Annotated in this window: 60 protein-coding genes and 1 pseudogene (1 of these 61 cut by a window edge); 12 read left to right on the forward strand and 49 right to left on the reverse strand. The window is 34.8% G+C overall.

The genetic code is table 11. The annotated features are described in order from the left end of the window. Together B5P42_RS33250 and B5P42_RS32690 are read right to left on the reverse strand one after the other, a co-directional pair. Positions 1–49: pseudogene (locus B5P42_RS33250) on the reverse strand (YqaJ viral recombinase family protein); its annotated part reaches 86 nt to the left of the window's first position; the annotation flags it as partial. After that, complete coding sequence (locus B5P42_RS32690; RefSeq protein WP_258397500.1) at positions 46–180, reverse strand: hypothetical protein; 135 nt, start codon at positions 178–180, stop codon at positions 46–48. The gene B5P42_RS32690 and the pseudogene B5P42_RS33250, both read right to left, overlap by 4 nt. Positions 181–256: 76 nt before the next feature. Here B5P42_RS32690 and B5P42_RS14630 point away from each other — a divergent pair, with 76 nt between their 5' ends. Continuing rightward, the gene (locus tag B5P42_RS14630) at positions 257–865 is read left to right on the forward strand and encodes a hypothetical protein (RefSeq protein WP_113734516.1); all 609 of its coding nucleotides are present in this window, start codon (positions 257–259) and stop codon (positions 863–865) included. 6 nt (positions 866–871) lie between these two features. Here B5P42_RS14630 and B5P42_RS32010 read toward each other — a convergent pair whose 3' ends face one another. Continuing rightward, positions 872–1,027, reverse strand: a complete 156-nt coding sequence (locus B5P42_RS32010; RefSeq protein WP_002065248.1) for a hypothetical protein — start codon at positions 1,025–1,027, stop codon at positions 872–874. Positions 1,028–1,226: 199 nt separating this feature from the next. On the opposite strand from B5P42_RS32010, the gene B5P42_RS14640 reads away from it, so the two are divergent. The 3 genes from B5P42_RS14640 (at position 1,227) to B5P42_RS14650 (ending at position 3,272) form a co-directional block, all read left to right on the forward strand. Next, a complete protein-coding gene (locus B5P42_RS14640) occupies positions 1,227–1,574 on the forward strand; it encodes a site-specific integrase (RefSeq protein WP_113734517.1) in 348 nt (115 codons plus the stop codon). A 79-nt stretch (positions 1,575–1,653) separates the two neighbouring features. After that, positions 1,654–1,968 carry a thioredoxin family protein gene (locus tag B5P42_RS14645; RefSeq protein ID WP_002012639.1) on the forward strand — a complete coding sequence of 105 codons (315 nt, stop codon included), beginning with the start codon at positions 1,654–1,656 and terminating at the stop codon, positions 1,966–1,968. 422 nt (positions 1,969–2,390) lie between these two features. Further along, positions 2,391–3,272: a cation diffusion facilitator family transporter gene (locus tag B5P42_RS14650; RefSeq protein WP_002189522.1), complete on the forward strand. Its 882-nt coding sequence runs from the start codon at positions 2,391–2,393 to the stop codon at positions 3,270–3,272. Here the strand turns inward: B5P42_RS14650 and B5P42_RS14655 are convergent. From B5P42_RS14655 to B5P42_RS14675, 5 genes are all read right to left on the reverse strand, one after another. Then, positions 3,262–3,897 (reverse strand): phosphatase PAP2 family protein, encoded by a 636-nt coding sequence (locus tag B5P42_RS14655; RefSeq protein ID WP_002127255.1) that lies wholly within the window; start codon positions 3,895–3,897, stop codon positions 3,262–3,264. The two genes, B5P42_RS14650 and B5P42_RS14655, sit on opposite strands and share 11 nt — an antisense overlap. Before the next feature lie 77 nt (positions 3,898–3,974). Beyond that, positions 3,975–4,730 (reverse strand): sporulation protein, encoded by a 756-nt coding sequence (locus tag B5P42_RS14660; protein WP_113734518.1) that lies wholly within the window; start codon positions 4,728–4,730, stop codon positions 3,975–3,977. Beyond that, positions 4,712–5,533, reverse strand: a complete 822-nt coding sequence (locus tag B5P42_RS14665) for a serine/threonine protein kinase (RefSeq protein WP_088032870.1) — start codon at positions 5,531–5,533, stop codon at positions 4,712–4,714. Before B5P42_RS14665 ends, B5P42_RS14660 begins: the two co-directional genes overlap by 19 nt. Beyond that, positions 5,533–5,715, reverse strand: a complete 183-nt coding sequence (locus B5P42_RS14670; RefSeq protein ID WP_000473368.1) for a hypothetical protein — start codon at positions 5,713–5,715, stop codon at positions 5,533–5,535. The genes B5P42_RS14665 and B5P42_RS14670 overlap by 1 nt, the downstream gene beginning before the upstream one ends. 110 nt (positions 5,716–5,825) lie before the next feature. After that, the gene (locus B5P42_RS14675) at positions 5,826–6,005 is read right to left on the reverse strand and encodes a YozD family protein (RefSeq protein WP_002012644.1); all 180 of its coding nucleotides are present in this window, start codon (positions 6,003–6,005) and stop codon (positions 5,826–5,828) included. Between the two features lie 149 nt (positions 6,006–6,154). Between B5P42_RS14675 and B5P42_RS14680 the strand changes: the two genes are divergently transcribed. Continuing rightward, positions 6,155–6,310 (forward strand): DUF3930 family protein, encoded by a 156-nt coding sequence (locus B5P42_RS14680; protein WP_002018281.1) that lies wholly within the window; start codon positions 6,155–6,157, stop codon positions 6,308–6,310. A 4-nt stretch (positions 6,311–6,314) separates the two neighbouring features. Here the strand turns inward: B5P42_RS14680 and B5P42_RS14685 are convergent, their stop codons facing one another. The 10 genes from B5P42_RS14685 to B5P42_RS14730 all read right to left on the reverse strand — a co-directional run bounded on the left by B5P42_RS14685 (position 6,315) and on the right by B5P42_RS14730 (position 15,833). Further along, entirely contained in the window at positions 6,315–6,977 is a 663-nt protein-coding gene (locus B5P42_RS14685) for a hypothetical protein (RefSeq protein ID WP_044441863.1), read from the reverse strand. Between the two features lie 273 nt (positions 6,978–7,250). Beyond that, positions 7,251–7,466, reverse strand: coding sequence for a YozE family protein (locus tag B5P42_RS14690; RefSeq protein WP_002085796.1), 216 nt, complete (start codon positions 7,464–7,466; stop codon positions 7,251–7,253). 72 nt (positions 7,467–7,538) lie between these two features. Continuing rightward, positions 7,539–7,811, reverse strand: a complete 273-nt coding sequence (locus B5P42_RS14695) for a YokU family protein (RefSeq protein ID WP_002085797.1) — start codon at positions 7,809–7,811, stop codon at positions 7,539–7,541. Continuing rightward, positions 7,808–9,226, reverse strand: a complete 1,419-nt coding sequence (kamA, locus tag B5P42_RS14700) for a lysine 2,3-aminomutase (RefSeq protein WP_002012651.1) — start codon at positions 9,224–9,226, stop codon at positions 7,808–7,810. The genes B5P42_RS14695 and kamA overlap by 4 nt, the downstream gene beginning before the upstream one ends. 210 nt (positions 9,227–9,436) lie before the next feature. Next, a complete protein-coding gene (rocR, locus tag B5P42_RS14705; protein WP_002065240.1) occupies positions 9,437–10,822 on the reverse strand; it encodes an arginine utilization transcriptional regulator RocR in 1,386 nt (461 codons plus the stop codon). Between the two features lie 178 nt (positions 10,823–11,000). Continuing rightward, positions 11,001–11,900 (reverse strand): putative beta-lysine N-acetyltransferase, encoded by a 900-nt coding sequence (ablB, locus tag B5P42_RS14710; protein WP_002085802.1) that lies wholly within the window; start codon positions 11,898–11,900, stop codon positions 11,001–11,003. Beyond that, positions 11,897–13,165: a peptidase gene (locus B5P42_RS14715; RefSeq protein ID WP_113734519.1), complete on the reverse strand. Its 1,269-nt coding sequence runs from the start codon at positions 13,163–13,165 to the stop codon at positions 11,897–11,899. The genes ablB and B5P42_RS14715 overlap by 4 nt, the downstream gene beginning before the upstream one ends. A gap of 15 nt (positions 13,166–13,180) precedes the next feature. Further along, positions 13,181–13,843: a CoA transferase subunit B gene (locus tag B5P42_RS14720; RefSeq protein WP_002127246.1), complete on the reverse strand. Its 663-nt coding sequence runs from the start codon at positions 13,841–13,843 to the stop codon at positions 13,181–13,183. Then, positions 13,828–14,526: an acetate CoA-transferase subunit alpha gene (atoD, locus tag B5P42_RS14725; protein WP_002085805.1), complete on the reverse strand. Its 699-nt coding sequence runs from the start codon at positions 14,524–14,526 to the stop codon at positions 13,828–13,830. Before atoD ends, B5P42_RS14720 begins: the two co-directional genes overlap by 16 nt. Beyond that, positions 14,523–15,833 (reverse strand): aspartate aminotransferase family protein, encoded by a 1,311-nt coding sequence (locus tag B5P42_RS14730; RefSeq protein WP_113734520.1) that lies wholly within the window; start codon positions 15,831–15,833, stop codon positions 14,523–14,525. The genes atoD and B5P42_RS14730 overlap by 4 nt, the downstream gene beginning before the upstream one ends. An 801-nt stretch (positions 15,834–16,634) precedes the next feature. Here B5P42_RS14730 and B5P42_RS14735 point away from each other — a divergent pair. After that, entirely contained in the window at positions 16,635–17,384 is a 750-nt protein-coding gene (locus B5P42_RS14735) for a DUF4397 domain-containing protein (RefSeq protein WP_044441870.1), read from the forward strand. Between the two features lie 33 nt (positions 17,385–17,417). On the opposite strand, the gene B5P42_RS14740 is transcribed toward B5P42_RS14735, so the two are convergent. Continuing rightward, entirely contained in the window at positions 17,418–18,536 is a 1,119-nt protein-coding gene (locus B5P42_RS14740; protein ID WP_002085809.1) for a BA2291 family sporulation histidine kinase, read from the reverse strand. Positions 18,537–18,789: 253 nt separating this feature from the next. Here B5P42_RS14740 and B5P42_RS14745 point away from each other — a divergent pair, with 253 nt between their 5' ends. Further along, complete coding sequence (locus tag B5P42_RS14745; protein WP_002085811.1) at positions 18,790–19,182, forward strand: YueI family protein; 393 nt, start codon at positions 18,790–18,792, stop codon at positions 19,180–19,182. Positions 19,183–19,302: 120 nt separating this feature from the next. Here the strand turns inward: B5P42_RS14745 and B5P42_RS14750 are convergent, their stop codons facing one another. Both B5P42_RS14750 and B5P42_RS14755 read right to left on the reverse strand, forming a co-directional pair. Further along, on the reverse strand, positions 19,303–20,727 hold the full coding sequence (locus B5P42_RS14750; protein ID WP_002085816.1) for an aldehyde dehydrogenase family protein: 1,425 nt from the start codon (positions 20,725–20,727) through the stop codon (positions 19,303–19,305). Positions 20,728–20,871: 144 nt separating this feature from the next. Further along, the gene (locus tag B5P42_RS14755) at positions 20,872–22,227 is read right to left on the reverse strand and encodes a hemolysin family protein (protein ID WP_002127238.1); all 1,356 of its coding nucleotides are present in this window, start codon (positions 22,225–22,227) and stop codon (positions 20,872–20,874) included. Between the two features lie 363 nt (positions 22,228–22,590). Here B5P42_RS14755 and racA point away from each other — a divergent pair, with 363 nt between their 5' ends. Further along, complete coding sequence (gene racA / locus B5P42_RS14760) at positions 22,591–23,133, forward strand: chromosome-anchoring protein RacA (RefSeq protein WP_002012665.1); 543 nt, start codon at positions 22,591–22,593, stop codon at positions 23,131–23,133. Between the two features lie 101 nt (positions 23,134–23,234). Here the strand turns inward: racA and B5P42_RS14765 are convergent, their stop codons facing one another. From B5P42_RS14765 to gntK, 13 genes are all read right to left on the reverse strand, one after another. After that, a complete protein-coding gene (locus B5P42_RS14765; protein ID WP_002085820.1) occupies positions 23,235–23,831 on the reverse strand; it encodes a hypothetical protein in 597 nt (198 codons plus the stop codon). 322 nt (positions 23,832–24,153) lie between these two features. Beyond that, positions 24,154–26,004 (reverse strand): hypothetical protein, encoded by a 1,851-nt coding sequence (locus B5P42_RS14770; protein WP_113734521.1) that lies wholly within the window; start codon positions 26,002–26,004, stop codon positions 24,154–24,156. Then, positions 25,994–27,811, reverse strand: a complete 1,818-nt coding sequence (locus B5P42_RS14775; protein ID WP_002065222.1) for an AAA family ATPase — start codon at positions 27,809–27,811, stop codon at positions 25,994–25,996. Before B5P42_RS14775 ends, B5P42_RS14770 begins: the two co-directional genes overlap by 11 nt. A gap of 107 nt (positions 27,812–27,918) precedes the next feature. Then, positions 27,919–28,179 carry a hypothetical protein gene (locus tag B5P42_RS14780; protein WP_002085825.1) on the reverse strand — a complete coding sequence of 87 codons (261 nt, stop codon included), beginning with the start codon at positions 28,177–28,179 and terminating at the stop codon, positions 27,919–27,921. A gap of 76 nt (positions 28,180–28,255) precedes the next feature. Further along, the gene (locus tag B5P42_RS14785) at positions 28,256–29,683 is read right to left on the reverse strand and encodes a basic amino acid/polyamine antiporter (protein WP_002085826.1); all 1,428 of its coding nucleotides are present in this window, start codon (positions 29,681–29,683) and stop codon (positions 28,256–28,258) included. Between the two features lie 213 nt (positions 29,684–29,896). Next, positions 29,897–31,408 carry an ABC transporter permease/substrate-binding protein gene (locus B5P42_RS14790; protein ID WP_002127232.1) on the reverse strand — a complete coding sequence of 504 codons (1,512 nt, stop codon included), beginning with the start codon at positions 31,406–31,408 and terminating at the stop codon, positions 29,897–29,899. Positions 31,409–31,411: 3 nt separating this feature from the next. Beyond that, complete coding sequence (locus B5P42_RS14795; RefSeq protein WP_142674052.1) at positions 31,412–32,359, reverse strand: ABC transporter ATP-binding protein; 948 nt, start codon at positions 32,357–32,359, stop codon at positions 31,412–31,414. Between the two features lie 102 nt (positions 32,360–32,461). After that, positions 32,462–33,019 carry a YdcF family protein gene (locus B5P42_RS32015; RefSeq protein WP_181458800.1) on the reverse strand — a complete coding sequence of 186 codons (558 nt, stop codon included), beginning with the start codon at positions 33,017–33,019 and terminating at the stop codon, positions 32,462–32,464. Between the two features lie 63 nt (positions 33,020–33,082). Continuing rightward, the gene (locus B5P42_RS14800; RefSeq protein ID WP_181458801.1) at positions 33,083–34,312 is read right to left on the reverse strand and encodes an MFS transporter; all 1,230 of its coding nucleotides are present in this window, start codon (positions 34,310–34,312) and stop codon (positions 33,083–33,085) included. Position 34,313: 1 nt separating this feature from the next. Continuing rightward, entirely contained in the window at positions 34,314–34,850 is a 537-nt protein-coding gene (locus B5P42_RS14805) for an NADPH-dependent FMN reductase (RefSeq protein WP_002031805.1), read from the reverse strand. 153 nt (positions 34,851–35,003) lie between these two features. Then, complete coding sequence (gene gnd / locus B5P42_RS14810) at positions 35,004–35,900, reverse strand: phosphogluconate dehydrogenase (NAD(+)-dependent, decarboxylating) (RefSeq protein WP_113734523.1); 897 nt, start codon at positions 35,898–35,900, stop codon at positions 35,004–35,006. Between the two features lie 18 nt (positions 35,901–35,918). Further along, positions 35,919–37,268 carry a GntP family permease gene (locus B5P42_RS14815; protein WP_113734524.1) on the reverse strand — a complete coding sequence of 450 codons (1,350 nt, stop codon included), beginning with the start codon at positions 37,266–37,268 and terminating at the stop codon, positions 35,919–35,921. A gap of 14 nt (positions 37,269–37,282) precedes the next feature. Then, positions 37,283–38,821 (reverse strand): gluconokinase, encoded by a 1,539-nt coding sequence (gene gntK, locus B5P42_RS14820; RefSeq protein WP_044441885.1) that lies wholly within the window; start codon positions 38,819–38,821, stop codon positions 37,283–37,285. A gap of 363 nt (positions 38,822–39,184) precedes the next feature. On the opposite strand from gntK, the gene B5P42_RS14825 reads away from it, so the two are divergent. Both B5P42_RS14825 and B5P42_RS14830 read left to right on the forward strand, forming a co-directional pair. Then, positions 39,185–40,087 (forward strand): ABC transporter permease subunit, encoded by a 903-nt coding sequence (locus B5P42_RS14825; protein WP_113734525.1) that lies wholly within the window; start codon positions 39,185–39,187, stop codon positions 40,085–40,087. Continuing rightward, positions 40,084–41,103, forward strand: a complete 1,020-nt coding sequence (locus B5P42_RS14830) for an ABC transporter permease (RefSeq protein WP_113734526.1) — start codon at positions 40,084–40,086, stop codon at positions 41,101–41,103. Before B5P42_RS14825 ends, B5P42_RS14830 begins: the two co-directional genes overlap by 4 nt. A 152-nt stretch (positions 41,104–41,255) precedes the next feature. On the opposite strand, the gene adhP is transcribed toward B5P42_RS14830, so the two are convergent. The 5 genes from adhP to B5P42_RS14855 form a co-directional block, all read right to left on the reverse strand. Beyond that, positions 41,256–42,293, reverse strand: a complete 1,038-nt coding sequence (gene adhP / locus B5P42_RS14835) for an alcohol dehydrogenase AdhP (RefSeq protein WP_002012687.1) — start codon at positions 42,291–42,293, stop codon at positions 41,256–41,258. 380 nt (positions 42,294–42,673) lie between these two features. Continuing rightward, complete coding sequence (locus B5P42_RS14840; protein WP_002012688.1) at positions 42,674–43,528, reverse strand: MurR/RpiR family transcriptional regulator; 855 nt, start codon at positions 43,526–43,528, stop codon at positions 42,674–42,676. A 285-nt stretch (positions 43,529–43,813) separates the two neighbouring features. Next, the gene (locus B5P42_RS14845; protein WP_002031722.1) at positions 43,814–44,449 is read right to left on the reverse strand and encodes a response regulator; all 636 of its coding nucleotides are present in this window, start codon (positions 44,447–44,449) and stop codon (positions 43,814–43,816) included. A gap of 14 nt (positions 44,450–44,463) precedes the next feature. After that, positions 44,464–45,582, reverse strand: coding sequence for a GAF domain-containing sensor histidine kinase (locus B5P42_RS14850; protein ID WP_002031724.1), 1,119 nt, complete (start codon positions 45,580–45,582; stop codon positions 44,464–44,466). A 152-nt stretch (positions 45,583–45,734) separates the two neighbouring features. Further along, on the reverse strand, positions 45,735–46,628 hold the full coding sequence (locus tag B5P42_RS14855; RefSeq protein WP_113734527.1) for a mechanosensitive ion channel family protein: 894 nt from the start codon (positions 46,626–46,628) through the stop codon (positions 45,735–45,737). Positions 46,629–46,994: 366 nt separating this feature from the next. Between B5P42_RS14855 and B5P42_RS14860 the strand changes: the two genes are divergently transcribed. Next, positions 46,995–47,444, forward strand: coding sequence for an NUDIX hydrolase (locus B5P42_RS14860; protein WP_113734528.1), 450 nt, complete (start codon positions 46,995–46,997; stop codon positions 47,442–47,444). Positions 47,445–47,476: 32 nt separating this feature from the next. Here the strand turns inward: B5P42_RS14860 and B5P42_RS14865 are convergent, their stop codons facing one another. The 9 genes from B5P42_RS14865 to asnB all read right to left on the reverse strand — a co-directional run bounded on the left by B5P42_RS14865 (position 47,477) and on the right by asnB (position 56,109). Then, positions 47,477–48,025 (reverse strand): cysteine hydrolase family protein, encoded by a 549-nt coding sequence (locus tag B5P42_RS14865; protein WP_113734529.1) that lies wholly within the window; start codon positions 48,023–48,025, stop codon positions 47,477–47,479. Between the two features lie 557 nt (positions 48,026–48,582). Continuing rightward, the gene (locus B5P42_RS14875) at positions 48,583–49,071 is read right to left on the reverse strand and encodes a putative periplasmic lipoprotein (RefSeq protein ID WP_002065200.1); all 489 of its coding nucleotides are present in this window, start codon (positions 49,069–49,071) and stop codon (positions 48,583–48,585) included. Positions 49,072–49,331: 260 nt separating this feature from the next. After that, entirely contained in the window at positions 49,332–49,979 is a 648-nt protein-coding gene (locus B5P42_RS14880; RefSeq protein ID WP_113734530.1) for a nitroreductase family protein, read from the reverse strand. A 98-nt stretch (positions 49,980–50,077) separates the two neighbouring features. Further along, a complete protein-coding gene (gene dat, locus B5P42_RS14885) occupies positions 50,078–50,953 on the reverse strand; it encodes a D-amino-acid transaminase (protein WP_113734531.1) in 876 nt (291 codons plus the stop codon). Between the two features lie 132 nt (positions 50,954–51,085). Beyond that, positions 51,086–52,048: an ABC transporter substrate-binding protein gene (locus tag B5P42_RS14890; RefSeq protein ID WP_113734532.1), complete on the reverse strand. Its 963-nt coding sequence runs from the start codon at positions 52,046–52,048 to the stop codon at positions 51,086–51,088. 234 nt (positions 52,049–52,282) lie between these two features. Further along, complete coding sequence (locus B5P42_RS14895; protein WP_113734533.1) at positions 52,283–53,269, reverse strand: N-acetylmuramoyl-L-alanine amidase; 987 nt, start codon at positions 53,267–53,269, stop codon at positions 52,283–52,285. Between the two features lie 106 nt (positions 53,270–53,375). Then, positions 53,376–53,711 (reverse strand): hypothetical protein, encoded by a 336-nt coding sequence (locus tag B5P42_RS14900; protein WP_113734534.1) that lies wholly within the window; start codon positions 53,709–53,711, stop codon positions 53,376–53,378. Positions 53,712–53,756: 45 nt separating this feature from the next. Beyond that, positions 53,757–54,116 carry a GNAT family N-acetyltransferase gene (locus B5P42_RS14905; RefSeq protein WP_002012705.1) on the reverse strand — a complete coding sequence of 120 codons (360 nt, stop codon included), beginning with the start codon at positions 54,114–54,116 and terminating at the stop codon, positions 53,757–53,759. Between the two features lie 91 nt (positions 54,117–54,207). After that, complete coding sequence (gene asnB / locus B5P42_RS14910) at positions 54,208–56,109, reverse strand: asparagine synthase (glutamine-hydrolyzing) (RefSeq protein WP_002012706.1); 1,902 nt, start codon at positions 56,107–56,109, stop codon at positions 54,208–54,210. Between the two features lie 217 nt (positions 56,110–56,326). On the opposite strand from asnB, the gene B5P42_RS14915 reads away from it, so the two are divergent. Next, positions 56,327–56,794: an Hsp20/alpha crystallin family protein gene (locus B5P42_RS14915; RefSeq protein WP_002012708.1), complete on the forward strand. Its 468-nt coding sequence runs from the start codon at positions 56,327–56,329 to the stop codon at positions 56,792–56,794. Positions 56,795–56,830: 36 nt separating this feature from the next. On the opposite strand, the gene B5P42_RS14920 is transcribed toward B5P42_RS14915, so the two are convergent. Continuing rightward, on the reverse strand, positions 56,831–57,418 hold the full coding sequence (locus tag B5P42_RS14920; RefSeq protein WP_088032839.1) for an SCO family protein: 588 nt from the start codon (positions 57,416–57,418) through the stop codon (positions 56,831–56,833). Positions 57,419–57,671 lie beyond the last annotated feature (253 nt).

Below are 57,671 nucleotides of genomic sequence, written 5' to 3' on the forward strand. Positions count from 1 at the left end.
ACGGGTATTCAGGATGCTGCAGGATTGCATTTCTGCGTTGTACCTTTAAATCCCGTACGCTTGGAATCGACTTATGGCATCTTGTAACTTTTCGGCATCGATAGACGTTGTCATGATACCTTGCTCCTGTGGATCAGCTTTACCATAGCCATTGTGCATGGACATCGGGTTTTCTAGCATCTAGCTCACCTCCTTAAAAAATGCAGGATTTTCCTTTCCATTATCGAATTAGTAATGTTTGAAAAGGGGGTGTAATATGGCAGAAATTAAAGTAGGACTTACACAATTTTTAGACTTCACACTGAAAAGTAGTGCAGCTAAAACAAACTTTGTAAAAAATCTAAAATCTCAACCGGAATACCAACCAGCTTTTGATTACTGGAAACAATTACGAGACACTGTTATTAAATTTCATCAAAACGAACTACCTTTTGAATGTTTCGAAACATTAGTGCAAACGGTTGATCAGAAGAAAAAGCAAAACTACATTGATGTCATAAAACAGTACAAAAAATTTATTAAAAACAAAGACGCCTCTTGGTTCGATCCAGGTAAATCACATTGGATATCAGATGATTTAATCGTCCGCTCATCACCTGAACTCGGTTTGCTCATTAATGATGAGCCGCATCTTATCAAACTGTTTTTCAAAGGAAAAAAAGAGCGAATTGATAAATACAACATCAACTCAACGCTGACATTATTAAACGAATCGACATTTTCAAATGAACATAACGATGTGAATTATACGGTTCTTAACATCCAAAAGAACAGAATGTATACGAATAGATCTATTAATAATGATCATTTAATAGCGCTTGAATCAGAAGCTAACCAGTTTTGTTATATATGGAATAAGATGTAAAGAGTACTATTCATCTCTTTCAATACCTTTTCCATGCATAATTTGGGCACAATTTTCACAGATCCTATCAGTTTCGTTTAATTGAAGCTCACCTTCTTGTTCCTCACGAACAATGCAGGGTGGGCGTTTTTTCGAAAATAGTTTCTTTAACCATTTCCGCATCCTAACTCACCTCCTCCGAAAGAGTGATATAATAAGCTCTCTCCACTAAATCAGCGTTAACCCCCTGGTTTTTTAACCGATGAAGAAGTTCTTCGTTTTTTAGAACATGCAAAAGAAAACCGTTATTATATCGCTTATCTTCTTGCTATTACATGTGGAATGCGTAAAGGTGAAATCTTAGGTCTACAATGGAAAAAGATTGCTGATTTTACCTGACATTACTTTAATGGCACTAAATGACCATCTGCAAAAAATCTCTGAGGAAAAAGAGCGATATGATGAAAGCTATAATGACTACGATTTGGTCTGCCGTTTCAGAAGTTTGACACAGCTCTGGAAAAAGCTTATAAAGAAAAGTGAGGTTCCTGATATTCGGTTCCATGTTCTGAGGATTATGTTAAAGCAAGGTATACATCCGAAGATTGTGAGTGAACGATTGGGGCATAAAAAAGTAGGTATCACCTTGGACACCTACTCACATGTTGTACCAGGCCTACAAGAAAAAGCAGTCGAGGATTTTGCAAACAACCTATTTCAAAAACACTAATGTTTGCAAAATGTTTGCAAATACGGATTTTGCATAAAAATACTAGCTTATCCGTGTGACATTGAGAGGAGTCAAAAACATGAAAGAAATCAAAGCTGAACAAGAATTCAAAGACATCATCGCAAGCGAGGAGCCAGTAGTTGTTAAGTTCTTTACTACATGGTGCCCAGATTGCGTGCGTATGGACAACTTTATCGGAGATGTAATGGAAGAGTTCAATAAATTTGAATGGTATTCTATTAATAAAGATGAGTTCCCAAGTATTGCTGAAGAGTATCAAGTAATGGGTATTCCAAGCCTACTTGTATATCAAAATGGCGAAAAGTTAGGTCACTTACATAGTGCAAATGCAAAAACGGAAGAGCAAGTTACTGAGTTTTTAGAAGCATACTAAGAAACGAAAAACCTTTGAAAAATCATCAGAGGTTTTTTTCGTTTTCAAATTGTTCTTTGCCTTTGTCTCTTTCTGGAAAGTGAATATTATAATGCTTGCTCCTCTTCTTATTGAAGAATTTTGTTATCATTTCTTATATATTACTCACATGAGGAATTACAAAGAGTCATTTTGCGAAAAATATATATGAAAAAAATTTTGAGAATCATTATTCTCGCCCTCTTTCCATTTGCCATAATCATCATTAATTGTTTAATAAATTTCCACTTTGTACTTTTCAACATATTTTTCCTTAACGAAACTTTGTTATCCCCTTCTTAAAAAGCTATAAAACATCAACAATGTTTGTATAGACCCACACGAGTTTCGTTTGATACTCTATGTATAGAAAGAAATTCCTTGTAGAAAGGCGAGTGATTAAAATGGATTCTCTTTCTCATAAAGAAGCTGATAAAGGTGCTATTGTCAGCATTATAGCCTACATATTTTTATCCTCTATGAAAATCATCATCAGTTATATTACCCTCTCTAGCGCATTACGTGCTGACGGTTTGAATAACTTAACGGATATTGGTGCTTCTTTAGCAATATTAATTGGCCTGAAAATTTCTCGTAAGCCTCGTGACCCAGATCATCCATATGGGCATTCGCGTGCAGAACAAATCGCATCACTTGTTGCTTCCTTTATTATGGCAACGGTCGGATTAGAAGTTGTTATTAGTGCAATTCAGTCGTTTTTCAATCCGAAACATGCAGCACCTAATGTACTTGCTGCATGGGTGGCTTTATTTTCTGCTGTCGTTATGTACGGTGTATACAAGTATACGAAAAAGATTGCAATGCGAACAAAAAGTAAATCATTAGAGGCTGCTGCAAAAGATAATTTATCAGATGCTCTTGTAAGTATTGGTACAGTAGTAGGTATAGTCGGCGCACAGTTCCAAATGCCTATTTTGGATCCTATTGCTGCTTTACTTGTCGGTCTTATTATTTGTAAGACCGCGTGGGAAATTTTCGTAGAAGCTTCTCATATGCTAACGGATGGAATTGATCCTGAAAAAATGGATGAATACGCTGATGCTATAGGGCATATTTCAGGTGTAGAACATATTGTAGATATTCGTGCTCGTATGTATGGGAACCAAACGTATGTGGATATTACAATTGAAGTAGATGCTCGAATGGATGTTAGCGAAAGCCATTGTATTACTGACAATATTGAAGATATGCTTCGAAAAAAATTCGGAATTTACCATGCTCATATTCATGTGGAGCCCATGCAAAAAGAACCTATTATGACATAGGTTCTTTTTTAATGAACGCCTTATGAAATATAATACATAAAACGAGCCAGCTACCGCCCGCTGCCCATCCGGCTAATATGTCAGATGGATAGTGCACGCCAAGATAAATTCGGCTAACTGAAATAGATAATACAACGAAGCTTGCTATAAAAATAATCAGCAACTTTTTATGCAATGAAATACGATCTTCTGTAATTGTGACGTATGCAATAAATCCTAAAAAAGCAGTAGCATTCATCGTATGACCGCTCGGAAAGCTATATCCAGTTGCTGTAACAAGCTGCGTCACATCAGGTCGTGCTCGTTCATACCATAGTTTGAGCATACTGTTCAAATAACGTGATCCGTAATAATTAATTGTTAGAAGTAATGCACTTAATATTTTTTTTCTAAGAAGAAAATACATTACAAGTATAATGAGTAACGGGAAATATATTCTTTTTGAACCGATAAAGGACACCCAAGTAAAATAGGTTGTCAAATACTCGTTTCGGAAACTTTGAATAAAGTGTGCGACTACATTATCAAATTTTTCAATACAAGCGGTATGATACGAAAGTGATAGTGCGACAAAACAAATGAGTAGTGTACAACTTAACAAGTATAAATGTCGGTATCGTTTCACATACATAACCTCACTATGCAAAAAAATGGAGCGGTTGTTTTAGTTTTCCTCTCCATTTCTTTTTTATGCATAGTTTATTAAAAAATATTATTGTTAATTTTTTGCTGCATCGTTGGAATATCTTCGTTTGTTACTGTAAAGCGAATAACCTTCTCATCAAGATCAAGCGCTTCTGCGAATAAACCAGCCAATCCACGTGATTTTCTATCTACTTCCATAATAATTTCTAATCGGTCGTGGGCACTTGGCAAAATTAATAATTCTAATTCATCTAATTTCCCATAATACTCTCCGGAGACTGGAATAAACTCAAATTCTTGCGCGAATGGAACTTGCTTACGTAATCGATACGGTAATTCTTCGCATTCTACATGACGCGCTTTAAAACCTAATTGATTTACACTATTTAATACACTGTTCAATAGTGCATTCGGCAACACTTGAATATAATCACGGTCACTTGGATCAATACTACGTTTAATATCAAGGCCTGTATGAACCCAAACCGTTTTCATTCCAAGTGTTAGTGGTACTTCAATTGGCATTATAAACGAAAATGGAATTTCCACTTTTTCATTTGGCTCTACAGAAAATGGATCTGTTAAACGAACTCGCTCCAAATCATACGTTGCCGTTACTTTTTTATCATCCACTTCTCTTACATATGACGTCGACAATGTTAAGTAAATGCTTTCAATTTCTTGGTTAACTGAACCTCCAGTTATATGAACCTTCCCTACTATCTCTTCTCCAACTATATACTCATCTTTTTCAAGAACGGTATCTACTTTTGCACTACCAATACCAACGCTTGCTAAAAACTTTTGAAACATGAAGTCTCCATCCTTTCTAAAGCGTAAGCTACATCTTTTTTCAAATCTTGTACATTTTCATAGTATGGCGCTTTCATTTGTAACATTCGCATTAGCATGTCGCGATTATATTCTTCCAGCGCTAACTCTTCATACCAAGGTTTTTCCTTTTTTTCAGTCGATTCATAACTAGCATACAATAAAAATAATACGAAATGACCGAGCGCATAAAAATCGCTACGAAAGTGAACTTCTCGCATCAAAGCTTGTTCACCTTCATAAGTTATAGCACGCTCATCACCCTCACCTTTCAATTTAGCCAATCCAAAATCAATAATACTAATCTGATTTTCTTTCATTAATATGTTTGGAATACGTAAATCTCGGTGAATGATACCTTTACTATGAAAATACGAAACAATTCCTAGTACTTCATATAAAATCCCAAAAACTTCACGTTCATCATATACTTGGCCATCTAAGAAAATACAATCTTCGAAATTTTTTCCCGGCATATACTCCATCACCAAAAAGTTCTTTTTCTCCCATATGAAATGATCATGTAGGTTAGGAATTGACGCATGATTTAATGTTTGTAAAATCACTTTCTCTTGCTCAAATGATTTTCTACCAGACTCATATCTTTGTTTACTTTGCCTTAATTGTTTTAAGACTTTATATTTATTTATTTGCAAATCATTAACGATATATGTAACCCCATAACTGCCCATTCCAATTACTGATTCAATCTTATAACGCTCTGCAACGATTGTATTTTTTCGCAGTGGTCTATCAAATAAAGCTAGTATACGACGCCATTTCATCAGCTACTTGAAAAGAAGCTACGGCTTTTACGTTTTCTTTTATAATGCTGATGCCCATAACCAGATGAACGTCGTTTATAGTCGCTACTTGAATAAGAGCGCCCTCTATGACGATAATCACTACTTGAATACGAACGATGTTTTTTCTTTCCTAATAAAGAATCAATAATTTTTTTGAACATCCCTTCACCTCTTGTATAAAATTTTCTTTTAATTATACCAACAATTCTTGTCTATATTTGTGACAAGTTTGTAAAGAGTAAAAAACGACGAGTTAAGCCCGCCGTTACTTTCAATCTTCCTCTTCATCAAAAACTTCATCAATCATGCATTTCTCTAATAAATACTCAAATGTAATATCTGCCAGGTCCTCAATTTCTTCTCTTTTTGGAACGTACCCTCTTTCAATTAGTCGCTCATAAAAAAACTCCGCAATCTCTTCCGTGTCAATTACGACTTCAATTTCCTTCATGAGCATCACTCCTTTATTTCTGTTTTATGAAAAAATCTCAAAATTATGTATATGAGATTAGAAAAATAGTTTTTCTTTTTTTATAAGTCATATCATGTAGGTAAAGGGCATACGATGTTAGTACAAGCTATCCAAAGGGGGAAATAATAATGGAATACCAATACGAAGTAGAGCAAACAAAAGAAGAGTTCATGCATGAAGATCAATGGGCAGACTCTCTTATTAAATGGCTTTTTATTTTTTTAATAATTGTAGGCATACCTTATACTGCATATGTTGTTGTTCAATTTATTCTCTCTTTCTAGTTAACTATTTTTTCTCTGTCAATTTAACTAAATAATTTTGAACAACATCCATAACAATTTTATATTCTTCATCTTTAAATGTATCGAATAATAAATGATAATCATTATAAATATCTAATAACCCATCAATAATTTCTTGGCGATTCGTCTTTACACTTACTTTTTTTGAATTGTTAATTGACTGCAATTTTCCTAAATCTAATTTATTCATACCAGCTTTATCTTGTTTCATTTTCTTCAAAATTGCATTTGCCGTTTGTGCATTAGCAAGTAATGTTAAATCTGATTCATCAGCTTCTAACCATTCACCATCAGTAATTCGTGACAATTCATATATAGTATCTTCCCATGCATCATTTTTATATCTCCATACTTCTGTACGAAAACCAACAATACGAAAAACATCTTTATCATATCCAGTTACTTGCACGAGATCACCAAACGTAAAGTTATAATTTAATTCAATCCACTCTGTGTCGCCCTTTTTCATTTCTTGCTCTGTAACATGCTGCAAAGTTTGTTCTACATAAAATCCATCGTGATTATTTACTTCGTATACGTAAACTCCATCTAAAACTTTCATATTTGTAACTTTCCCAACGGTTCCATATAGCGTAATCACGACTATGTCTCCTACGTTATATTTAGGTTGTTTTTTCCTTGCCATCAATATCTCTCCTTTTTTAAACGTCGTGATTTTGATAACAGTATATGCAACCTACATAAAAACGCTTATCACAGAAGCTTATATTCATAAATTTTTTCAATAAAAAAGTAGAATTTGTATATAACTTAAAAAAGCTAGTATTTAAACTAGCTTTCACTTTTCATTTATGTTCTAACAGCAAGACGTATTGTAAATAAAAAAGCATAATGAATACTTCACTTCTTTCAAAGTAATGTATTCATTATGCTTTCATTTTCCTAAACCTTCATATCGTTATCTCTCTTGTATATATAAATCCCATGCATCATCAAATATAGACATACTTTCTAGCATTCCACTTAACTCTAAGTATGAACTAATTACATCATAGTCTTCAGATTGCTTCGGAAAACTTAAATCATCATACATCGCCTCTGCTAAATCTGATATTTCATTTTTAAATAAAGCTGCACGGTGCTTCATCATATAATGGTAAAATGTCTTTTTCAAAAATATTCCCTACCTTTCTAACTTGGGTACATTATACAAGGCAAAAAAGAAAAAAACCAGCATAAAAGCTGGTTAAAAGTCGAAATAATTCCTTTTTAATAAACGTGGTCTTCCCATCAACTCTTCGTATGTTAGTTGTTTTGGCAAATCTTTCGTATAAATTAAAAACAACTGATCTTCAATTTCTTTTACAGTATGGTCTGCTTGATAGTCCATTCCACATGAGGAACAAGTAATACATGGTGTCTCTTGGATTTCAATGGCTTTCGTACCATCTGGTAATTCCCAATATACAGTATTCAAGCTTTCTTTCGCTTCTGTACTGTCACACCACATACAATTCATACTACGTCACCCTCATTTTTTTTGTCATCATCTAACTTTGCTATTTGTGCTTGATATTTTTTATCTTTTAATTGATCACGCTTATCACGTTTATCTTTTAAAGAAGCATGCGTTTCATTGACTTCATAATCTTTGCGGCGATTCATACGTTGTAAATCATCTGGAACAAGATTAAATTTCTTATCACTCATCAATCCTGCAACGCCGATATCAGAACGTTTCTCTTCATAAGTCGGATAAATTTCTTTAAAGTAGCCTTCTGCTCTTCCTGGGATATAGTTTTCTGGTTCTGGATACGTTGTAATAACCCCTTCAAAGTTACGAAGAACAACTTTATCCGCACTTTGTGAAATTAAATAGTTTGGCTGAAGCGCAATTTTACCGCCTCCACCCGGTGCATCGACAACGAAAGTTGGTACTGCATAACCAGACGTATGTCCACGTAAGCCTTCAATAATTTCAAGACCTTTCGAAACTGGTGCACGGAAATGACCGATACCTTCTGATAAATCACATTGATAAATGTAATATGGACGAACACGAATTTTCACTAAATCATGCATAAGTTTTTTCATAATTGGAACGCTGTCATTAATTCCAGCTAAAATTACAGCTTGGTTTCCAATTGGAACACCTGCATTTGCAAGCATTTCACATGCTAGTTTCGATTCTTCTGTAATCTCAATAGAAGTGTTAAAATGCGTATTTAACCATACTGGATGGTATTTTTTAATTATGTTACACAGGTTTTCTGTAATACGCTGTGGGAATACAACTGGTGCTCTCGTTCCGATACGAATAATCTCAACATGCGGGATTGCTCGTAAATTCTTTAATACATATTCTAAAATTTTATCATTAATTAGAAGTCCATCACCGCCAGAAATTAAAACGTCACGTACTTGTGGTGTTTCACTAATATAAGCAATCGCATCATCTAATTGCTTTTTCGGTACGCCCATTCCAATTTGTCCACTAAAACGACGACGTGTACAGTAACGACAATACATAGAACATTGATTCGTTACTAAAAATAGTACACGGTCTGGATAACGATGAGTTAATCCTGGAACTGGTGAATCTTCATCTTCATGAAGAGGATCTTCTAAATCATATTTTGTTTTATATAACTCTTCCGAAATCGGTACTGATTGCATCCGAATCGGACAGCGTGGGTCATCAGGATTCATTAGCCAAGCATAGTACGGTGTAATGTTTAACGGGATCGTTTTCGTTGAAATTTTAACGCCTTCTTCTTCGTCAGGTGTTAAGTTAATTACTTTCTTTAAATCATCTAAAGTTTTGATCGTATTCGTTAATTGCCAAACCCAATCATTCCATTGTTCTTCTGTAACATCTTTCCATAATTCAATATCCTTCCAGTGACGATTTGGTTTGTATACATCATGTAACATTGCTATTCCCCCTTTTTATACGCTCATCCTTTATATAAGCAATAATTATGCCAACTTCATATTCTTGATAAGTAAATGCGAGAAATACCCTATTATATAAGAGAATAAATATTTTTAAGTGCTGTACTAAAACGATATTTACTATCATATTCATTACTTGTTATATATGTAAACGCTCTTTTATTGGTGCAAACACACAAAAACCGCCGATTATTCGGCGGTTTTGTCGTACTTGCTCAGTTTATATTGAAGCGTTTGACGAGGAATACCTAACATTTTTGCTGCTTGCAAAATATTCCCTTCCGTTTCAATTAACGCTTGATCTATTAATTCCTTTTCCGTTTGATGAAGAGCTTCCCTAAGCGGTAATATACTTTTCTTCTTCGGAAGTTTCTCTTTCCGAAATGTTCGTGGCAAGCAATTTGCTGTTAACGAATTCCCTTCTGTAATAATGACAGCATGTTCAATCGTATGCTTTAACTCACGAACATTTCCAGGCCATTGATAAGCTTGTAATCTTTCTTTCGCTTCCTTATCAATTTGAAGTACACCTTTTTTATAACTTTTATTATATTCTTTCAAAAAGTAAGACGCTAATAACAGTACATCCTCAGTTCTTTCGCGAAGCGGCGGGATATATAATGAAAATACATTTAATCGATAGTATAAATCAGTGCGAATTTTATTTTCTCTTAAACATACTTCTGGAGGCTGATTCATTGCAGTAATAACGCGAACATCTACTTTTCTCGTCTTATTATCACCAATGCGACGAATAACTCCATCTTCTAATACACGTAGCATTTTCGCTTGTAAATCAAGCGGCATTGAATTCAGTTCATCTAAAAATAATGTCCCTCCATCTACAAGTTCAAATAATCCTGCTCGTTCGATTGCCCCTGTATAACTACCTTTTGTCGTGCCAAACAGCAAACTTTCTAATAGCGACTCTGGCAAAGCTGCACAGTTTTGTGCAATAAACGGCTTATTTTTTCGTTTAGAAGCTTCATGAATCGCTTGCACAAATAGCTCTTTCCCCGTTCCAGTTTCACCATATATTAAAACATTTGCATCGGTTGGCGCTACTTTTTGTGCTAACTCTTTCGTCTGTTTAAAGCGGGAATCATCAGTTACAATTGTCTCGAATGCAACATGCTTTTTCACCATTTTTTTGCTAGTCGATCGTTTTATTTTCGATTGTAGATCTACAATCGTATCAGTAAGCTTTTGAATAGTAGAATAATCTTTCGCAATTTCTACAGCACCAGCAATATTTCCATCTATTAAAATAGGTAACGTTGTATTGACCGTACAAACGTCTTCCCCATTTAAATTTTGGTAATGTTGAACTTGGTGTACGATTGGTTTTTTTGTATCTAATACTTTCATCAACGTACTTGTTTCTCTGGATAATGACGGGAATGCTTCTAATAAATGCTTTCCTAGCACATTTTCAATTTTAGATCCATCATGTTTTGCAGCAACTGTATTATAAAATATTGTAATCCCATTTTCATCTACCGCATGTATGGCCTCATCTATACTGCCCAAAATCGCTTCAATGACTTCCTGTGTCGAAACTGCTAGCAATGTCATCCCCCCTTTTGCCGAAAATCCAGCAAATTCAACGCCGAATTTTCGGCACCCTCTGTGCGATTATAAGCATGACGATTCCGTTCTATTATTTTGATGAAATGTGTATATATTTTTATTGCTTATTTATGGTTAAGTGAAACTTTAATCAGTGGGGCTTTATTATTAACCCGACTCCCACCTAACTTCTTTGCTTTACAGCCGAATTTTGAGGCGGGAGTCTTACTGCTTTCGAATAGCTGGATAAATCTTTCACCCATATATTCATATCTTCCAACTTATCAAAAATGTAGCAATTATTCGCAAGCCTTCCCGTATATGTATAGCCTAATTGATGAAAGGCTGCATTCATACCGAAAGATAGCGAGCGAGCAATTGTATAAGAACAAAAAATAGATTTTTCTTGGAGCTCTTCCTCCAATTTAATTAACAGACTTTTCATGAAACCATGTTTTCGATATTCAGGTAATGTAGCACAATTCGTTAATTCTGCATTACCTTCTTTCACGTTCATTTCAGCAGATGCTGTACTAATAATTTTCCCCTCGAATTCATAAACATAGTAAATTGTATCGTCTTCCTTCATCGTCTGCTTTACATAATTCCCATCATTTAATGGTGTCGGATAAACTTCAAATACTTTTCCAAAGACAATTGCTAATTCTTCCGCATCCTCTTCTGTCGCTTTTCTTAACACAAATTCCTCTGGGACTATTTTTTCTTTCACTTCTTTTTCTTTTACACCACTTAAAATAGTATCTTCCTCAGTCCAATGAATACTATTTCGTCTTTCATCATTATGATATTTCACGAAGAAGTGCGCATCGTGCCCTTGAAAATAATGAGGTATCGTTGCTTCCAGTAAGAAACCGAAAGAGAGCCATGTTGAAACATGCTCTCCCTTTCCTTTAATAATACATTTAGTGAAAGAATGTTTCTTTGCTAATTCATCGATTGTTTGTATGATGCTTTCAACATTTCCTGTATAGTGATCAACTCTAATACGTTTATTAAAATAATCTAAAACCCCTTCTACTGTATAATGCTTTGTCTGTTCACTAAAAGATTCATAGTATTTCATTTTTTCACCTCACACCAATCTAGTAATGTACATGCAATTATTTTTGCGGCAGCAATCATTTTATCAACTTCTATATATTCGTTTGGATAGTGTGCTACTTTCGTCTCTCCTGGACCAAATACTATCGTGGGTACGTTAGCTATTTGTGTGAACAAACCTCCATCTGTTCCCCATGGCGAAGCTTCTATAATCGGCTCGTTCCCTTCGATTTCAACAAAGTTATGTTGAAGCGTTGTAATAAGTGGATGATTTTCTTCTAGTTCACCAGGAACCCATCTAGCCCCAAACCATTCTACTTCTACAGGATTTTTTACAAACCAACTATCCATATCTTTTAATTCACCAATCCAGCCCTCAAACTCTTCTTTTGCTGCCTCTATAGTCTCATTCGGCGCAATACCACATCTTCCTTCTAAAATTAATGAATCGGGAACAGAACTTGGCCAGCTTCCCCCTTCAATTTTCCCAACGTTAATTGGAATTGGAATCGGAATCCCCTTAAATAACGGATCTGTAATTCGACCATTTCTCTTCTCTTCTAATTTTCTCAAATGCTCTACAACAAACATACTTTTTTCAATTGCACTTATTCCTTCATAACGTGTACCACCGTGTGCTGCTTTTCCTTTTATATGTAGACGAAACCACATTGATCCTTGTTGTTTCGGAAAAAACTTCATATTCGTCGGCTCAGGAATAATAACGCCATCTGCCTTATATCCTCGTAAAATAGCGGCTAATGTTCCTGCCCCACCGCTCTCTTCTTCTATTACACTTTGAAAATGTATATCACCTTTTAGTTCAATACCAGATTCAATAATCGCTTCCATCGCAAGCATAAGTGAGACATTGCCGCCTTTCATATCTGTTGTTCCACGTCCATATATGCGGTTTCCTATTTTCTCTCCACTATATGGATGATGGTCCCACTGATTTACATCCCCTTCTGGCACGACATCAATATGCCCGTTTAAAATCATAGATTTCCCTTCGCCACTTCCTTTTAAAGTCGCTACAATGTTCGGGCTATCTGTAAAACTTATACGAGGTGATACGAAATAAGGGTGATCTTTCATTTCATTAAAAGCAGGCTCCCAAATATCAAGATCTAGACCTAACTCACGCAACTTTTCAATAACAATTGCCTGCGCACCACTTTCATCACCAGATACGCTCTTTTCTTGAATTAATCGTGTTAAAAATTTTACACTCTCTTCTTCATGACCCTCAATATAATCACAAACTTGTTTTTTTAATTGCTCCATATATTACAACTCCCCTCATTCAATTACTAGTAAATTTGAGCTTATATGAAAATCAGCTGTCGTATGTCGTTTTACATCTTCTACAGTATATGGACTCATTAATTCTTGTAAGACAAGTCCTCTTTGGGTCACTTCCATGACAGCCATGTCTGTAATAATTAAATCTACACATTTTTTCGAAGTTAATGGCAATGTACATTCCGAAACAATCTTTGCATTTCCGTATTTATCAACATGATTCATCACAACAACGACCCGCTTCGCTTTTTGCGCTAAATCCATCGCTCCTCCAATACCTGGAACGCGTTTTCCTGGTACAATCCAGTTCGCTAAATCACCATTTTCACTTACTTGTAACGAACCAAGTATCGTAACATCAAGTAATCCTTTTCGAATCATGCCAAACGCCATGCAGCTATCAAAATAACTTGCTCCTGTAATAAGAGATGTTGGTAAACCAGCTGCGTTACATAAATTCTCATCTTCATTCCCTTTACTTGGCGTTGGTCCCATACCAACAATACCGTTTTCCGCATGAAACATAACATTCATATCTTCTGGCAAATGATTCGGTACAAGCGATGGAATTCCAATACCTAAATTTACAAGCATACCATTCTGAATTTCTTTCGCTGCACGTCTTGCAATCTTATCTCTTACTTCTACGCCCATACCCATTTCCAATTCACTCCTTCCGATGGCACGATATAATTTACAAATACACCTGGGACGACAATTTCTTCTGGATCTAAACTTCCAAGTGGAACAATTTCTTCTGCTTCTACAATCGTTATGTCACCAGCCATAGCTACGTGTGGATTCATATTACGAGCGCTTTTATCAAATACAAGATTGCCAAACGGATCCGCTTTTTTCGCATATACAATTGCGACTTCAGCCGTTAAAGCTGTTTCAACTAAATATGTCTTTCCATTCATTTCAACTGTACGCTTTCCTTCTTCTACAATCGTATCAACACCAACGTCAACTAAAATACCACCAAGCCCTACACCACCAGCGCGAATACGCTCTGCGAGTGTTCCTTGCGGAGAGAATTCAATTTGCAATCTTCCTTCATTTAATTGTCTTCCCGCATTTGGATTTGACCCAATATGAGAAGTAACTAAAGATTTAACCCTTTCATTCGTAACAAGACGACCGATTCCTACATCAGGAAATCCAGTATCATTTCCTATTAAATTTAAATTTGTAATGCCTTTATCTAAAACAGCTTGAATTAAAGATGGAGGGGATCCGATTCCTCCAAATCCCCCAAACATTAATGTCATATCATCATGGAACAAAGAAATTACTTCCTCTATTTCTTTTAATTTACCGAATGTATTTGTAATAGTTGTCATGCGATACTATGCCCTCCTTTTTGCATCATCTCTTCCACGCTCTTTACAAAAATTGAAAGTAATTCATCTAACTCGGAATATGTAGTTGTCATTGGTGGTGCAACAAGCAGTGCACTATCCTCTTTTCCTGCTTGCCCTGAAACAGCTTGGTATAAGAGCAGTCCATTTTTAGCAGCAACTGAAATAAGCTCCGACGCTTTTGTAAACGGTTGCAATTCTATTCCAATTAGCAATCCTTTTCCACGCACATCGGCAATGATTGTCGATTGTTGCTGAACTTTCTGCAAACCTTTTAATAAATACTCTCCCTTTTCTGCTGTTTTTTCAGGTAAATTATGTTTCTCCATATATTCAATAACAGCTAAAGCCGTTGCTGCAGACAATGGATTTGCACTAAGCGTATGCCCGCTCATTACAGAACGTGATCCACGTAAAATTGGCTCCATAACACGGTCACTTACAACTGTTGCTGCCATTGGTGTATAACCCGCTCCTAGCCCCTTACCAAGGGTCATAATATCCGGTTCTACACCCCAGTGCTCCATCGCAAACCATGCACCAGTACGACCAAGTCCAGTCATTACTTCATCCGCAATAAATAATATATCGTAATGATTACAAATATCTTTAATTACTTTATAGTATTCTTTCGGCGGGACAACCGCTCCTCCAGCAGCTCCGATAATCGGTTCAGCAATAAAAGCTGCAATATGTTCTGCACCAATTCGATCAATCGCTCTTTCTAGTTCAGTCGCACAAGAAAGTTGACATGTTGGATATACCTTTTGTACAGGACATCTAAAACAGTATGGAGCTGGAATAGTCGGATAATCTTCCAAAATAGAAACGAAACGTTGTCTGCGCAGTGGATGCCCAGACATAGATAAAGCTCCCATTGTAATCCCGTGATAGCTCATCCACCGTGACAAAATTTTATGTTTCCCTTGAATGCCACGCTCCTGAAAATGCTGAATTGCGATTTTCATAGCTGTTTCATTTGCTTCCGTACCACTATTCACAAAAAAGCTCCAGTTCAAATCTCCTACACATAAATCACTTAACTTCTTCGCTAATTTTTCAGCTGGTTCACTCGTAAACTGTGATCTATAAACGAAAGCGATCTCCTCTGCTTGTTTTTTAATAACTTCTGCTATCTCTGCTACGCCATGTCCAATACCTGCCGTAATCGCTCCAGACGAACCATCAAAATATTTATTTCCGTTTTGATCATACAAATACACACCTTTTCCATGTGAAATCATCGGATACGGCTGACCAACAAGTGGTTTAATTAAGTAATCGCGCATAGCGCTCCCCCATTTCTTCAATTTGTATATGTATATGAAGAAAATTGACGTTTCTTTCATAAAAAAGAATCCTCTGCAAAAGCAGTGAATTTATCAAAAAACTATTATAAAATATACAAATGACTGCTAAATATTATTTTAAAAACAGAAAATTCAGAACTTAAAATGAAGACCAACCTTACCTGTACGCTTAAATACCCCTTCCTGATTTAAGATAACAGCAAATTGAATATTTTTTTAATATAATATCAACTTCCCTCAATTGCTGACATTGTGTAAACTTCGACGGAACTCCCGTTATTCTCCTTCCTATTATCCTACTTTATATTGCATATTTTCAAACAAAATTCGACATTTTACTTCGCCTCATTTATCGTAACTATTTCTTAACAAATAGTACCACCTGTTTAGAACAATAAAAAAAGAACCGATTAACCACATTAATCAGTTCGGCACGACGCTCTTTTATCGGTATTACCTTATCCAACGCATCACTAAAATTAATAGAAATACTCATAATACAAATCCATAATTCGTCCCACAGCCTATAGCACCAAATCCTCCATAACTTCATTCCCAATAACTATGGGGATATCCCCATCCCAATGGTTCCACTCCTTCCATCAAAGTCAAACTACCTTTCCTTTATAATTTATGTAGGACAATTATCGATTTGTATGTGTGTTTGCCTATAAATAAAAAAATCCCCATTTTAACTTTTCCTTCTAGAAAGGCAAGTTTTTTGCATAACCTCTTTCTAGCTTCGCATATATTTGTAATGATGATAAAGGAGGAATGTTCATGACTCAATCCGAAATTGAAAAATACGGCCAAGAAGCTGCACGTTACGAACAGCTCGCTCGTTACTATCAATATAGCAATCCTAAAAGATATGTAGAACTCTATATGAAATACTATGATGCAATTACAAAACTTGTACAAGCATATGAAAAGAGAGATTCACAAGAAGCGACTTTACCGTCACATATGAGAATCTTCCACACAGCTCCCCATACACCAGCAGTTGATATTATAATAAACGGACAAAAGGTTATTAAAAATATTTCTTTTAAACAATTCAGTCCGTATTTATCATTAGTGCAAGGTAAATACCGTATTGATATTGTCCCTGTCGGAAACGAAACTCCAATATTTTCAGCATTAGTACCAATAATGGGGAATCACACTTATACCCTTGCAGCGGTCAATAGCGATAATCATCTCCAATTACAACCCATTCTTGATAATACTCATTTACCATCTGGTCAAGCAAAAATACGGTTTGCACATTTTTCACCAGACACTCCAGTTGTAAATGTAAATTTAAAAGATGGGGATCATTTATTTGAAAATGTACTCTTTAAGCAAATAACAGATTTTTTACAAGTTAGCCCTGGTACAGCAGATATTGAAGTTTCACTTGCTGATACAAAAAAAGTACTATTAACCATTCCAAAATTCAACGTTGAACCAAATACAATTTACACAATTTCAATAGTTGGTTATTCAACTGCGGATCCAAAATTAGAGACCGTTATACTTACAAATTAAAACAGTCTACACCATTCGCATGGTGTAGACTGTTTACTTTTGAAACGTAATTTGAAATTCTGTCCAATCGTTATCCGAACGACACAATATGGATCCGTTATGTTTTTCTACAATTTGTTTACATACAAATAGTCCAATACCAGTTCCTAGCTTTTTAGTAGTTACAAATGGCTCAAAAATGGTCTCTACATTGTCTGCTGGAATCATAGGTCCATTATTTTTTATAACAATGCGAACAGCCTGATCCTCTTCAAATACATCAATGATAATTTTCCGCTCTTCTTTCACCGATTCAAGAGCATCAATCGAATTCATTAAAATATTTAAAACTACTTGCTTCACTTCACTCCGGTAACCAACGAGTGGAATAGGATACGGCAAATTCTTTTCAATCAAAACATTTGCATTAACTAAACTTGGATATAAGAATTGTATAATATCTTGAAATAAGTCATTTACCAAAAAACGTTCAGATTCATTCCACATTTCTTTTTTCGATACAAGTAAAAATTGCGAAATCCTAAAATTTAATTGATCTAATTCATGTGAAATAATATCTAAATACGATAGATTAGGGTGATCTGTCTTCAATAACTTTACAAATCCCATAATCGAAGTTAGCGGATTACGAAATTCATGCACAAAACTAGCCGACATTTGCCCTAGAATCGTAAGCCTTTCTTTATGTGTTTCATTTATATATTGCTGTTTTTCTTCTAAATTTCTCGATATAATTTCTGAGTATTTTAAAACGGTATAATAAATTAATTTGTCAAAACAAGTATGTATTTTGGCCATAATCGGTTTCAGTTCACGAGCACTTACATCCAATTCGCACATCGCTTCAAAAAGTTCATTTCTTCCCACATTTGCATTGTAAACAAAATCTCCAATATTCGCATCTGCCCCTGCACGCTCAATGGCAATTTTCTCACATAATGGCTGAAGATAATTAATGTCTTTATCTTCCATAATAAGTTCGATAATTAACTCTAATAAATTCGCTCCATTTTGAACTACCTCTTGTTTAAATGGATCTTTTTCGGAAATTATCATTTTGTTTTTCCAGTTCTCTACGAATTGGTGCCTGTTGTTTTTCAAGTGCGAACAAAATACTTCTTTAATATCCTTATCGATTGGAAAAACCTCCATTCCTCCATTTCCATACGACGAATACCCTTTATATTTTGAATATTAACACAAAAAATACATTTCGTTAATAGATTTTTGTCACATTTTGTTAATTTCTGTTGATAAAATTTATTTTTCCTTTCTTATTTAAATAAGTTGTATTCCTATATCCCTTTCCCTTCTCATTTTTTAAATTATTTTCCTGTTCAAAACTACTTTTTTTTGCATCCTTTTTAATTCTTGCGTACAATAAGAAGTGAAAGGTGTGAAAAATATGGTAAATAAAAATGTGGAAGACTATCTCCAAGAAGGCATATATGGCCAAAAGCAAAACAAACCAGAAGAACGTAATATGTACTTAACTACATTACGTGAGCGTGTAGAAATCGCTTTAACAATCGGTCAAGTAATGCAAAGTAATGTGTATACAGAAGTAACGGGTAACATACGTTCTTCTCAATCATTACAACTATTCCTAAATGGAAGCATTGCTTACCCACATTTATCAAAATACATTAAATTAGCAACTGAAAAAAATATTCCTTTTACAATTGTTCAAAATAAAGGTACTGAAACACCAATCGGTTTAGTACTCTCTCATAGCACTGCTGTAGATAAAGAACATATTTATGTCGAAGATGATATTTTCAAACAAGAAATGAAGTAAAAGGTACACTTGATTAAATGAAATCGTTCCGAGAAACGTAAAACAAACAATAAAAAACGAGTATGGAATCGTAAACATTTCCTGCTCGTTTTTTATTGCGGTGTTTAAGCTCGATCTACTTTATTTTTTAATACACACTAATTTCATTTCTGTCATTTCTTCTATTGCATATTTAATCCCTTCACGGCCTGTGCCACTCTCTTTCACACCGCCATAAGGCATATGATCTACTCTGAACGTTGGAATATCATTAATCATGACACCACCGACTTCTAATTCATCAATTGCACGCATTGCCTTACATAGATTGTTTGTAAATACACCTGCTTGTAATCCATAACGTGAATTATTTACTTGTTCTAAAGCCTCATCAAATTCTTTAAATGTATTTACAGTCATAAGTGGACCAAATACTTCTTGGCACTGAACAGATACATAATCTGGAACATTTGTTAATACAGTTGGTTCAAAAATCCTTGCATCACGTTTGTTACCACCGTATACAACATTAGCTCCTTCCTTAACTGCCTCTTCCACCCATGAATTTATACGTTCTACATCTTTTTTTGAAATAAGTGCTGATACATCTGTTTCTTCATGAAGCGGGTCTCCTACTACAACGTTTTCCATTGCTTTCGTTAATTTTGTAATAAACTCTTCCATTTTGCGTTCATGCACAAAAACACGTTGTACTGAAATACAAACTTGTCCATTATTCACAAACGCGCCCCATTTTACACGTTCAATTATTTCGTCTGTCAATTCAACATCTTCATCAATAATTACTGCAGCGTTCGATCCTAATTCTAACGTCACTCGTTTCAACCCGGCTTTTTCCTTAATTCCAATACCTACTTTCGGACTTCCTGTAAAAGTAATACTAGCAACGTTCTCATCTTTTACTAATGCCTCACCTACAACAGATCCAGGTCCAGAAATTATATTGAAAGCTCCCTTTGGTAAACCAGCTTCTTCAAATAATTCTACCAATGCATACGAAGAAAGTGGCGTTTGGTCGGCAGGCTTTAGCACAATAGTATTTCCAGCCGCAATTGCTGGGCCTACCTTATGTGCTACTAAATTAAGTGGAAAATTAAACGGTGTAATAGCACCAATAACCCCGATTGGTTGTCGAATTGTATACGCTATACGGCCACCTGCTCCTGGTGCAGCATCTAATGGTAACGTCTCACCATATATTCGCTTCGCTTCTTCAGCTGCAAACTTATATGTTTGAACAGTGCGATCTACTTCTCCCCGTGCAGCACGAATTGGTTTTGCAGCTTCTTTTGCGATAATCTCTGCAAACTCTTCTCTTCTCTCATCCATTTTTTGTGCAACCTTTTCTAAAATAGTTGCACGGTCGTATGCGGATAATTTTTTCATTTCTTTCATTGCATTTTTGGCCGAAACTATTGCTTCCTTAACGTCATCTTCTGTACCTTGCGCAATCTCCGCTAATGTTTCTTCAGAATATGGTGCATACAATGGTTTATACGTCTCTACTGATTTCCATACCCCATTTATATATAAATGTTTTTTCATAGTGGTTCTCCTTCCGAATATACGTATACAATAATACATTTCATTTATTTCACCTGGTGAAAGGTCTGACTTGTGTAATTGTATCATAGCCCTAATACATCCAAAAAACATTTTGCTCAAAAAAACTCTGCTACAAAGCAGAGTTTACGAACTAATTTGTTCTTGGAGCGAAATCTTTTTTTCATCTCCTACAATAACAATCGATTCTGAAGGTTTCGTTACTTCTAATCTCTTAATATAGTGTCCATCTAATTTTTTTACGCAAAATTTATAATTTTCAATCTCAATGGTATCACCCTCGGAAATCTCAATATTTTTTGTTAGGATCCAACCGCCAATCGTATCGACATCATCGTCGTCAATAGTCAAACCTAATAATGCGTTCACTTCACTAACAAGTACTTTTCCCTCTAAAATCGTTTTCGTCTCACTAACTTGTTGGATTTCCGGTTGTTCATCAGTATCGAACTCATCTTGAATATCCCCTACAATTTCTTCTAAAATATCTTCAACGGTTACAAGACCTGATGTACCACCATATTCATCAATTAATATAGCGATATGTGTTCTTTCTCTTTGCATTTTTAAAAATAGATCATGAATCGGGATAGATTCAATAACTAAAATAATTGGCCTAATATATTGCTCCACTGTCTTTTCACTAACAACTCGGTGCTTCACAAAATCTGTAAATATATCTTTAAAATTCACAAAGCCTATTACATGGTCCTTATCACCATCAACAACCGGATACCTCGTATATTTTTCATGAGACATTTTTTGTAAAGCCTCTTCAGCAGGCATTTCTTTATTTAAAATATTCATCTCTGTTCGTGGTACCATTATTTCTTTCGCAATACGATCATCAAATTCAAATATTTTATTCACATACTTATATTCAGATTGATTAATCTCACCATTTTTATAACTTTCTGAAACTAACAACCGCAATTCTTCTTCTGAATGCACTTCATCATGCCCTTTTGGTGGTTTCAACCCAAGAAACTTTGTAATTAACCGAGCTGATCCATTTAAAATCCAAATGAATGGGAATGCAATACGATAAAACAAAATGAGTGGCTTAGCAACAAAGAAACTCACTTGTTCTGCTTTTTGAATCGCAAATGTTTTTGGAGCTAACTCTCCTACTACCACATGGAAAAATGTGATAAACAAAAATACTAAAATTATAGCTAAAATGTCTGCGAGTTGAGTAGGGACGTTCCAATTTGCAAACAACACATCAAACATGTGCTTTAGCGCAGGTTTACCAGACCACCCAATCCCAAGAGCTGTAACAGTTATTCCTAATTGACAAGCTGATAAATATTCGTCTAAGTTTGTAATGATTGTTTTGACAGATATTGCACGATTATTTCCTTTTGCAATTAAATAGTCAATTCGTGAACTCCTCACTTTAACAATTGCAAATTCTGCTGCAACGAAAAATGCCGTTAAGGCAATTAAAACAATCACTATACTTATACTATATATGTCCAAATACTTTTCCTTACTTACAGTGTAAGCAAGGAAGCCACCTCCTACTTAAATTTATTCAAGTGAAGTAAGCATTCTTATACTCTAATAAAATTCTACATTAGTAACCACCTTTTTATATATTATATGCATACATAAAAAAGATATTTATAATTATGATAATCTAATTAGCTTATTATCGTCAAACTATAATAAGCCCAATTTTCCGATAACTAAAAATGATTTATATAAATAGTATGTGCTAAACAGCTGAACTTCGTGAAAAAACACTTTCTTTGCCGATTCCACACTTCTTTTGTCACACCTGAAGGGAACTTGCTACATAACTAGAAATCATTCAACAGGATATATATAGGAGGGATTATTTTGGAATATAAAACACCATTTATCGCAAAGAAATTAGGTGTTAGCCCAAAGGCTGTTGTCCGGATTGCACAACAATTAAATCTTACGATTAAAAAAAATAAATATGGTCATTTTATTTTCACACAAGGTGATTTAGATCTAATGTTAGAATACCATCGCTCTCAAATGGACCAGCCTCAAAACTCTCAAACTACTCAAAAACCATCTTCAAATGATGTAGAAAAATTAAAAACTCAAGTAAACACAATTGTTCAAAACACATCATCGAATGATTTTGAGCAATTAACAGCTCAATTTACCACAATTACGAGAAGACTAGATCGAATGGAAGAACAAATGCAAGATAAAGCAAATGATGTCGTTACATACCAACTTTTACAACATCGCCGCGAAATAGAGGAAATGTTAGAACGAATTCAAAAACTAGAAGCTGCCCTAAAAAAAGAAGAACCAATATACATTACTCCTGATGCAAAACCAACATATGAAAGAGAAAAGAAACCGAAGCGTCGTAAAATGATTTTTAGTATATTTGGACTATAATATTTTAGACCCTTATTCTGAGAATAAGGGTCTACTTTTTGTATGAAAACAGATGCCCGTAATAAGTAACTCTTCTTCATACTATACATATTCATATATTTTCATTTTGTTAACATAATATTTTTACTGTATTCTGCAATAAGTGCCTGCGCATGAGCATTCCCTTGAATAATATCACGGAATTCTTTCAAAGAATACAGATGTGTAGCACCTTTTCGAGCATGAATTCGCACTGGTACACCTTGTAAAGTATCATGAAACTGGAATGGACTATCTATCGGTTCGATTGGAAAACCGAGTGTAAGTAAATACATATACATTCTTTTTGTAACTGCTGCAATATACCATTCCGCTTTCGTCTCTAACGCATGCATAAATAAAATAGCTGCCAGCCTTTTGAAATGTCCTCTCCCCCGAGACGTTTTCGCAATACTTAACTTTCCTATTTCATACACATTTTTCAAATCTTTCACTAAATCATTTTTAGAAAACGGATAGAAAAACTCAGAATTTGATTGTTCAGGTACTGTAAACTTAATACATTCTACTGTACCAATATGATGTTCATCTTCTATTAATAAAAATCGTGATGGATTTAAATTACGTTCTACAAACATTAAGTTTCTTTCTTCACAAAAATCTCCCCACAGTTGCTCGAACCAAAAATGCTCTTCCTTTGTTTGAACACGCTGGAACATATTTAACCGCCTTTCCCATCGCTGCTCTGTTTTTGATAACGCTTTCACTTACTATCATATAAGAACAAATCTTCGTATGCAACTAAAAATATTTATGTCTTATTATATTCTGCAAAATGAATTAAATTCCTACTTATTAGTCATTAATACACATGCAAAACCCCTTAATTCCCCATACTGTTACAAACATAACAAGATTCAATTACTCTAATAAAAAAATGATAATCACTATCAAATCAAGTTCGAACCGTATAATGTGTCTTTCCGTACTGCATATAATTCTTCTTAACCTAAAGAAATCCTTCATTAAAAAGGATTCCTTTTACATTTTATTACTTTTTAACCATTTCTCAAAAATTTGAATCATCCCATGCTTCCCAGCCAACTTCTCTTCTCCTTGTTTCGTTTTATATGGATATAGTTGTAAAAACACTCCACATCCAGATTCAATTTTTTTACTATGCATATGGCTACCTGGATATACACAAATCACTTCATAAATCGCTCTTCGCTTAAAAATTCGTTTACCATTCTGTTCTTCTACATACTTAATAGACCAGTATTTATACATTTGCTCCGTTGCTTTCGTATTACCGACAGGCTGAAAAATATTGTACATAGGGCTGTATTTCACTTCGATAATAATAGAAGATTTATATACATACTTCTCTTCTTCCTTTACATAACAATCTAAACGAATATCCGGCTTCTTTGTGTCCTCTCCGTTATAAAAATTACTTCCTTTGCTTAGTGCAATAAGAGGGTGTGTTTCAATTAAATCATTAAACGCGACGTGCACTTTTATATCATCTCGATGTAAAATCACTGTCGTTCCATCTTGTAATCCGTCTAAATAAAAATGTTCTTGTATTTGTTCACGAATAGGATTCTTATCTTCAAATCCGATTTGTTCTAATATAGAAATAACGATAAAAAAAGCGTAATACTCATACACTAAAAACGTTGGTTTATATACGAATAATAAAGATGGGGATTGCTCCGTATGTTGCGGTAACAATTCTAAATGGTGGATTAATTGTTGATGCGGTATAGATAAAGTGTTCGAATTAATGGTAGCTGTTTCAGAAACTTCCCTCCAAAATGGAGAATATAATAAATTTCGAAAGTATTGCACACTTTCATATACGATATGAGCTAATATTTTATATTCTTGTATTTTCACAGAACTTTTCCGTAAATCTGCTTCTTTCAGTAAATGTAGATTTCTATATTTTTGTTTTTCCCTATCCGTCACGGATCCATTTCGTTCAATCGTTTTCATAATTGTTTTAACAGCTTGAAATTCATCTGACTTTTTCTTCTTTTCTCCTTCTAGTATTTCAATAGTTTTACGTACAAAAATTTCTGCTTCAAGTAAATAATAATAGAATTGCATCGTTTTAAATTTAAGAAATGCATTTTCAATACTATTTTTTTGCTCCTTAAATTTACGGTTGTAATATTTCGCATAAAGCTTTCTTTCTGTCATAATGGCAGTTTTTCTCGTTGTCTTCCGCGCTTTCGTTTCCCATTCATATTCGTGTACAAATTCCGCATTCGATTCTACTTTTTTAAAAATTTGTTTTATTCTTTTCATTTTTTGTGGCAACTTTCTTAACAATACCAAATAAGAAGAATCTTCAATATCGCTAAGTGCTGAGAAAGTTTTCTTGTAATAACCTCTATCTAAAATTAACTCGTTTAAAATTGACTTCACATAATCTTGAATCATTTCAAATTGGTCATCAAAAAAGTTTTTAGGAACCACTTGAAACGCACCATAATAAGTTTTATCTTCTATACGCACTTCAAAATGGTATAAGCCACAGCGCCACGGATAAAAAAATTCAGTTTTTCCATGTTCATACACTAATACTCTTTGTTTTTTTTCATTTAATTCATATTGTGACTCTTTTATATTCTTTTGTCCCTCATATACTTTATTCCATATGAATGTAATATCCATTGGATTTTGATAATGGAAATGTAATTTCAGTGGTTTTAATTCCTGTACTTTATAAATACATTGAACTAATGCTGTAGTAGACGTACAAAGCCGGTTTAAAAGGATAAAATCGCCTTTCCCCTCAGTACCAATAATTAGCTTCAATACAAACGGGAGCGTTTCTTTCGTATCGACGATTGCTGTTTCATAACGCTCCTCATTTTGCATAGCCATACAGCTCCAGTTCTCTACGCTTTTGTCTTATATAAGCTAAAGAATGTTCAAATGTAGATACACGATTTGCAAGCGGAGACTGTAAAAGTGGTATCAATGTCGCTCCCCTTTTTGCTTCTTCAGAAAGTAGAGGGCCCACTGTCATTTCTGTCCCCCTTAATTTCGTTAATACACGCTGCTTTATTTGCAAATCAAAACCTTCTTCCCTGCTAATCATATAAGACTGATTATTTTGGAACGGTATATTTTGCAAATACGTAGCAATTGCGCTTGCACATCGGAAAGAAATTCCTTTTGATATATCGTGTGATGATAATACATCATGTAACTTATCCAATAACTCTAATTCCTCTTCAGTATACACTTCGATCATCTCTTTATTCCTAAACCAATTGAGTCGAAATTCTCCCGTTGTTACTTTCAGCGGAGGTTGCTGAACAACTTTCTCATGTTCTATACTCATCTCGCAAAACGGAATTTTTTGTAATGTAATCAAATTTGTTCGATCTAATAATCGATCGGAAAGCTCTTTCGTCGTTTCATCAAAATTTACAGTGCCTACGAAAATAATATTCTCACCAATTTCCACTGAAGGTGGAATTTGATTTTCTATTTCTTGTACTTTCTCATACAAACTCAAAATACGATTTTTCTTTTCAAGTTGAAGAACGGATAGAAACGGAGTAAACCAATGCTCAATATGTGACATGTTCATTTCATCGAACACAATTATATACAATTGATTTGGATTTTCTTTAGCCTTTAACAATGTCCGAACTAACTTCGTTTCACTTTCAATAAAATTACCATTCGGATGAAGGTAACCGAGAATATCATGTGGTTCTTGATACGATGGTGAAATCGGAATCCAAATTAATTCTTCCCCATAACGTAACCCAAGTGATTCTGCATAAGCTTGCACAAAGCGTGATTTCCCAACACCTGGTATACCACCAACAATTGTTAACATATTGGTTTTAATACTAATGTGAAAATTATATATATCTGTATCATCCAAATATAACCCTTTATTACGAACCATACTTTGTACATACTGCAAAAAAGAGGATTCACGCTCATCCCATTCCCAGTCATCCTTTTGCATTTTAATATCTTCTACTTCAACTAACTTACCTTCTTCAGCAATTCGTTTATTTAGTTGGTCATACACATTTTCACTTACAAAATATAAATGATCATCTACTGCTATTTCTACATGTTTCATCCAATCGTTTATTTCAATATATTTGCATTCTTTTCTTTGCTCAAAATATGAAATTGAACTTATTGATGATTTTAACGATAAATTTCCATATAGCCTTCCTTCATGCCACAATAATTCTGGAGGCTCAAAGTCTTTTGGTAATTTAGGCATAAGAAATGATAAATAACCGTTGCTTAACTTCCGTTCCAAAGACGCTCTCTTTTTATAATTTGAGACCTTTGGTGAAGGAATCAATTTATATGAAGATGCTATTTCCCGAGGCTCTTCTGTGCATATTAATTCCAGAAATAAATTTCCACGATCATAATAAAGACGAAACATAACCAGTTGCTTTTCTAATTTATGCTTCTTTAAATCAGTAAAGATTTTTTCATTCTTTTTATTACTGCATAATCCTTCAAACAAATATTTTCCAGTCGGAAATAACTCTTGTAAAGTTAAAGGTATTGAAGAAAGACATTGTACAAAGAAATTTTCTCCATTCTTCTCTCCCTCAGCTTTTGCAAACTTCCCAATAAACCTCATATAATACATTCGCTTTATAAAACTTGGATGAAGAGCTTTATGTAATTTCAACGTAGTCACCTTCTTTTTTTCATACTATTCTTATTGTATGAACTACAATCTAAAACTAGAAATAAAAAACCTGACGTCATCCGTCAGGTTCAAAATTAAAACGTATATTAATGAGAAGGAAATGCTTTTTTTTCTTGTAAAATGGCATTATGAGCGATTTTCATTTTAGCAAGTACGTACCGTAATCGATCTTCGGCATTTTCATCTTTATTTTGCTGCAAACTCGCCAAATTCTCTACAGAACTCGCTAAATTTTCAATCACGCCTCGAAGTTCAGGATGATGATTAAAAAAAGATTCTTGTACTAATACTTTCCTTAAATCACTAGCTAAATCCATAATTCTAGACAACTGTTCTTTTTCTTCCATTTTCATCCCTCCTGAATATCTTATGTATTAAATATTCTCTAGACAAGGAAAAAAGCCCTTTAAATTAAAAGGACTTTTACATTTTTATAGTTCCTGTCAGTAACATATAAAGTGATGTAATAGCTGCAATAACAATTGCCCACATCACATATCGCTCTTTGCCTGCAAAACAACGATTCCCTTTTTCTTTTCTTGCAAACATATACACGAGAATCCCAATACCATATACGATTGAAACAAGCAATAAATTCTTTAAACCAGCTGCATAAATTAACCATACAGAGTATAGGGAAGCAATTAATGCTAACAATCCATTTTTTACTCTCGCAACTTTCAGCTCTTTCGTGATGACTAATTTCAATTGAAATAGCGCTGATAATAAGTACGGCAGTAATATAGATGTTGACGCAATAAAATACATAATTTGATATGTCGATTGTGAAAACAGAACGATTATAAATATAGTTTGGGCAACGATATTTGAAATCCACAATGCCATATGCGGCGTTTGTTTCTTATTTGTTTTCGTAAAGACTTTCGGAAACACGCCGTCTTTTCCTGCTACGTGAGAAATTTCAGAAACAAGTAAAAACCAGCCAATTAATGTACCTACAAGTGACGCAACTAATCCAATATTAATTGCCATTGCACCCCATGGCCCAACAACATGTTCTAATACATGTCCCATTGAAGGAGTCTCTAATACTGAAAGTTCTTTTCTTGTCATGGCTCCCATTGACAGAACAGAAATTAAAATATAAATAGACATTACTAAAATAAGCCCAAGTACTGTCGCTTTTCCAACGTCTCTACTATTTTTAGCTCTTCCTGATAATACAACTGCTCCTTCAACCCCAATGAACACCCAAAGGGTTACAAGCATTGTATTTTTCACTTGACCTAGTACAGAGGAAACTGAGATAGTTCCTTCGCCCCAAAAGTCATGTGTAAATGTATCCCAGCGAAACGCTGTTACCATCACGACAATAAATAATAAAATCGGAACTAATTTCCCAATCGTTGCGATAACATTCATAATGGAAGCTTCACGAATTCCAAATAAAATTAGAAAATGCAATGTCCATAATAAAAGTGATGCACCTACGATTGACGCAACATTATTTCCGCCTTTAAAAATTGGGAAGAAGTAACCTAATGTACTAAACAGTAACATAATTGTTGCAACATTCCCTAAAATCCCTGCTAGCCAGTATCCCCAAGCACTGTTAAAACCAATATATTCACCGAATCCAGCTCGTGCATAACTATAAATTCCGCCCTCAAGCTCCGGTTTTTGTCTTGCTAACGTTTGATATACGAGCGCAAGTGGAATCATTCCCATTGCTGTAATACACCAACCAATTATCGTTGCACCACTATTTGCTCCTACTGCTAAATCATGCGGTAAACTAAAAACACCGCCACCAACCATCGTTCCAACTACTAATGCGATTAACGGAAAAAATCCTAACTTCTTTTCTATTTGTACCACCCCATCTGTCATTCTAGGTGTTATGTTCGTTCAACTATTAAAGTCACCTTTTTCTCTAATAGACGTTTCTCTTATATTTTTTCAGGAAAACATTACTTATTCTAAAAGAAAATGAAGAAAAATGGAATACTTTTTTGAAAAAATGTATAAGTATGCACAAAAAAACCGTTCATTTTGTAATGAACGGTCATTTCATACATATAAAATTGTATATTTATTGTAAAATTAACGAAGTAACTTCTCTTTTTGTAAAAATTGTTTTGCGACTTCTTCGCTACTTTTCCCATTCACATTTACTTCATAATTCATTTTTCTCATTTCTTCATCTGTAATCTTTCCAGATAATTCATTTAATACTTTTTCGAGTTCAGGATATTTCTGTAACGTCTCTTTTCTTAATAATGGTGCTCCTTGATAAGGCGGGAATAGTCCTTTATCATCTTTTAGCACTTTAAGCCCATATTGCTCCAATTCACTATCTGTTGAATATGCATCGATTACGTTAACATCTCCCGATTGTATTGCACTATAGCGCAGTTTCGGTTCCATCGTTTTAACATTTGAAAACTTATAGTTATATAATTTTTGCATTCCTTTATAACCATCTTCACGATCAGCAAATTCTAATGTAAATCCTACTTTAGCTTCCTGTGCAATTTTTCCTAAATCAGAAATTGTATTTATGTTATTTTGATCTGCTATTTTTTTCGGCATGGCTAGTGCGTATGTATTGTTATACTCCATTGGCTTTAACATAACCATATTATATTTCTTTTCCATTCCAATACGAGCTTGTTCATATACTTCATCACGATTTGTACTTTTCGGTTCTTCTTTCACGAAAGTAGATAAAGCTGTACCTGAAAATTCTGGGTATATATCTACTTCACCTGATTTTAACGCTTCGAATACAAATGCTGTTTTTCCAAGGCCTGGCTTTAATTCCACTTGTAAATCTGTATCCTGTTCAATAAGTTGCTTGTACATTTGAATTAATATTTCTGGTTCAGATCCAAGTTTACCAGCAATAACTATGTCTTTCTTTTCGGTATTCCAAAGAAATGGAGCAGCTATCATTACTACAACTATACATATCGTCAATATAACGCGCTTAGAAGAGCGTTTCGGGCTCTCAAGTATGCGAAGTACTATATCAAAGAATAAAGCGAGTAACGCAGCTGGTACGGCCCCTAAAATGATAAGCGCATGGTCATTTCGATCTATACCTAATAATATGAGCTTACCGAGCCCACCAGCGCCTATTAAAGCAGCTAATGTAGCCGTTCCAACAATTAATACCATCGCTGTACGAATACCAGCCATAATAATTGGCAATGCGAGCGGAAGCTCTACCTTCCATAATCTTTTCCAGCTATTCATCCCCATAGCTCTCGCCGCTTCTATAAGTGATTCATCTAATTCCCGTATTCCTGTATATGTATTTCGTAAAATAGGTAATAGTGCATACACAACTAATGCGATTATAGCTGGCAGTTTTCCAATTCCTACTAACGGAATTAATAGTCCAAGTAAAGCAAGTGAGGGCACTGTCTGCATAACAGCAGAAGTCCCTATAATAAATTCAGCCATTCGTTCTTTTCTCGTTAATATAATGCCGAGCGGCACTGCAATAATTACTGCAAAAAATAGTGAAATAAGCGATATTTGTAAATGCTCACTTAATGCACTTAGCAATTCTACTTTTCGTTCTTGGAACGTTTGAATAAAATCAGTCACTGTTTAGCCTCTTTCCTTCATTTGTTCAACAATGTAATTGACAATATGACGACTTGTTAACGCTCCAACATATTGACCATGCTCTTCAACCGGCACTGACTCTTCAGTTTGTAAGCGGACTAGTGCTTCTTGTAATGACGAATGTAAAGATAAAGCATTCCCTTCAACTCGTATACCCTCGTCTAGCGGCAATACCTCTTCTATACTCTTCCCCTCATACCAAGGTCGTCCACGATTTCCAATGAACTCCTCTACAAACTCATTTTTCGGGTTATGTATAATTCCTTCCGGTGTATCTAATTGAACAACTTTTCCTTCTTTCATTACACAAATACGATCACCAAGTGATAAAGCCTCTTGCATATCGTGCGTTACGAACACGATTGTTTTTTGAATCTTTTTTTGCAATTGTACGATATCCTTCTGAAGCTGCTCCCTACTTAACGGATCTAACGCACTAAATGGTTCGTCCATAAGTACAATTTTCGGGTTTGCGGCTAATGCCCGTACGACACCAACACGTTGTTTCTGCCCTCCCGACAATTCATCCGGCATACGATCACGATATACATCTGGATCGAGCCCAACCAGCTGTAGCAAGTCATCGACACGTGCTTTTATTTCCTTTTTGGTCCATTTTCTCATTTCAGGGACAACTGCAATATTTTCAGCAATTGTCATATGTGGAAACAGCGCAATCTGCTGCAACACGTACCCTATATTCCAACGTAGTTCGTTTATGTTATATTGTTGAATATCTTTTCCATCGATTAAAATTGATCCTTCCGTCGTTTCAATTAAACGGTTAATCATCTTCATTGTCGTTGTTTTCCCGCAACCACTCGGACCAATGAGAACAAAAAATTCTCCTTTTTTAATTTCTAAATGCAATGAATCCACTGCTTTTGTGCCATCTTCATACGCTTTTGACACATGATTAAATTGAATCACAGACACAACTCCTTTCATGTTGTTTCCTTTATTTTGATGGAATATAGCATTCATTTCAAATGATACGCTTTATTATACAAAAAAAGAGCTCTCATTTGAGCTCTAACGGTCGAACAATATTGTTTTCATAATTGCAGCATATTCACGCACATACGCTTTTTTCTTAGAGCGTCTCGGTGTTTCAGCAGCCAAAGCTTCCATCTTTATCCCTAAACGCTTTGCAATTATTTTCGTTCGATATAAATGATACGTATTACTTACAACTACCGCATGCTTTACATCATATAAATCCATACTAAACTTTAAATTTTCATACGTATTTGTAGAGCGGTCTTCCATTAAAATACGATTCTCATCTATACCATGTACCATTAAATAGTTTCTCATACTGTGAGCTTCCGGTATATCTTCATCTTCCCCTTGACCACCTGAAACAATTACTTTCACCTCAGGGTGAGCATGTAAATATTCCAACGCTATATCCAAACGATTTTGAAGAGCTAAAGACGGTCTATCTCCAAATAACTTTGCACCTAATATAAGAACGTATGGAGAGTGATTACTCAATGTTTCACGAGCAACTTTATTCATTCGAAACGTCATATAAATGATGTATAGCGGAGGTAGTAATAAGATTATAAGCAATATCCATTTGTTCATAAATAAGTTAACACTCCCTTTCTTTTTATTATATAGAAAAAGAAAAGGAGGCAGAAGTATTTTTTAAACAATTGATTTATTAGACACATTCGCTTCCATTTTACGTTTTGAAATTACATAATAAAAAGCAATCCCTAGTGATAGGATCAATATACAGCTCAGTACATAAAACGGGATCATCACCCCTGCTTTAGATACGCCTGCCGTAAACAACATTAATAATACAATTCGAATTCCTGTACCAATTAATCGAAATAAGCTGTCCACACGTCCCATTACTTCATTTGGAATTTCTTCCATCATCAATACATTTCTCGCCACTCTCGTTCCAGCATTTCCAATCGCATGAAAAATCGCTAGTCCATATAATAACATAATGGAAGGCTCAATAATCATTGCGGTAATTGAAATTACATAAATGAACATCGTCATAACGATTGAAACTTCTGTTTTGACATATTTCATCATTATTGGAATACTTATTCCCGCAATAACAGCCCCAACACCATACATCATACCTTCTATCGCGTATACAGAGGCACTAGCTTTGAGTATATCTGAAATATATACTGGGATTAAATAATTTGCCATCATGACACCGATAAACGGCATATAAGTCACTAGTAAAAACCAAAATAACTTAGGGCGCTTTTTCATAAAGTGAATTCCTTCGAACAATTGCTTCTTAAATGTTACTTTCCCTTTTACTTCTTTTTTCTTTACATACGGTATACATAAGAACAGGAAAAATGCTCCTGCAAAAGTTAACATATCCACTAACAAGATCCATTTCAAAGAAATAATCTCAATTAAAAAGCTAGCAGCTGCGCCTGAAATAACTTGCGTTAATTGTCCTTGTATTTCCATTGTGCCACTTAAACTTTTATAATGCTCTGATTGAAATATTTCTTGGTTAAATGCAAATATTGTGGGATAGAATAATAGATAATAGAAAGAACCTGCTATATAAATAATAATGTAATGAATAGAATTGTATGATTGCCCAGCAAATCCCCAAATGGCCATCATTCCTATAATGGCTATCCCGATACCTTCGTTACATAACAATAAAGATTTTCTTGAAAAACGATCTATGCTTTGCCCAATGAATGGTGTTAGTAAAAACATGATGAGAGTTGCAACGATAGAAATATACCCAAACGTTGTCTCTCCCCCACTTTCCTTAATCAATAGCCACGGAATCGTTATCATAACAATCCCAGAGCCAATAGCAGATAAACTATTGGCGCCTAGAATGTAATACAAGCGAGAATCATGATAAAGAGAGGACATATCACTCAACTCCTAATTGTTTTTTCACCTCTTTATATACGCTCATATATGCTTTTAATTCTTTAACTAAATCATGAATTAATGGTTTTGCATCTTCTCCAAGTTCACTATCTTGCACATGTAATCCATCAAGCACGACTTGTTTTGGAATTGCGTTTGCGTAAACGCCTCTAGCGACAGTGCGCATACTATTTAATGCGTTTATTCCCCCTTTACCTCCTCCAGCAACTGCTAGCAATGCGACAGGTTTATGGATGAATTCACTGCTACTTAAGTAGTCTAACGAATTTTTCAGCGCTCCGCTCATCGCGTTATGATATTCTGGTGTACATAGTACTACTCCATCCGCAGCTTTCACTAAAGCTTTTAATTTTTTTACTGCCTCTAATTCACGTTGTGATTCTTCTCCATTATATAAAGGCAATTCCGCTACTGCTAAATCGTATAACTCCCCTTCAAATTGCTCTGCAATATATTTTGCCACAACGCGAGTTCTACCGAATTTTCTTGGTGTACCGTTAATAACGACTAGTTTCATAATTATTTCTCCCCTTTGTTTTCAAGTTATATTTATATATTATCAGAAATTTCTATACAAAACACAGTAAAAAGAGGGAAAAACTTTCATTAAATAGTATGAGAAATAAAAAAAACTCATACTTTCGTATGAGTTTCACAAAACTAATATTTCCTATTTTTTCACAACCTCATGTCCACCGAATTGATTACGAAGTGCAGAAACCACTTTTCCGTGGAATGTATCATCTTCTTGTGAACGGTAGCGCATAAATAATGACATAGCGATAACTGGTGCCGCTGCTTGTAATTCAAGCGCAGTTTCAACAGTCCATTTCCCTTCTCCTGAAGAGTTCATTACACCTTTAATGCCATCAAGTTTTGGATCATCTGCAAATGCTTTTTCAGTTAAGTCCATTAACCAACGACGGATAACTGATCCGTTCGCCCATACTTTTGCAACATCTTCATAATTGAAATCAAAATCACTTTTATCTAGTACTTCAAATCCTTCAGCGATTGCTTGCATCATTCCGTATTCAATACCGTTATGAACCATTTTTAAAAAATGCCCACTACCGACGCGGCCTGCATATGAATAACCATTTTCTACTGCTAAATCTTTAAATAAAGGTTCTAGTTGATCATAAATTTCTTTTTCTCCACCAACCATTAAGCAAGCACCGTATCTCGCTCCTTCCACACCGCCTGATGTACCGATATCTACATAATGTAAACCAAAGCTTTTCGCTTCTTCAGCACGGCGTAACGTATCTTTATAGAATGAATTTCCGCCTTCAATAACGATATCGCCTTCCTCTAATAATGGATATACATCTTTTAGTACTGACTCGACAACTTCTCCTGCAGGTACCATTACCCAAATTGTACGAGGTGCTTCTAGTTCAGCAATCATTTCTTTTAACGTATGACGGGCAGTAATCTCTAATTCCCCTGCCTTTTCAACAAGCTCATTATTTACATCGTATACAACTACTTCATGCTTGTCTTCATGTAAGTGTTCAGCTAATGGGAATCCCATTTTTCCTAATCCAATTAAACCTAGTTTCATATTAATCAATCTCCCATTCTATACAAATATATTTAATAACGAAATTAGCCCAAGTGCTACAACAGATAATATTGTCTCCATTGCAGTCCATGTTAATAATGTTTCTTTCACAGTCATTCCGAAATACTCTTTAATCATCCAAAATCCTGAATCATTTACATGCGATAAAATTAATGACCCTGCTCCTGTTGAAAGTGCCAGTAACTCTACATTTACTCCTGGTGTACTTGCTGCAATCGGTGCTACAATTCCAGCTGCTGTCATCATAGAAACAGTAGCCGATCCCGTTGCAACTCGGATAAGTGCAGCAATTCCCCAACCTAATAATATCGGTGAAATATGCGATTCTTTCGCCATCTCCGCAATTGTAGTTCCGATCCCAGAATCTAATAACACTTTATTAAATGCGCCCCCTGCACCGATAACTAACAGTATGTTTGCAATCGGCCCTAAGCAATCGTTTGTAAATTGTAAGACTTTGTCTTTAGAAAATCCTTTTGCATAGCCAAGACTAAAGAAAGAATATATCGTTGCAATTAATAATGCGACTATTGGATCTCCAATAAAGTGCAATACTTGTGCAAGTTGACTCGTTTTGCTTAACGCTACTTCCGCAATGGATGCACCAAGCATAAGAAATACTGGAAGTAAAATAGTAAACAATGTATTTCCGAAACTAGGAAGTTCCTTCTTCTTATCTCTTTCAATAAATTGCTCCGCTATTTCTAATGGTACTTCTTTATGTATACGAGCACCGATCCATTTCCCATAAAGCGGACCTGAAATTATTGCAGTTGGAAGTCCGACAATTAATGCATATAAAATTGTCTTCCCTACATCTGCTTTAAATATACCTACCGCTGCCATTGCTGCTGGATGCGGTGGAACAAGTCCGTGTACAACCGAAAGACCTGCTACTAGCGGAATTCCGATTGTAATAAGTGATACCCCTGTTTCTAACGCAATTGTAAATACTAACGGAATTAATAGTACAAATCCAACTTGGAAAAACACCGGAATCCCTACTAAAAATGCAACGAACATCATTGCCCAGTGAACACGCTTTTTCCCAAAACGTCCAATTAATGTGTTTGCAATTCGTTCAGCACCGCCAGACTCAGCCATCATTTTTCCAAGCATTGTTCCTAAAGCTAAAACAATCGCTAAAAACCCTAACGTATTACCAAGACCTAATTTAATAGAATCGATAATCCCCGGATGTTGTGGTGAAGTTCCAATTAAGGGCATCCCCATTGCTAGCCCAACTCCGATTGCTGTTAAAATTAACGCGACAAATGGATGCCATTTTACTACCGTAATTAGTAAAAGTAATATAACAACAGCCGCTAGTACGATCCCAACTACCATTTCTCCCAATCCCCCTATTGTTTACGTTGGAAAGCAGCTATACAATCAAATTCTTCTTTCAAACGATTGTAAAGTCGTTCATACATATAAAACATCTCTAAATATAAAGCCGTATTTTCTTTATTCGGTACATGGTGATGGACAATATCAATCCAATCCTTCACCTCTTCAAGAGAATCAATTTTCCCAATTGCATACAAAGCAAGTGCTGCTGCCCCAAGCGCAGATGCTTCATGACTTTCTGGAACAAGCAATTCTTTCCCCATCATGTCAGATAACATTTGTCTCCAAAATGCAGATTTCGCAAAGCCTCCTGAAACACGTATTTCAGTAAGTGGCCCTGTACAATCTCGAATGGCAAGTGCTACTGAATACACACTCATACAAACACCTTCCATAACTGCTCGTATGAAATGTTCACGTTTATGCTGAAGGTTTATCCCGAAGAATGTACCTCGAGCATTTGCATTCCAGTAGGGTGCACGTTCTCCAGATAGAAACGGTAAAAATAGTAATCCATCTGCTCCAGCTGGTACACTTTCTGCATACTTAATTAATAAATCATAAGGATCAATTCCAAGCTTTCTTGCTACCTCTTGCTCTGGGCTACCAAATTCATCACGTAACCATCTAAGTAATATTCCACCGTTATTCGTTGGTCCGCCGATCACCCAGTGCTCATCTGTTAATGCGTAACAAAAAGTTCTTCCTTTTTCATCTGTATTAACACTCGATGAAATTGTTCGAACCGCACCACTTGTCCCGATCGTAATTGCAGCTGAGCCAGGTGATATTGCACCGACACCTACATTTGCAAGAACACCATCACTTGCACCAATAACAACTGGAGTATCCTCACTAATACCCATCTTTTGTGCTAATTCCGGCTTCATTCCCGATAAAATATATGTAGTTGGTACAGGTGTTGATAATTGTTCTGGTGACATATTTAACATAGTTAAAACATCTTCATCCCAGTTTAATGTTTTTAAATTAAATAACCCTGTAGCAGATGCGATAGAATAATCAACTACATAGCGTGAAAATAATTGATAAATGACATACTCTTTAATGGAAATAAATTTATGAGCAGTTCTGAATAACTCCGTTTCTTCTTCTTTCATCCACAATAATTTAGAAAGTGGTGACATCGGATGAATCGGTGTACCAGTTCTTCTATAAATGTCATGACCATTCATTTGTTGTAATAGTTTTTCTGATTGCTTTGTGCTTCTATTATCTGCCCAAATAATAGAGCGCGTTAACGGCGCACCGTTTTCATCTACAGCAATTAAGGCATGCATCGCTGTACTAATCCCGATAGAAGAAATATCTTCCGGTGACACATTACCCTTTTCAATGGCAACGCTTACAGTTTTATATACAGCAGCACATATTACATCAGGATCTTGCTCAGCCCATCCGACCTTCGGTTGAATAATTGGATAATCAATTGCATGTGAAGCAACGACTTTTCCTTTTTCAGTGAATACAACCGTTTTCGTACTTGTGGTACCGATGTCAACCCCGATTACTCTCCCCCTTGTTTCCATGCGAACCTTCCCTTCGTTTCTAGCAAAATACGATCTAGTAAACCGTTTACATGAATTAGTATATAAAATATTTTTTCATAATCGAAATGTACCTCTCATCTTCTTAATCATTCTCTTTATCTTTTTTAAATAACCTTTTTAATTTATCAAACATTCTTTCCCCTCCACCTAAAGATAATAATATATGAGTTCTCGTTTTCTTAGCTTGATGGACATAGGGCGTGGCTCCCTACTATCACTTTTTTACCTTGTAAATATATGTCCCATACTATAAAATCTAATAGTATTTATATTTTTCTGAAAAATCAAAACAAAATATGAATTTTATTGTATAATGTTGTAAAAAGATGTCGGAGGGATTTAATGTTATATAAAATATCTCAATTCACAATAAAACTTTCATCAATTCTTTTATCACTCTTACTATTACTAAATTTACCTTATTTATTTATCACTCAACAGGGATTCACTTTTCAACCAATTCATTTTTTTAATCAGATCGTTACTATGTTAAAACAGGTTTTCTCCCCTGAATCATTAGTAGTTATAGGATCAGACCCGAAATTTGGTCATTTCAAAAAGACACCATTATTTCCAACTGTTTTAGAACCCTACCTATATTCATTTACTGTATTATTTATAGCCTTTTTGCTTGCACTCTTTCTATCATCTAGTTTGGCATTTTTTTATTTTTTAGCAAAAGATTATATAAAAAAATGGATAAACCGAATTGTGTTCATATTAGAAGCTGTCCCTGATATGATGATGATGATTTGTTTGCAAATATTTTTCATATGGGTACTTCAGAAATTCGGGGAATCTCCTGTCACCATTATTTCTTTTAATGAAAATCGAGCTTATTTACTCCCTATTTTATCTTTAGCAGTCTTACCTACATTACAAATGTTTCGGATGATGGTGTTATACATAAAAGAAGAACATGAAAAACATTACGTAGAGGTTGCATATGGAAAAGGACTTTCATCAAGTTATATACTATGCATTCATTTATTCAAAAATATATCTATCCACTTCTTTCACCATTTAAAAACGATTTTTGTTTTCTTACTTTCTAACTTATTCATTTTAGAATTTGTTTTTAATATGGAAGGCATTATTCAATTTTTATTTAAGAAGGCGTTTATATCACCTCCAGCTGCATTTATCATACTTGTTATGATTATTTTACCGTTTTATACCATTTTTCAAATGATCTCATTCATGATGAATAGATGGCAAAAGCAATTGAAAGGAGCAGCATTATGAAATCTATTTGGAAATCAAAACGATTTTTAATCGGGTTTACTTATCTATTCATACTTGTTTCAGCTAGTTTTATTTATAGTTGGTTCTTTAAAGATAACATCCCAAAACCTCCTCAGTTACTTTACAATGACAATAACGAATTACTTGGAAAGGCCCCCTTTTCGCCATCGTTAATGCCACCTTTTGGATCTGATCGTTTTGGAGAGTCTGTTTTCTTACAAATTGTAGAAGGAGCAAAATTCACCATTTTATTAGCCGTGGCAATTAGCTTCTTTCGAATTTTATGCGGAACATGTATAGGAATCCTCTTAAGTTTATACGCTCCAAGATTCAAGAGATTTTTCCAGGCATGCTCAGAAGTTTTTTATTATATCCCAACTCTATTTATCGCATTCATACTCATCACGCCCGTTAATATTGTAATTACATCAAATGCTGATAGATTAGATCCAAATATTTCATTTACGTTTTATCAAGTTCTCGTACTTATTTTCGTCGCTCTACCTACACTTTCTTTATATATCTCCTCTGAGGTTGATGAATTTATGAAACGAGATTACATTTTAAGTTCACAATTACTGGGTGCTAGCCGTTTTCATATTATCAAAAAACATTTACGAGTCTTATTACTTGATCGCTTATTTGTGTTATTCATGGAACATATCGTCCAAGCACTCATACTCGTTATCCATTTAGCGTTGCTTAACATTGTAATTGGCGGGATACAAATGCGGGAACTCTATGACGGAGTACCCAAACCTGTTTCTCTATCTAATGATTGGGCAGGTCTTATTGGATTAAATCGTTATGAAATGCATCTTTCATGGTGGATTATTTTTTATACTCTCGTTTCATTCTTTATTACGATTCTTTTTATTAAGCTTATGACAATCGGGATTCAAGATGCACTGAAAGTAAGAGATTCGCAAGTTGTAGCAATTCAAACCGTTCCAGATCATAAAAAATTTGTTAAAAATAAAGATTCTTTTTCGTTTGCAAATAAAGTGAACTTTTAATCATGTCTCATCAATCAAGTATTAATTGGCATTGATATTAGTAAAATATAAAAAAGATGATCCCTATTGAATACGAGGGATCATCTTTTTTATGCCGTCTAACTTTTTTACATATCCTTTGCTAGACTCATGCTTTTTATATTTAAAATGAATTATTTACAATCACAATTATGCTGTTTAAAATCGATTACCATACGTCCTTGAATTCTACCTTGTTCCATTTCTTCGAATACATTTTGTACTTTATCTAGAGAACACGTTTGAACAACTGGCACTACTTTTCCTTCTGCGCCGAACATAAATGCCTCCTCCAGATCCTTACGAGTACCAACTAGAGAGCCAACTACTTCAATCCCGTCTAATACAAGTCGTGGAATGTTTAAATCCATAGTTTCTACTGGTAAACCTACCGCAACTACTTTACCGCAAGCACGTACTGCATCAACTGCTGAGTTGAATGCTACTTTAGAAACTGCTGTTACTACAGCAGCATAAGCACCACCAAACTCCTCTTGCACAATTTTATCAGCAGGACCTTGAGAAATCGGATTGATAGTCATATCAGCACCAACTTCTTTTGCTAAGGCTAATTTGTCGTCATTGATATCTACTGCAATTACCTTTGCACCAAATACGTTTTTAGCATATTGAATAGCTAGGTTACCTAATCCACCACAACCATAGATTACGATAGGTTGACCAGGTTTAATGTCTGATACTTTTATAGCTTTATATGTAGTTACGCCCGCACATGTGATTGATGATGCTTGAGCAGGATCTAATCCTTCTGGTACCTTCACCGCATAATCAGCTGTAACAATACATTGTTCAGCCATACCACCATCTACTGAATAACCAGCATTTTTCACTTCACGGCAGAATGTTTCTCTCCCCGTTACGCAATATTCACAACGTCCACAAGATTGGAACATCCATGCAATACTTACACGGTCACCTATCTTTAGTGAAGTAACATCATCAGCAATTTTAGTAACAATACCTACACCCTCATGACCAAGGATGCGGCCATCGGTGTTTCCAAAATCATGATTCGCAACGTGTAAATCAGTGTGGCAAACTCCACAATACTCTACATCTACTAGCGCTTCACCCGAGTGTAACGGACGTAATTCTTTTTCAATAACTTCAATATTTGCTTTGCTGTTTTTATTAACTACTACTGCTTTCATATGTGATCTCCCCTTTAGTGTTTTAGAGTTTTAATGAGTTTATCTCACAACTACTGTCCTCACTATTTTGGCTAATTATTGTACCAAATTTAAGTGTTCAATCATCATTACAGGTTCATCATAACATGGAATTTCATAAGCTTATTGTAAAATATTGAACAATATTTGAATTATTACCCAATACGTATTTTGATGTATCAAGCTACTTGTTAAATTTCATATGCAAAATATCGGGGTTTAAAAAATGAATGGTCTAAAAGATGAGAGATTATTATTATAGGTAATTGGCATACTTCTATAGACACTTAGAACAAGTAGATTTAGAGGGTATATCAACAGACTACTCGCCAATATAAAAAGCTCTTCATTTGAAGAGCCCTTTATATTCGCTTCATCGAAATAGTTTCACGTATACTTTGTAAATTTTGTAGTGTTTCCTCTTGTCGCTGCAATGACAATCCCACATACAAAGTATCTAATAAACTAAGCTGCGCTAATCGTGACGAACTTGCTTCTGTACGAAATTCTGTCTCACGCGTCGAAGTATATAATGTTATATGAGCAAGTTGGCTTAATGCCGATTTTTGATAGCTCGTAATCGCAATAATTTTGGCCCCTCTTGCTTTCGCTACTTCTAACGCTTCAAGTAAACCTTTATTACTGCCTGAATGAGAAATTGCAATGACCACCGCTTCTTTTGTCAACAAGCCAGCTCCCATAATTTGAAAATGTGAATCCGTATGAGCAATACAAGAAATACCCGTTCTCATAAACTTATGATAAGCATCCATCGCAATAATACCTGAACCACCATTTCCATAAAACTCAATTCGTTTCGCTTCATTCAGCGCACTTACTGCCTGTTCCAACGCGTTATCGTTTAACAAATGTAATGTATCTTGCAGTCCTGTAATATGTGAATGAAAAACTTTTTTAGCAACAGTGACAATATTATCTTCTACCGATACTTCCTCATGAATATTTTGCATCGGGGTATGTACAATCTCACGAGCTAATGTAATTTTCAAGTCTTGGAACCCTTGAAAACCTAAGTGTTTGCATAAGCGGAATATCGTTGCTTCGGAACTATTCGTAACTTCCGCTAATTCCGTAATCGATTTATGTACAACATCTTGTGGATGTTTCAAAATATGTTCGGCAATACTTCGTAATTTCGGTGATAAACCATTTAACGAAGCCTGAATCTTTCCAATCCCACTTTTTGTACCAGGCATAGCGTATCTTCCCCTTCCATAGTAGCTTTATCCCGTATTAACGGGCAGTAAGACTCCCACCTCAAAATTCGATGAATGCAAGGGAGTTAGGTGGGAGATCAACTGCCCGTAAAAAACCGATTGGTTCAACTAATAATCAGTGGGGATGGCCCCCCACTGATTAAAGTTTCACTTTATTGTACCTAATTATTGAAAGAAGAAAAACCTTTATTCGGCATCTCTATACATTTTAATTTCTCATATGTATTCTTCCGTAGCATATGACACAATTATTCATACTTATTTCTAGTTTTCCCCATGCTTTACTGCGTATAAGGCAGCTTGTGTACGATCATCTACTTCCAATTTAGCCAATACGTTAGAAACGTGTGTTTTCACAGTTTGTTCTGTAATATGAAGTTCTGCTGCAATCTCCTTATTGCTTCTTCCTTTCGCAATTTCACGAAGTACTTCTTGCTCCCTTTTTGTTAACATAGAAAAAGGATTCTCTTTTTCTTTCTTGACTGCTGATCGTCCTAATAGTGCTGGTGTTACTTTCGGGTGAAAATTTGCGTTTCCTTGATATACCGCAACGATTGACGCAACGAGTTGATCTGGCTGCACTTCTTTTAATTGATAACCATCTGCCCCAGCTTCTAATGCTGGTAAAACGTAATCTTGTTCTGAAAAACTACTGAGCATAAGAATTTTTATTGTCTCATCGTATTGTTTTATACGTTTTGTCGCTTCAATACCATCCATTTTCGGCATTGATAAATCCATTAATACTACATCTGGCCTTTCTGTTTGGACGAATGTTAATGCTTCTTCACCATTTGCTGCTTCCCCAATAATTTCAAATTCTTCTCTCGTCTTCAAAAAGAATACGAGTCCCCTTCGAACGATATGATGATCTTCTACAAGTAATAATTTAATTTTCACTGACGTTCTCCCTCTCAAACCGGTAATTGAATTTCTATCTTTGTCCCCTTTTCCGGTTCTGCTTTTATTCGAAAAATTCCCCTCATTAATTCAATTCGTTCTTTCATACTTTTCAAACCAAGTGCTGACTCTCTTACTTGATCCTGTATAAATCCTATTCCGTTATCTTCTATGTAAAAATGCAACTTATTATTTTCTATCCTTAAATGAACACATACTTTTTCACATGAGGCATGTTTTTTACAATTATGTAATGCCTCTTGACTTATACGCCATAAAACTTCTTCTATTTCATCTTCAATTAAAACCATTCCATCAATTCGAACTTCCACTTGAATCCCTAACAGTTTTCCGTAATTTTGAATCGCTTCTGCTAAACCTTTCTCTAATCCTTCAGGCCTTAATTGCCAAATCAAAAGTGTCATCTCTTGTAATGCTTCCTGTGATAATTCTCCAATATAACTTAACATCTCTTGCAGGTCTCTATCCTTCGTCATATTTAGAGTCCCTTTCGCTGTTAGCATAATTGAAAATAACAATTGTTTAACGGAATCATGTAGGTCACGTGCCAATCGATTTCTTTCAGCTACAACTACATATTTTCGTTCTTTCTCAACTAATTGAATACGTTGTATTGTCGTTCCAATTTGAAATGCAATCGCTTCTAATAACGCTAATTCCTCCTCTGAAAAATGTGTTTTATGAGGCGAGGCTACATTTAATAAACCGAATTTCTCTGATCCAGATCTTAGCGGAATTGTCGCATGATGTGTAACATCTTCTGTCTCGCCCCAATTACATTCAATCGCATCCTCTATTCGTTTACATTCAATAATATTTGTCGCTTTTTCCAATCTTCCATTCACAAAACGTTCTACGCACCAACAATCTCCTTCACACATCGGCTTCTTTTCCTGCCACGTAAGAGCTGGGGGTAAGTTTTGGTCTACAAGCATACGATGCTTTCCACTTTCATCAATAAAGAATATCCACCCTGTTTGTAAATTCATAACTTGTAATAATGTATGTAACACTTTTCCTAACATTTCCTGTAAGTTTGTTGCTTCATTTAGTAACTCAGCAATTTCTTTTAATGCTTCTAAACGATGCATCTCTTTTTCATCTATGTTCATTCTCATCACCAACTATCATTATAACATTAAGAAATTTCTAAATTCTACAAACAAAAAAAGAACCGAATTCCTTCAGCTCTTTTTTAGGGGATATCCCATACAGTTCATTCAAATCTATATTCTAAACCAAAACAGAAATTAGCTAGTTTTCATTAACTGTCTGATAAAGATTGTCCCACATGGATATTCTGTAAACTTTCAGTGTTAACGAACATATTCGCTGCTGGCATTTGCACTTGATTTTTATGGACCATAGACATTAATTCAAATCTTACTTGTCTAGAAGTTTCAAAATAATCTTCTGGCTTAATCAAACCTGTAATACAAAATTCATATCCAACATATTTAAGGTTAGGATTTAAGTCTGTAACTCCAACATATTTAAATGGTTCAACCGCTTCATCATCTACTCTATAAAGACTTTGATCCAATTTTTCATTACAAATAACACATACTTCTTCTAACAATTCCTTAACTCTTGTAGGATCTTCCTGATAACTTACCGTGATGCGTTCAATAACTCGCATCCATCCTTTATTAAAATTTTGTATCGTTCTAATCTCTCCGTGTGGTATGGTAAGGAGTTTCCCTGACCATTCACGAATTTGCATAAAACGAACACTAATTTCCTCAATAGTTCCTGAATTTGTTCCGTTAAAAGTAACAAAATCGCCAACACGAAACTCTTTGTCCGCTAATCTTGCAAAGCCTAATATGACATCTTTAAGCATCTGTTGTGCAGCAAAACCAATGACAACACCCGCTATCCCTGCACCTGCAATAATACTTTTTATATCTACAAATTGACTAATTAAATATATGATAAGACTGATGATAATGATATACCTAAAAATAGATCGAATAACACTTTGAATCGTCTGCTCTACCTCTTCATCAAAAAAGCTTGATTTTTTAAAAAACCAATCAATAATGCGATTTATAACAAAAGAAATAATGATAAGAACTAAAGCAAATAGTAAAAACCTTAAAAGTAAAAACTCCCTTACATAATTAAAAAACTCTTCAGTATACGTTAATAAACTCATCCATCCACTTCCTTACTAATGTAAAATTTCATACAGAGCTACTTTATTGTAAATACGTATTTATCATCTCAACACTTGTTTTCGAAACATCTTTCATCCTGATCTTAAATCGTACTTTCTTAACTATGTATTTGTATTCATTGTTCATCTTCAACAATATAACCCTTTAATCAATCTTTCAACTTCAGCTATCCTTTTCAATTTACTATAAATATACCCTTTTTAATTATCTAAAGGGAGATTACAGCAGAAATTTTTATAAACGAATTTCATTCAAGTCCGCAATACTCACGTCGTTAAAAGGAATATATTCACATAACACCGAATATTCCATTTGATACTTTTTTCTCACGGAGGTTACAAACAATGGGATATATTGAAGAACTAAGAGAAGTTGTTGGATCAAGACCACTCAATCTAGCAGGAGTTGCTGTAGCTGTTTTTAATGAACAAGGACAAATATTACTACAACAAAGACGAAATGGCATGTGGGGTGTTCCTGGAGGATTTGTGGAGCTTGGTGAATCCACCGAAGAAGCTGGAAGACGGGAAGTTCTTGAAGAAACAGGCATTGAAATTGGTACACTTCAGTTAGTAAGTGTATTTTCAGGTAAAGAGTTTTTTGTGAAATTAGCGAACGGAGATGAATTTTATCCTATAACAATCGCTTACCTTTGCAAAGACATTAAAGGTGGCTTGCTAAAAGCTGATGGAGTTGAATCATTACATGTACAATTTTTTGATTTAAATGGGCTACCAGAAAACATTAGCCCGTTCATAAAAAAACTAATTGAGCAAAATGTCGTCTCAATTTAAACGTAAAAAGAGGCCTTTTTAAAGGCCTCTTTTTACTTCACTTCTGCATGTAAACAAGATTTAAAATGTCCAAGTGCATACTCATGTCCTTGCGCATTAAAAGATGCAACCGCCTGTTCATAAACCACAATTTGAAATCCTTTATTATAAGCATCTACTGCCGTATGAAGAACACAAATATCTGTGCATACACCTACAAGATGAACTTCTTCTATTCCTCTTTCTCGTAGCTTCATTTCTAGATTTGTTCCTGCAAAAGCACTGTAACGTGTTTTGTCCATATAGTATACATTCTCTGCATTTTTATATTTATCGTATACATCTTGTAATTCACCAAATAAGTCTCTTCCATTTGTACCTGCTATATTATGAGGTGGAAACAATTTTGCTTCAGGATGATATACATCATTGTCTTCATGTTTATCGATCGCAAATACTACGTAATCACCTTTTTCAATAAATTGTTTCGTTATATTTACAAGTTCCTTCTCAATTTCTTGACCTGGTTTCCCGCATGTTAAAGCACCTTTTTCAGCTACAAAATCATATGTATAATCAATATTTATAAGAGCTCTTTTCATAACTACAATCTCTCCTTCTTCTGTTTCACAGTAAACAATAGAAAATTTGTTATTACGACATCGTATGTACTATTCGACATTTCAAATGAAATCCCTACATTTCCAACTCAATACTTACCTTAATCCGAGTTTATCATAAAGCGAAACTTTAATCATAGGGGGTATTACCCTTCACCAATCGGGCTTTTACGGGCAAGTTGATCTCCCACCTAACTTCCTCGCATGTGCCGAATTTTCAAGTGGGGTTCTTATTGTCCGTTAAGGCTTGATAAAACCGATACACAATGACAAAACATACAGCTCCAATTAACAAGTCATGAATGTGATAATTGAGCGTAACTTCAACCGCCTCTTGTAAAGTAAACCAAATGACCGAAAACATTATAATAAATACGAATAACTCGTTTCAAACTTTCAATTCCTTCCTCTTACATGATAGTAAAGAATAAGTTCTTTCTATTCATTCGTACTAGAAAGTGAAACAAATTATTCTCAATGACATAATTCAATCCAAACTAAAAAGTACACTACTTTTGAGTAATGTACTTTTTTCCATATTAAGACGCAGGTTTCGTTTCAAACGTCGCTTGATTCAAGCTAATGACTTTTCCTTTTGGGTCATTGTTTTCAAACTGAGCTGCGGTAATCGTATGACTACCTGTCTCAAGCGTCTTTTCTTTTAATTGTACTGTTGTCTGTGTTGTACTAGTTACTTGATGTTTATCTGCAAATATTTGATCTACAAATACAAATGTTTCTTTATCGTTTTGAAAATTGGAAAGTTCTAATTCGACTTGCTGAATTAAAGTATCCTTTTTTATGAATACAGTTGGTATATTGCCATTTTCAGAAGTACCATCTGGAGTAGTTACTTTTACTTTCCCTTCTCCGATTGGCACTGCTCCTTCAGGAAATACGACCATATTCTCATCACTTGCATTTACAACTTGTTCTTCCTGGTTTGACTGTGCATCCTCTTTTTCCTTTGGAGTACCACAGCCTACTAATAACAATACAGACAATCCAGCGATTATGAATTTCTTCAAAATTCATTCCCCCTGTTATTTCATTATAATTTATTATACAAAAATAACTTCTTGATTTTAAAACTAGTTTTTAACACTTTCATGAACAAATATTAGCTTGCTCACGATTACTGTACCATACTTTCATTTTAAGAACATTAATTTTTTTAAAGAAATAAATAGTAATTCCACTCTATTCATCATTTTAGCCCAATTCACTAAAAAAATATCCATTCAAAATAAAAAGACATTGTCATTTCAATGTCTTTTCTACATAACATTTAGAAAATAAATGTTGTAATCTCATCAACTTCTTTTCGAGAAAGTTTCTTCGGCTTATCTTTCGGAAACCCGAGTGAAATTACCATATTAATTTGTTTTTGAGGCTCAATTTTTAAATATTGTCGCAGTTCATCTTGAGCTAATAATACAGGTCCTGTCATTGGACAAGTACCCAGTCCTCTCGCATGTGCAGCCAACATTAAGTTTTGTGCTGCTAAACAGCTACTCTTAATTCCTTCCTCTTCCCATACTGAATCCGGAACGAAGGCAATTGGATCAAATATCTTTTCACGAAACTTTGATTCATATGGTGTTGCCAAACATACGATTAATACTGGCGCCTCAGAGAAAGCTGTCGCATATGGACCGAAAGAACGTGTAAGTAATTTCCCTGCTTTCTCTTCTCCATTTTCTGCTGCTTTTGCTGCAAGTTTATGTAATGCATCCCATGTCATTTGTTCAATTTCTTTAATTTTCTCTCGGTTCATAATGACCAAGAACTCCCACGTTTGTGAGTTCGTATCACTCGGTGCATAACGAGCACAATCAATAATTTCTTTTATATCACTAGTGGATACTTCTTGTTCTGTAAACTTTCTAACACTTCGTCTACCGTGAATTACTTCTTTAAAATCTTCATAATTCATATATTAAATCCCCTTTTTACAACGTTTTCAAAACTTGTCCTATGGTTGAATTATATCATGAAAAAAAGCTGGGGGAATACCAGCTTTTTCCCTCATTATTAATTTGTCACTTTAAACAAACTAATACTTTCTTCATATGCAGCTTGTAGTTTTTTCGTAATTGGTCCCCTTTCGCCGCTTCCAAACTTCTCATCACCAATTTGAACAACAGGGAATATTTCAAGTGGTGTCGCTGTAAAGAAACATTCGTCAGCCTCGTATACTTCTTGCAATGAGAATTCACGCTCTTCTACTTCAATATGTAAAGCTTTCGCTAATGTAATAACGTAGTGACGAGTAATGCCGTGTAGAATGAAATTATCGGCCGGATGTGTAATTAATTTATCATTTTTCACCATAAAGAAATTCGAATGACACCCTTCTGTTACAACTCCATCTCGTACTAATATCGCTTCTTGATACCCTTGCTCGTTTATTTTATTTTTAATCATGATATTAGGTAGAAGGTTTAAAGATTTTATATGACAGAACTTCCAGCGTATATCCTCTTCTACAGTAACCTTTATTCCTTGTTCCATAGTAGCGGTAGGTCTTGGAAACAAAACAATATTCGCAAAATATGTTGGCTGTAAATCTTTTGCATACACATGATTTCGAGCTTGAGCTCCACGTGATATTTGAAGATACACATTCCCATCCTCTTGAAATTGATTTCTTTCAATCATTTGATGAAGTTCTTCAACTAACTCTTCCTTTGTAAACGGCGGAACAATATTTATTTCCCTCATAGATTTAAAAAAGCGTTCCAAATGTAAGTCTAATAAATGAGGCTTCCCATCGTATAGCCTAAATACTTCATATATGCCATCACCAAATTGAAAGCCCCTCTCCTCTAATGGGACCATCGGCTGTTCTTCCTTCGTATTCACAATTCTTCCGTTAAATAAAATCCAATCTTTATGAGTAGCTTTCATTCCTTTCCACTCCTTTATTCCATGATTGGTTTTATTGTACAACTTATCCACACTTAAAAGAAGGAATTTTCTGTATTTAACTAAACAAAAAAAGTACATCACCTATTTAAAGTAATGCACTCAACCATTCATTTATTTCAAAAAATATTTTTCAATATCATCTAGCATTAAGTTTGCAGCTTTAATACCGCCTGCTGTATTCCAAATTACTTCATCCACTTGGAATACTTTATTGTCTTTAGAAGCCTGCAGCTGCTTAAAGAGTGGGTCTTCTGTCCATTCTTTTGCTAACGTGGTTCCTTCGTTATTCTTATCTGCATCTTTATCAGATGTGAAGTAGAATATGTAGTCCCCATCCATATTCGGAATTTGCTCTTTTGTAATTCCTTTTATCGCAAACTCATCTTTATCTTGTAGTGGTGGTCGCTTAAATCCAATATCATTTAAAACAGCACCTGAGAATGAGTTTTTCTGATAAATACGAACGTCACCTGGTACGAAGCGAATAATAGAAACTTTAGAATTCAATTTATCTCCTAACTTCTCTTTCATTCCTTCAATACGTTTTTTATAATCTTCAAGAGCCTTTTGCCCTTCTTTTTCTTTATTTACAGCTTTTGTATAGAGTGTAAAGTTTTCTTTCCAATCCCCGCGCAATGTTTCAGCGTACACAGTTGGCGCTATTTCGTTCAATTGCTCATATATTTTTTCATGACGCATTTTATTACCGATAATTAAATCTGGCTTAAGCTTCATAACTGCCTCTAAATTAATATCACGCTCAGTACCTACAACTTTCGTATCTTTTAAATCTTTCGCTAAATGAGGATACCATTCATCACCAGCACGTGGTTTTGTAGTTCCAACTGGTGTTACTCCGACAGCTAAAAGCGCCTCCGCACCCTCATTTGTTAAAACAACTATTTTTTTAGGTGTACCATTTACTGTTGTTTCACCCATTGCATGCTTTACAGTATACGAATCTTTTGCTTTAGCCGATGTATCATTTTCTTTTTCCTCTTCTTTGCTACACCCTGCGATTATTACCATAAGTATCATAATGCAGAACATAAATATTTTTTTACTATGTACCATATGTCCTCCCTAGATGAAATCGATTATCATTAACAATTAAAGATTAATGTATATTACATACATTGTCAATGTATATCAGAAAACTTTTTTAATATATACAATTTAGATTCTATCCGCTATTCAAATGTTTATTTTTAAAATAAAGTGTATAAGTATGAAAATAATAAACGTTCTTAAAATGCGTATCTACGTTATACATAAATACGCATTCATATTACATTATAAATTCATTTCCTAATATTGATTATATTTAATATATGATGGATCATTGTACACCCATTGATTTCCACCAAGGTTCAACCAACCGTTTTGATTAATATATACTAAATAAGATTCTGGATTATTTAATTTACGAATAACTGAAGAAGATGTTGATGGACCACTTCTTAAATTCACATTCGTTCCTTGTATATATGCGACACCAATTGCACTTCCATCACTATTACTCGTCTTTACAAAATTAATGTACGAAGGGTCATTATACACCCATTGTCCATTTCCTAAGTCCAACCATCCATTACTTTCCTGATATACGACATACGACTCTGGGGAGTTTAGTTGACGAATAACTGAAGAAGACGTTGATGGACCACTTCTTAAATTCACATTTTTCCCAAGTATATAGGCGATCCCCTTCGTTTGTGGTGTTGGCTGGGGATTTGGAGGATTGGGATTTGAAGCAACTCCAAAAATAGCTGCTATCCCATTTGCATACGCTTGACTTAAGTCTTCAATAAATTGTGGATTTTTCAATAAATTAGCATCAAACGTTGTATCAATAAAGGCAGTCTCTGTTAAAATTGCATCCATTGCAGTCTCTCTTAGTACCGCATAATTTGCTTTTTTGGCTCCTCGGTCACGAAGACCGTATTTTGTTAATACAGGATTGACTGCTGCATGCATCTTTTGTTGCTTTTCATATGCGGAACTACTATTAGATAGCGCGTTGTAAATATAACTTTCAAATCCAGTTCCACCGCCACTATTAATGTGAAATGAGATAAAATAATCTGCACCAAATGAATTAGCAATATTAGCACGTTCTGATAAAGAGATAAACACATCACTATCACGTGTCATTTTAATATTGATTGGATAATTTGCAGATAAAATATCTCGCACACGTCTAGCAATTTGAAGTGTTAACTCTTTTTCCACTAACCCATTACCAACAGCACCAGAATCATATCCACCATGCCCTGCGTCTATAACAAGTTTCATATATCTTTTTCGTTCCTTTCTTTATTGTAATAAGCTTTCATTTCTACTCGTCCTATTTTATGTTAATTGTACAAGTTCCGTTACAAGTACAAATAAAAAAACCCCCTTATGTAAGGGGGGTTCTATCGCTTTGCTTTAGCCAATTTAAAATGAATATATACGATTGATAATGGATGTAACGTATGCAAAATAAAAGAAATAAAAGAAATATCCCACCGCCGCTATATAGCAACCCAAACTTCAAAAAGATGTTCAAAAGAGGTGGGAAATACGTTATGTTTTGCAATACAAATAGCATACAAAACAAAATTAAAAATACGGGAATATATTGTAATTCATATGGTCTTCTCTTCTTATACATTCTTTTCCGAATAAAAGTCTGGCATAGTTCTGCTACTATAAAACAACCTCCAACTAATACAAGACCAGAAGTTATCGTCATACGTCCACCTACCTTATATTCATATCATCACCTAATCAATATTCACTATATTTTCTTTACATATATCCCATTTTCCTCAATAAAACCAGATCCCTCTATGAAAGATTTAGCTTGTTCCGTAAACATCTCTTGCAATACTTTTATTTCTTTCACATTTCTCTGTTTCATCATTTCTTCAAATGTAAAATACGTATTTGTCCCGTATCCATAACCTTGATAATCAAAATGAATAATTAACTGTGACAAAATAGCACTCTCTTCTTGAACGCTATAATCTATTACACCAATATATGTATCATCAACCTTTACACAATACTGAACCTTTTTCTCATCTAAGCTGTGTGAATGAAACATTTCTTTTACAGCGCTTTCATTTTCTGTATTTACTTTCTCAAACGTAATCATATGTTGTCCATCCTTTTACTATTATTGTATCAATAATAAATGCAATTTATGAAAAAAACCTTAAGATCGAATGCGACCTTAAGGTTTTTTATTAAACTAAGCTATACGCACGCTTTGTTTCTTCGTGGAACTTATTCGTATCGTATTTATGCTCAACATAAATTTGATGCCATACCATAAACGCAAGTACAGTCCAAATTTTACGGCTATAATCGCCTTTATCTGCACAATGTGCTTCCAGTAAGTTTAATACATACTGTTTTTCGATTAAATGCTCAGTTTTGCTTTCTTTAATAATATTTACAGCCCAATCGTGCATTTCATCTTTTAACCAGTGACGAATTGGTACTGGGAATCCAAGCTTTTTACGATCTAACACGTGATCCGGAACAATTCCACGAGCAGCTTCACGTAATATAGCTTTCGTTGTTCCGTTTGCAATTTTAAATTCTGTCGGAATTTTAGATGCAACGTCAAATACTTCTTTATCTAAGAACGGTACACGAAGTTCTAATGAATTTGCCATCGTCATTTTATCAGCTTTTAATAAAATATCGCCGCGTAACCATGTGAACATATCAATGTACTGCATTTTACTTACATCATCATAATCTTTAATTTCGTTATACAATGGTTTCGTGATATCCATATAGTTAACACTTTCATCGTAATACTTCATTAATTCAGCTTTCTCTTCTTCACGGAAGATTTTCGCATTTCCATAGTAACGCTCTTCGATTGGCGTACATCCACGCTCTAAGAAGCTTTTTCCTTTAAACCCTTCTTTAAGAGCACCACTTAATGCCTTTAGAACACTCTTTCCTGGGCTAGGAATGTAAGAGAACATTTTTAACGAGTTTGGCTCACGATAAATGTTATATCCACCAAATAGCTCGTCTGCACCTTCACCAGAAAGAACAACCGTTACATGTTTACGCGCTTCTTTCGCAACGAAATACAATGGTACAGCTGCTGGATCCGCTAAAGGATCATCCATATGCCAAATGATTTTTGGGAACTCATCCATAAATTCTTGCGCTGTAATGAATACGTTATGGTTTTTAACTCCTAATTTCTCAGCAGTTTCTTTCGCAACATCAACTTCACTGAAACCGCGTTGTTCGAAACCAATAGAGAATGTTAATAGATTTGGATTCATTTCTCTTGCGATAGAAGCAATAATAGATGAATCGATACCACCAGATAAGAAAGAACCTACTGGCACATCACTACGCATATGTACTTTTACAGAATCGTATAATACATCACGAATTGCTTGGATATGCTCCTCTTTCGTTGCGCTTGAAGCGTTGAAATAAGGATTCCAGTAGCGATGGATTTCCATCTCTTTACCGATTTCTTTTACGAAGTAATGACCAGGCTCAATTTTATTAACATCAATTGTTAATGTTTCTGGCTCTGGACCATATTGGTACGTAAAGTAGTGTTGTAGTGACTTTGGGTTTACCCCTTTGTCTTCCATTACATGCATAATACTTTTCTTCTCAGATGCGAAGAATGTAGTATCACCTTGTTGTGCGATGTATAAAGGCTTAATACCGAAGTGGTCACGTGCACCGAAAAGTGTCTTTTCTTCACGATCCCAAATCATAAATGCGAACATACCACGAAGGTAGTCTACACATTTTTCTTTCATATGTGCATACAATGCAATGATAACTTCTGTATCAGATTGTGTAGCAAAAGTTGCACCTTTTTCAAGTAACATTTCACGTAGTTCTACATAATTGTAAATTTCACCATTAAAAATAATTACATATCGATCATTTTCATAAGTTAACGGCTGATGTCCTGCCTCTAAGTCAATGATACTTAAACGGCGGAAGCCAAATTGTACATGTTCATCACGAAAATATCCTTCGTCATCTGGACCGCGGTGGAAAATCATCGTGTTCATATTTTCAAATTGATGTTTTTCTGTTTCTGAAAACTCTCTAGGGTTTTCACATAAACATCCTACAAAACCACACATACTTCTTACCCTCTTTCAGTTTTCATTCTGTCTCAATACTACTATATCAACCCTATTTATACTAGCATAATCAACTGAATATGGCGACCAAAAACTATAAAAAACTCACTCCATTTCACATTTTTAACATTTTTTTATGAAAACATGAAAACTAGGCACTCACCTTTCTCCGCTTTTGTCATATGATATTGCAAATTGATTTCTAGGAGGTAATACCATGAGTGAAGAAAAAAAAGATTCTTCTCGCCCACCGGTTCGTAATTATTTAAAACAAATTGATGATTTTTTCGAACAAACGCCTCTTCGTGGCGTAATTGCTGATTTAAATCATTTTTTCCAAAAAGGAAACCGTTTATTAACATTCCCAGTAGATTTATACGAAGTTGGTGACGAACTCGTCGTTACAGCCGAACTACCAGGTATACAAAAAGAACAAATTCAAATTGAAATACAAAGCGAATACTTAAAAGTCTCTGTAAAAGAAGATATACTTGAAGAGACGGAAGAAGAACAAACATCTCATAACTATTATCGCCGAGAACGTTCCATTTCAGAAGCGTCAAGAATTATTAAGTTACCATATTTAATTAATAAAAAAGCAACGAAAGCTTCTTATCAAAACGGTGTATTAGAAATTCGCGCACCGAAATTACCACAACAGCATGACATATTATCCATAGACTGAATACTAATAAAAGAAGGGTGCTTAGCACCCTTCTTTTTAAGAAGCTAATCGCTTCATATCACGTATAATATCTTCGTATGGCGTATTGCTAATGCCGCTATATTTTTTCATTACTTTTCCATTTTGATCGACTAAGAAAAATGATGTACCGTGTATTACTTGCCCATTCTCTGGTTTATCTACAAGCGATTGGAAGTTATCTTTTGAAAACTTTGTAATATCCTCCAGTGAATAACCTGTTAACAAGTTCCAGTTACTTGTATCCTCTGTAAACTTTTGAATGAATGCTTTCAAATTTTCTGGTTTATCAAGTTCAGGGTCTACACTAAACGAAACAAACTGAACGTCTAATTTCTCTTCCTTAGCCATTTTCTGTAATTTCGCCATATTAGCAGTCATTGGCGGACAAACTGTTTGACAGTTTGTAAACATGAAATCAGCTACCCAAACTTTCCCTTTTAAATCTTTTGTACCAAACGGCTTTCCTTCTTGATTTGTAAATTGGAAAGTTTCCAAATCCCAGTTTAACGGTTTACGGAGTTTTGCCCCTGAACTGCTACAACCTGCAAGTACAAAGAGACATAACACAACCATAAGACCAATTAACTTTTGATAACGCTTCATTATTAAACCTCTTTTCTCTATCCTTAATTTATGTAAGTTATGTATATCATAACAAAAGTAAACACTATGAGAAAATTGTTTACATCATTTGTTCACGAAATCGTACGAATTTACGTATGTTACTTCTTTATTTCAAGCGAATTACTAGACAAAATATATTTTACTACTATTATTTCTCTAACCATTATTTGCGAAACGAAGTTCATTGTTAAATTTGTAAATAAATCTCCCTATTTTTTTACAATTACTTAAA

It is taken from the genome of Bacillus sp. SRB_331, assembly GCF_003264175.1.
In the GTDB taxonomy this organism is placed as follows: domain Bacteria; phylum Bacillota; class Bacilli; order Bacillales; family Bacillaceae_G; genus Bacillus_A; species Bacillus_A mycoides.

Excerpts from the sequence above, each read along its gene's own strand:
- B5P42_RS32690 (WP_258397500.1), bottom strand. The coding sequence starts at position 180 with ATGCTAGAAAACCCGATGTCCATGCACAATGGCTATGGTAAAGCTGAT.
- B5P42_RS14630 (WP_113734516.1), top strand. The coding sequence starts at position 257 with ATGGCAGAAATTAAAGTAGGACTTACACAATTTTTAGACTTCACACTG.
- B5P42_RS32010 (WP_002065248.1), bottom strand. The coding sequence starts at position 1,027 with ATGCGGAAATGGTTAAAGAAACTATTTTCGAAAAAACGCCCACCCTGC.
- B5P42_RS14645 (WP_002012639.1), top strand. The coding sequence starts at position 1,654 with ATGAAAGAAATCAAAGCTGAACAAGAATTCAAAGACATCATCGCAAGC.
- B5P42_RS14650 (WP_002189522.1), top strand. The coding sequence starts at position 2,391 with ATGGATTCTCTTTCTCATAAAGAAGCTGATAAAGGTGCTATTGTCAGC.
- B5P42_RS14660 (WP_113734518.1), bottom strand. The coding sequence starts at position 4,730 with ATGTTTCAAAAGTTTTTAGCAAGCGTTGGTATTGGTAGTGCAAAAGTA.
- B5P42_RS14665 (WP_088032870.1), bottom strand. The coding sequence starts at position 5,533 with ATGAAATGGCGTCGTATACTAGCTTTATTTGATAGACCACTGCGAAAA.
- B5P42_RS14670 (WP_000473368.1), bottom strand. The coding sequence starts at position 5,715 with ATGTTCAAAAAAATTATTGATTCTTTATTAGGAAAGAAAAAACATCGT.
- B5P42_RS14675 (WP_002012644.1), bottom strand. The coding sequence starts at position 6,005 with ATGAAGGAAATTGAAGTCGTAATTGACACGGAAGAGATTGCGGAGTTT.
- B5P42_RS14680 (WP_002018281.1), top strand. The coding sequence starts at position 6,155 with ATGGAATACCAATACGAAGTAGAGCAAACAAAAGAAGAGTTCATGCAT.
- B5P42_RS14685 (WP_044441863.1), bottom strand. The coding sequence starts at position 6,977 with ATGGCAAGGAAAAAACAACCTAAATATAACGTAGGAGACATAGTCGTG.
- B5P42_RS14695 (WP_002085797.1), bottom strand. The coding sequence starts at position 7,811 with ATGAATTGTATGTGGTGTGACAGTACAGAAGCGAAAGAAAGCTTGAAT.
- kamA (WP_002012651.1), bottom strand. The coding sequence starts at position 9,226 with ATGTTACATGATGTATACAAACCAAATCGTCACTGGAAGGATATTGAA.
- rocR (WP_002065240.1), bottom strand. The coding sequence starts at position 10,822 with ATGACATTGCTAGCAGTTTCGACACAGGAAGTCATTGAAGCGATTTTG.
- ablB (WP_002085802.1), bottom strand. The coding sequence starts at position 11,900 with ATGAAATACTATGAATCTTTTAGTGAACAGACAAAGCATTATACAGTA.
- B5P42_RS14715 (WP_113734519.1), bottom strand. The coding sequence starts at position 13,165 with ATGGAGCAATTAAAAAAACAAGTTTGTGATTATATTGAGGGTCATGAA.
- B5P42_RS14720 (WP_002127246.1), bottom strand. The coding sequence starts at position 13,843 with ATGGGTATGGGCGTAGAAGTAAGAGATAAGATTGCAAGACGTGCAGCG.
- atoD (WP_002085805.1), bottom strand. The coding sequence starts at position 14,526 with ATGACAACTATTACAAATACATTCGGTAAATTAAAAGAAATAGAGGAA.
- B5P42_RS14730 (WP_113734520.1), bottom strand. The coding sequence starts at position 15,833 with ATGCGCGATTACTTAATTAAACCACTTGTTGGTCAGCCGTATCCGATG.
- B5P42_RS14735 (WP_044441870.1), top strand. The coding sequence starts at position 16,635 with ATGACTCAATCCGAAATTGAAAAATACGGCCAAGAAGCTGCACGTTAC.
- B5P42_RS14740 (WP_002085809.1), bottom strand. The coding sequence starts at position 18,536 with ATGGAGGTTTTTCCAATCGATAAGGATATTAAAGAAGTATTTTGTTCG.
- B5P42_RS14745 (WP_002085811.1), top strand. The coding sequence starts at position 18,790 with ATGGTAAATAAAAATGTGGAAGACTATCTCCAAGAAGGCATATATGGC.
- B5P42_RS14750 (WP_002085816.1), bottom strand. The coding sequence starts at position 20,727 with ATGAAAAAACATTTATATATAAATGGGGTATGGAAATCAGTAGAGACG.
- B5P42_RS14765 (WP_002085820.1), bottom strand. The coding sequence starts at position 23,831 with ATGTTCCAGCGTGTTCAAACAAAGGAAGAGCATTTTTGGTTCGAGCAA.
- B5P42_RS14770 (WP_113734521.1), bottom strand. The coding sequence starts at position 26,004 with ATGCAAAATGAGGAGCGTTATGAAACAGCAATCGTCGATACGAAAGAA.
- B5P42_RS14780 (WP_002085825.1), bottom strand. The coding sequence starts at position 28,179 with ATGGAAGAAAAAGAACAGTTGTCTAGAATTATGGATTTAGCTAGTGAT.
- B5P42_RS14785 (WP_002085826.1), bottom strand. The coding sequence starts at position 29,683 with ATGACAGATGGGGTGGTACAAATAGAAAAGAAGTTAGGATTTTTTCCG.
- B5P42_RS32015 (WP_181458800.1), bottom strand. The coding sequence starts at position 33,019 with ATGAACAAATGGATATTGCTTATAATCTTATTACTACCTCCGCTATAC.
- B5P42_RS14800 (WP_181458801.1), bottom strand. The coding sequence starts at position 34,312 with ATGTCCTCTCTTTATCATGATTCTCGCTTGTATTACATTCTAGGCGCC.
- B5P42_RS14805 (WP_002031805.1), bottom strand. The coding sequence starts at position 34,850 with ATGAAACTAGTCGTTATTAACGGTACACCAAGAAAATTCGGTAGAACT.
- gnd (WP_113734523.1), bottom strand. The coding sequence starts at position 35,900 with ATGAAACTAGGTTTAATTGGATTAGGAAAAATGGGATTCCCATTAGCT.
- B5P42_RS14815 (WP_113734524.1), bottom strand. The coding sequence starts at position 37,268 with ATGGTAGTTGGGATCGTACTAGCGGCTGTTGTTATATTACTTTTACTA.
- gntK (WP_044441885.1), bottom strand. The coding sequence starts at position 38,821 with ATGGAAACAAGGGGGAGAGTAATCGGGGTTGACATCGGTACCACAAGT.
- B5P42_RS14825 (WP_113734525.1), top strand. The coding sequence starts at position 39,185 with ATGTTATATAAAATATCTCAATTCACAATAAAACTTTCATCAATTCTT.
- B5P42_RS14830 (WP_113734526.1), top strand. The coding sequence starts at position 40,084 with ATGAAATCTATTTGGAAATCAAAACGATTTTTAATCGGGTTTACTTAT.
- adhP (WP_002012687.1), bottom strand. The coding sequence starts at position 42,293 with ATGAAAGCAGTAGTAGTTAATAAAAACAGCAAAGCAAATATTGAAGTT.
- B5P42_RS14840 (WP_002012688.1), bottom strand. The coding sequence starts at position 43,528 with ATGCCTGGTACAAAAAGTGGGATTGGAAAGATTCAGGCTTCGTTAAAT.
- B5P42_RS14850 (WP_002031724.1), bottom strand. The coding sequence starts at position 45,582 with ATGAACATAGATGAAAAAGAGATGCATCGTTTAGAAGCATTAAAAGAA.
- B5P42_RS14855 (WP_113734527.1), bottom strand. The coding sequence starts at position 46,628 with ATGAGTTTATTAACGTATACTGAAGAGTTTTTTAATTATGTAAGGGAG.
- B5P42_RS14860 (WP_113734528.1), top strand. The coding sequence starts at position 46,995 with ATGGGATATATTGAAGAACTAAGAGAAGTTGTTGGATCAAGACCACTC.
- B5P42_RS14865 (WP_113734529.1), bottom strand. The coding sequence starts at position 48,025 with ATGAAAAGAGCTCTTATAAATATTGATTATACATATGATTTTGTAGCT.
- B5P42_RS14880 (WP_113734530.1), bottom strand. The coding sequence starts at position 49,979 with ATGAATTATGAAGATTTTAAAGAAGTAATTCACGGTAGACGAAGTGTT.
- dat (WP_113734531.1), bottom strand. The coding sequence starts at position 50,953 with ATGAAAGCTACTCATAAAGATTGGATTTTATTTAACGGAAGAATTGTG.
- B5P42_RS14890 (WP_113734532.1), bottom strand. The coding sequence starts at position 52,048 with ATGGTACATAGTAAAAAAATATTTATGTTCTGCATTATGATACTTATG.
- B5P42_RS14895 (WP_113734533.1), bottom strand. The coding sequence starts at position 53,269 with ATGAAACTTGTTATAGACGCAGGGCATGGTGGATATGATTCTGGTGCT.
- B5P42_RS14900 (WP_113734534.1), bottom strand. The coding sequence starts at position 53,711 with ATGACGATAACTTCTGGTCTTGTATTAGTTGGAGGTTGTTTTATAGTA.
- B5P42_RS14905 (WP_002012705.1), bottom strand. The coding sequence starts at position 54,116 with ATGATTACGTTTGAGAAAGTAAATACAGAAAATGAAAGCGCTGTAAAA.
- asnB (WP_002012706.1), bottom strand. The coding sequence starts at position 56,109 with ATGTGTGGTTTTGTAGGATGTTTATGTGAAAACCCTAGAGAGTTTTCA.
- B5P42_RS14915 (WP_002012708.1), top strand. The coding sequence starts at position 56,327 with ATGAGTGAAGAAAAAAAAGATTCTTCTCGCCCACCGGTTCGTAATTAT.
- B5P42_RS14920 (WP_088032839.1), bottom strand. The coding sequence starts at position 57,418 with ATGAAGCGTTATCAAAAGTTAATTGGTCTTATGGTTGTGTTATGTCTC.